Below are 57,671 nucleotides of genomic sequence, written 5' to 3' on the forward strand. Positions count from 1 at the left end.
CGGATAGCCGGGGACGGCGAGATCCTGCTCGGCGGCGAACAGATCTTCCGCGGCTACTGGGACCCGAACGCGGGCGGCGTCGTCGACGCGGCGCCGGACGGCTGGTTCGCGACCGGTGACATCGGCGAACTGGACGACGGGGGCTACCTCACCATCACGGGCCGCAAGAAGGAGATCCTGATCACCGCGGGCGGCAAGAGCGTGGCCCCCGCGCCTCTGGAGAACTGGCTCCGCTCGCATCCGCTGATCGCCCAGTGCATCGTCCTCGGCGACCGCCGCCCCTACGTCACCGCCCTCATCACCCTGGACCAGGACGGCATCACCCACTGGCGCCAGATGATCGGCAAGCACCCCGTCCCGCCGGAGCTCCTCATGGACGACCCGGAGCTGAACGTCATCCTCCAGCGCGCGATCGACGAGGCCAACAAACTCGTCTCCCGCCCCGAGTCCATCCGTCGCTTCGCCGTCCTCCCGGGAGACTTCACGGAACTGGCGGGCCACGTGACCCCCACCATGAAGCTGAAGCGGGCGGCGATCGAACGTGACTTCAACAAGGAGATCGAGGAGCTGTACGTGCGGTAGGGGCGCACCGCCGACAAGGGAGGACAGGGGAGGACAAGGCAGGAGCCCCGCGACCGGCTGGCGCGGGGCTCCTTGGGTAGTGCGATCCGTTCCGGATCAAAGCATTGGGCTCATGAAGCCCGCAGACTTAGATCGGGGTGACGTTCTCCGCCTGCGGGCCCTTCGGACCCTGCGTGACGTCGAAGGAAACCGACTGGTTCTCTTCGAGAGAGCGGAATCCGCTCGCGTTGATCGCGGAGTAGTGGACGAAGACGTCCGGGCCGCCGCCTTCCTGGGCGATGAAACCAAAGCCCTTTTCGGCGTTGAACCACTTCACGGTTCCGGTAGCCATAAGCCCTCCTTGGGCCCAAAGGGTTGCCCTGCTCCAGAACCTGCGATTGTGTAAACAACTGCATACGTCTGAAAACGACGAGAGCCCGCGGTCACATGCTCCGCAGGCTCTGTACTGCAAGGGAAACCAAACTGCAACTTGCGGCGAGCCTAGCACGCAGGCAGCCGAATGCAATAGGGGGCAAGATCACGTCACCCGGATGTTTGACCCGCATGGCGGATGGGTTGACGTGGTGGTGTCGACTCGCTGTCGCAAGGGTTGACACAAGAGGGCGGAAGGGTTTCTGAAACCACGCGGGGACCCTGGAGACTGCACGGTACTCCATGGGGTCTAGCCTCGCGATGTGGACAATTACCGCACCCGGCCGCGCGTCGGCCACATCCAGTTCCTGAACTGCCTGCCCCTCTACTGGGGGCTCGCGAGAACGGGCACGCTCCTCGACTTCGAGCTCACCAAGGACACCCCGGAGAAGCTCAGCGAGAAGCTGGTGCAGGGCGACCTCGACATCGGGCCCATCACGCTCGTCGAGTTCCTCAAGCACGCCGACGAGCTGGTCGCCTTCCCGGACATCGCGGTCGGCTGCGACGGTCCGGTGATGTCCTGTGTGATCGTCTCGCAGGTCCCGCTGGACCAGCTGGACGGCGCCCGGGTCGCCCTCGGCTCCACCTCTCGTACATCTGTTCGGCTCGCGCAGCTGCTGCTGGCCGAGAGTGTCGGCGTCCAGCCGTCCTACTACACGTGCCCGCCCGACCTCAGCCTGATGATGCAGGAGGCCGACGCCGCCGTCCTCATCGGCGACGCGGCACTGCGGGCCAACCTCCTCGACGGGCCGAAGTTCGGTCTGGAGGTGCACGACCTCGGCACGCTGTGGAAGGAGTGGACGGGTCTGCCGTTCGTCTTCGCCGTGTGGGCGGCCCGCCGCGACTACCTGGAGCGCGAGCCCGTCGTCACCCGCAAGGTGCACGAGGCCTTCCTCGCCTCCCGGGACCTCTCGCTGGACGAGGTCTCCAAGGTCGCCGAGCAGGCGGCCCGCTGGGAGGCCTTCGACGAGCGGACCCTGGAGCAGTACTTCACCACGCTCGACTTCCGCTTCGGCGGCCCGCAGCTCGCGGCCGTACAGGAGTTCGCCCGACGGGTCGGCTCGACCACCGGCTTCCCGACGGACGTGAAGGTCGAACTGCTGACTCCCTGAGATCGCCGGGACGTTGTGAACCCGCGGGGGCGTTCGGGACCCCGCGGGGGCGTACGGAACTACCCTGCTGGGCAGTGCGTCCGTGCGTACGGGGGAGGTGGGAGCGCCATGCAGCCGCTCGGAGTGGATGAACCCACGGTCGTGGGGCCCTACCGGCTGCTCGGCCGGCTGGGCGCCGGCGGCATGGGGCGGGTGTACCTGGGCCGCAGCGCGGGCGGGCGGACGGTCGCGGTCAAGATCGTGCACCCGCACTTCGCGCTCGACGAGGAGTTCCGCGCCCGCTTCCGCCGCGAGGTCGAGGCCGCGCGGCGGGTGGGCGGCGCGTGGACGGCCCCGGTCCTCGACGCGGATCCGGAGGCGTCCGTGCCGTGGGTCGCGACCGGCTACGCGGCCGGTCCCTCGCTCGCCGCGGCGGTCGCGGACGCGGGCGGTCCGCTTCCGGCGCATTCGGTACGCGTACTGGGCGCGGGCCTGGCCGAGGCGCTCACGGCGGTCCACGCACTGGGCCTCGTCCACCGTGACGTCAAGCCCTCCAACGTCCTGCTCACCCTCGACGGCCCCCTCCTCATCGACTTCGGCATCGCCCGGGCCACCGACGGCACCGCCTCCCTCACCTCGACGGGCGTCTCCGTCGGCTCCCCCGGCTACATGTCCCCCGAGCAGATCCTCGGCAAGGGGGTCACGGGCGCGGCGGACGTCTTCTCCCTGGGCGCGGTGCTGGTGTACGCGGCGACGGGCGAGTCCCCGTTCCCCGGTGACTCCTCGGCCGCCCTCCTCTACAAGGTGGTGCACGAGGAACCCCGGCTCGGCTCCCTGGACGGGGAGCTACGAGAACTCGTGGCCGCCTGCCTCGCCAAGGACCCGGCAGGCCGGCCGACCCCGGGTGAGGTGGCCGGACGCCTGGCCCCCGAGGGGGCGGCCCGGCTGGTGACCGCCGGCTGGCTGCCGGGGCCCCTGGTGGAGCAGGTCAGCCGCAGCGCGGTGCAGCTGCTGAACCTGGAGGCGGCGGAGGTGACGCCGTCCGGGCCGGTGAGGTTCAGCAGCCCTTCGGTGGGCACGGACTCCGGGGCCGGGACGCCGCCGCCCGACGGGGTGTTCGGCCCGCCGCCGACCATGCCGCCGTACGCCGTGCCGACGTACGTTCCGGGGCAACGCGATGTCCAGGACGCGGTCGCGGCGCCGACGGTCCACCCGGGCAAGCTCTCCGTCAGCATGGCCGCGACCTCGGCACCCGGTGCGAACGGTCGTGGCCGCAGGGTGAGTTGCACGCTCGCGCTGGCCGTAGCGGGAGCCCTGGCCGCGGTGACCGTGGGCTCGGTGTTCATGTTCCATCTGCTCCCGGGCGGCGGCGGTGACAACTCGGCTTCCAGCGGCTCCGATTCCGCGGCCAGCCCTCCGGCCGCGACACTGAGCGCCGCGGGTTCGGCCGGCGCGACGCTCGCCTCCGTGCCCGCGCACTACCTCGGCACCTGGTCGGGCGACGCCTACGCGCTGAACGGGAAGCTGCCCGCGGGCACGTTCCGGGTCACCCTCCACCAGGCCGCCGTGGGCAAGGAGCTGGGCACGTTCCGGTCGACCGATCTGATCGGCGGCATCTGTGACGACGTACTCGTCCTGAAGAAGGTCACGGACGGCCAGCTCACCGCGACGAGCGTCGCCAAGACGTCCAACCCCGGCACCTGCACGACCGGCAGCCACGAGGTGCGGCTGATCCCCGCCGGGGGCGACCTCAAGTACGAGACGGACAACGCGGACGCGGGCGATCCGGTGGCGCGCATGTCGAAGGCCGAGTAGCCGTGGACCTCGAACTCTGGTCCGTCCGGCCGCTGTGGCTGACCGTCCTCGCCGCCCTCTGGGGCGCGGCGGCGGGACTGCTGGTGCCGCGGGCCGCCTACCGGTTCGCGGTGGAGCCGGACGAGGCGTGGCGGACCCGGTGCCCCGACGGACACGTCCTCACCGGCGCCGCGGGCGGCTGGCTCGGCCTCGCCCGCTGCGCCGACTGCGCTCAGCACCTTCGTGATCTTCGTGACCTTCGTACGTCCTGGTCGGGGCCCTTCGACGCCCCGACGGCGTACCGCTACGGCCCCACCACCCCACTCGTCGCCCTCACCACCGCACTTGCCTGTGCCGGTCTCGCCCTCGCCACCGGCGCCCGCCCCGAACTGGCCGTCTGGCTGCTGCTCGCCCCGCTCGGCGTGCTGCTCGCGGTCGTGGACTTCCGGGTGCAGCGCCTGCCGGACGTCCTGACCCTCCCACTCGCGGGCCTGGCGCTCGTACTGCTGGGCGTGATGGCCCTCGTACCGGAGCACGCGGGGGAGTGGCCGACCGCGCTGTTCGGTTCGCTCGTGCTGGGCGGCGCGTACTTCCTCCTCTTCCTCGTCAACCCGAACGGCATGGGCTTCGGGGACGTGAAGCTCGCGCTGGGAATCGGGGCCGTGCTCGGCTGGTACGGATGGGGGACCGTGGTGCTCGGTACCTTCGCCGGGTTCCTGTTCGGCGGCCTGTACGGGTTGGGGCTGGTGCTGATGCGACGCGCGGGGCGCAAGACGTCCATCCCCTTCGGACCGTTCCTGATCGCGGGGGCGTACGTCGGGCTGCTGATCGGGGCGTACGCGGCCTGACGTCGGGCCGCGGGCGGGGCTGGCGTAGGCTGGCCGGGTCCGTCCAGAACCCTTACGAAAGGGACGCTCCCGGTGACCGAGAAGGCCGACCTCACGTCTTTTGATGTCACAGCCGTCCTCGACCGTGCTGCCGCGGGTGGGCGGATCACCCCCGAAGAGGCGCTCGTCCTCTACCGCGACGCCCCGCTGCACGCCCTGGGCGCCGCCGCGGACGCGGTACGCCGCCGCCGGTACGCGGGGACCGAGCACATCGCCACGTACATCATCGAGCGCAACATCAACTACACGAACGTGTGCGTCACGGCGTGCAAGTTCTGCGCCTTCTACGCGGCTCCCAAGGACACCGCCAAGGGCTGGACGCGCGACCTCGACGACATCCTGCGCCGCTGCGCGGAGACCGTCGAACTCGGTGGTACGCAGATCATGTTCCAGGGCGGACACCACCCGGACTACGGCGTCGAGTACTACGAGAAGCACTTCGCCGCGATCAAGGCCGCCTACCCGCAGCTGGTCATCCACTCCCTCGGCGCGTCCGAGGTCGAGCACATGGCCCGCATCTCCAAGGTGAGTGTGGAGGAGGCCATCCAGCGGATCCACGCCGCCGGCCTCGACTCCTTCGCGGGCGCCGGTGCCGAACTCCTCCCGGCCCGCCCCCGCAAGGCGATCGCCCCCCTCAAGGAGTCCGGCGAGCGCTGGCTGGAGATCATGGAGACCGCGCACGGGCTGGGCGTCGAGTCGACGTCCACCATGCTCATGGGCACCGGCGAGACCAACGCCGAGCGCATCGAGCACCTGCGGATGATCCGTGACGTACAGGACCGCACGGGCGGCTTCCGCGCCTTCATCCCGTACACCTACCAGCCCGAGAACAACCACCTGAAGGGCCGCACGCAGGCGACGCTCTTCGAGTACCTGCGGATGATCGCGATCGCCCGGCTGTTCATGGACAACATCGCCCACATCCAGGGCTCCTGGCTCACCACCGGCAAGGAGGTCGGCCAGCTCTCCCTGCACTACGGCGCGGACGACCTCGGCTCGATCATGCTGGAGGAGAACGTCGTCTCCTCCGCCGGCGCCAAGCACCGCTCCAACCGCATGGAGATCATCGACCTGATCCGCAAGGCCGGCCGCGTGCCCGCCCAGCGGACCACGACGTACGAGCACATCGTCGTCCACGACGACCCGGCGAACGACCCGGTCGACGAGCGCGTCATGTCCCACATCTCGTCCACCGCGATCGAGGGCGGTACGGCGCACCCCGAGCTGAAGCTGCTCGCCTCCAACTAGCCCCGCCGTGCTGACGATCCACACCGCCGACGAGCTGCGCATCAGCTGGGACGCGGACCCGCTGAAGGACGGCGCGGTCGCCGTGGAGGGCGACCGGGTCGCGGGCACCGGCCCGCTGGACGTGCTGCTGGAGCGCTTTCCGGGGGCGCGGGTCCGCAGCTGGCCCGGGGCCCTCGGGCCTGCGCTCGTCCATGAGGGCCCACTGCCCGACGCGCCGTCCCCCAGGGAGCGGCTGCATGCCGTCCTGAAGTCGGGCGCCACCGCCGTACTGCAGCAGTACGCCGACACCCCCGACCTCCGCGCGGCGGCCTCCCGCAACGAGGTCGCCGTACTCCCGCGTACGCGAGAGACCGCGATCGTCGACGCGGGACGTGCCGACCTCGCGGTCTTCGATGCGGACGGAGCATGCATCGCGACGGTGTGCGCGGGCCGCCTGGTACACAGACGCCGCTGAACTTCTTCACCCCGGGCGGGGAAGCGCCCCGTTTTTAGGGGCGCGGGGAACTGCGCGACCAGCCCCCACCGGCCCGCAGATCAGATATGTGCCGTCACCCAGCGAACGCCTCCGCAAACGCCCCCGAACTCTGCGAAACCCCACTGCAATTGGTCGCCGCATTGTCCGAAGAAGCGTCATCACTCGAACACTGCTGATCCCGGAACGTCGACCACATCGACACCCAAGCGATCTTCTTCGACTCGGCGAACGCACGGACCTGCGCCGCGTCCGAGAGACTGAACGTCTCATTGGCCACGTCGTTGTCCCCGATCATCGACGTCAACGCGAGCCCCTGCCAGGCCCCCGCACTCGACAGGCCGAACACATCCTGCAGTTGATCGTGGGTCGCCTTGGCGGACGTCTCGGCGTAGTCGCCCATGTCCCCGGCGTACGAACTCCCGTAATTCATCGTCATGATGTTGACCGTGGAGACCGTCACGGAGTTGTCGTTGGCGGACTCCAGCAGCGCCAGACTGTCCGAATCCAGCCCGGACGGCATGACCGGCAGCGTGAAGGACACCTTCAGGTCACCGCGCTCCTTCTGGAGCAGCGCGATCGCCTTGGACCGCAGCGCCACCGACGCGGAGTCGGTCAGCGCGTCCCCCTCGATGTCGAAGTCGGCCTGGGTGGACCCGGCGGCGTCGAGCGCCGCCCCGTACGCCGCCGCGAGCGCGCTCGCGCTGCCGCAGACCTCCGCCAGCTCCTTGCCGGACGCTCCGCCGAACGAGACGCGCACACTCGCGCCGGACTCCTTCAGCGCCGAGATCCGGGACTTCACGGCGGCCTTGTCGATGGCGTCCGTGCCGTTCCACTTGGCCGTGCAGTGGGTGCCGTCGGAGATCACGAAGGCCAGGTTGTACGTGGTCGGAGACCCCGTCGAGTCCGTCGCGGAGGCCTCCGTGGCGCTCACGTAGGGCGCGTACGAGGTGCTGGACGAGGTGCTGGAGGAGGACGCGCTCTCGGAGGGCGCCGCACTCGTCCGCGGGGCCCGGGAGGTCTGCGCGGGCGCCGCGTCCGTGGTGCCCGTACCGCCGGAAGAGCACCCCGCCGCCAGAGCAAACAGGCAGGTGAGCCCGGCAGCCGGCCTCAGATAACCCCTCATTGCGTATGCACCCGCTCTCGTGATTTCTGTCTCAGGACCGAAACAAAGTGCGATTCGGGAGTTCCAAGGTGGCACATCCGAGGGTGATTACCGAATACAGGAACCGCAGGGGTAACCCATGAGTAGCGGTACGCGAATCGGGCAAGCCGGGCCGCGAATCGGTACACAAGGTAAATATGTATCGACCCTGAGCTGCGCGGATGTTCAAGGATTCTCTCAGGGAATGGACAGCTTGGGCCAAGTTTCATGGGCGCCTCACATGAGAACCAGAGAATTGGCCACATAAAGGAGCCCTAATATCCGGGGAATGCAATCCGAGTCAGCCATCGAAAACCACAGTCAAGGGCGCGGCCGCCGCCGCAAACGCGGCAACGCGTCCGAAGACGGTCCCGTGTTCGTTGACAACTCCGGGCGCAGAGCACGTCTGCTGCGCAGGTTCGGCATGCTCGTCGGCGCCGTCTGCTTCGGTTACGCGGTCGTCCTCGGGATGGCCTTCATGGGCTGGGGCACCTCGCTGACCCCGTCCTCGCTCTTCCCGTTCAGCGGTGGCCAGGCCGGCTCCGCACCCGGGGGCAACCTTCGGCCGCAGGGCGGCGAGGCCCCCACCGGCAGGCCGACCGGCACCCCGCCGTCGGGCCTGCGCACGGGCACGGCCCCCTCCTCGGCCGCTTCCCCGGCCGCATCCGCGTCCGCTTCCACCGGCGCCAACTGACCGGAACGGACCCACCTCCATGACTTCGACGACGCCTTCACGCGGCCGCCGGCGCGCCCCCACCAAGATGGAGCGGGCGGCCGGCAAGGCCGCGGCGCTGCAGAAACCGCGTGTGATCCTCGCCCTGCTGCTCCTGCTGGGGCTCACCAGCGTGATGCTGCTCGACGGCTATCTGCGTTCCGAGATCGGCAACGACGCGCGGGTGCGCGACGGCGCGGCCTACGACAAGGTGCCGCAGAAGATCCTTGACGGCGGTCCGCTCCTGACGTTCACGGGCGGCACGGCCAAGACCCAGTCCGTTCCGAAGAAGACCATCGTGCTCACCTTCGACGACGGTCCGACCCCGACCTGGACTCCCCAGATCCTCAAGGTGCTCGAGGACAACAACATCGAGGCCACCTTCTTCATGGTCGGCTCGATGGTCTCCCGCTATCCGGGCGTCGTGAAGGACCTCGTGGACCAGGGCAACGAGGTCGGCATCCACACCTTCACCCACGTCGACCTCTCCTACCAGGGCACGGGCCGGCTCCAGCGCGAGCTGAAGCAGACCCAGCTCGCGCTCGCGGGTGCGGCGGGGATCACGACGACGCTGTTCCGGGCCCCGTACTCCTCGGAGATCAACGCCGTCGACAACTACAGCTGGCCCGTCTACAAGGAGATCGGCAACCTCGGCTACACCAGCGTCTTCGTCGACACCGACAGCGACGACTGGAAGAAGCCGGGCGTCTCGAAGATCGTCCAGTGGGCCACGCCGAAGAACAACGAGGGCGCCGTCGTCCTCATGCACGACGCGGGCGGCGACCGCTCGGAGACGGTCAAGGCGCTCGACACGTACATCAAGAAGATGAAGGCGAAGGGATACTCCTTCACCACCGTCAGCGGCGCGATGGCGAAGCTGAACGGGGCGCCGAACGGTGCCGGCCGCACGGGCGCCACCGGTTCCGGACAGGCCGTCGAGGCCGGGGTGGGACAGACCGGTACCGGTGCGGGTGCCGGGGCGAGTGCGGGGGCCGGTGCCGGAGCGCTGGGCGAGCAGCCGGGCGGCACGCAGTCCGCGCCCGGTTCGGGCTCCACCAACAACTCCACCAACAACTCCACCAACAACTCCTCCAACAAGGTGAACGTCGAGCAGTCCGGCCAGCAGAAGGCCACCGGCTCGACCCTCTACGAGGGCAAGGCCCTCATCTACGCGGTCGCGGTCGCCGAATGGGTCCTGCCGCTGCTCTCCTGGCTGCTGCTGGTCGTCGGCATCTCCGTCATGGGCCGCTTCGGGATGATGCTGATCCTCGCCCGCAGCCACTACAGACAGCGCAACAGGAAACGCGGCAAGGGCGGCAAGTTCAGCTGGGGGCCGACGGTCACCAGGCCGGTGACGGTGATCGTGCCCGCGTACAACGAGAAGGAGTGCATCGCCAACACGCTCCACTCGCTGGCGCAGAGCACCCATCCGATCGAGATCATCGTCGTCGACGACGGCTCCACGGACGGCACCAAGGAGATCGCCGAGTCGCTGGGCCTGCCCAACGTCCGGGTCATCCGCCAGGAGAACGCGGGCAAACCGGCCGCCCTCAACAACGGCGTTCGCAACGCCAGTTACGACATCGTCGTGATGATGGACGGCGACACCGTCTTCGAACCGGACGCCGTGCACCAGCTCGTCCAGCCCTTCGCGGACCCGGGCATCGGCGCGGTCGCGGGCAACGCCAAGGTCGGCAACCGCAACACCGTCATCGGCGCCTGGCAGCACATCGAGTACGTGATGGGCTTCAACCTCGACCGCCGCATGTACGACCTGCTGCGCTGCATGCCCACCATCCCGGGCGCGATCGGCGCGTTCCGCCGCGACGCGGTCCTCGAGGTCGGCGGCATGAGCGAGGACACGCTCGCCGAGGACACCGACATCACCATCGCGATGCACCGCGCGGGCTGGCGGGTCGTCTACCAGGAGCACGCCAGGGCCTGGACGGAGGCGCCGAGTTCGCTCAAGCAGCTGTGGTCGCAGCGCTACCGCTGGTCGTACGGCACCATGCAGGCGCTGTGGAAGCACCGCAAGTCCCTGACGGACAAGGGCCCGTCGGGCCGTTTCGGCCGCATCGGTATGCCGCTCGTCGTGATCTTCCAGATCATCACGCCGGTCCTCGCTCCGCTCATCGACGTGTTCACCGTCTACTCGATGATCTTCGTGGACTTCTGGGCCTCGCTGTTGGCCTGGCTGGCGGTGCTGGTCGTCCAACTCGTCTGCGCCGCCTACGCGTTCCGCCTCGACCGCGAGAAGTACCGCTACCTCGCGATGCTGCCGCTGCAGCAGCTCGCATACCGCCAGATGATGTACCTCGTCCTGATCCACTCCTCCGTGACCGCTCTGACCGGCGGCCGCCTCCGCTGGCAGAAGCTCAAGCGCACGGGTGAGGTCGGGACCCCGGCAGGAGTGAGCTGACATGAGCTGGGGCTCGGAACAACAGGGGCAGCAGGGGTACGGCTACGGGTACGGGCAGCAGGTGCCGCCGCAGCCGTACGGACAGGGATACCCCCAGTACGACCAGGGATACGGGCCGCCCGCGCAGCCCGTCCAGTACGAGCAGCCCTGGCAGTACGTTGCCGAAGAACCGCAAGTGGCGGCCTCGAACACCATCCAGATGGACCCGGTCCAGGCCGAGCCCCGGACGGAACCGGCACCGGAACCCGCACCGGAACCGGCACCGGAACCGAGGTCGGTGCCAGAACCCGAATCCGAACCGGATGCCGGGCCCAAGCCGAAGGGCGGCGGACGCGACCGTTACTTCGACGCGCTGCGCGCCGTCGCGCTGGTCCGTGTCGTGGCGTACCACACCTTCGGCTGGGCCTGGGCCGGCCTGGTCTTCCCGTCGATGGGCGTGATGTTCGCGCTCGCCGGCTCACTCATGGCCAAGTCCCTGGAACGCCCCGCGCTCAAGGTGGTCAAGAGCCGGATGCGACGGCTGCTGCCGCCCTTCTGGTTCTGGGGCTTCTTCGTCGTGATGGCGATGCTGATCCACGACTGGATGCCGGGCTGGCAGATCGTCTTCTGGATCGTGCCGGTCGGCGACCCGCCGGGCAACCAGTGGGGCATCCAGGCCTGGGAGATCCTCTGGTACCTGCGGACGTACCTCTGGTTCGTCCTGATGTCACCGCTGCTCCTCAAGGTCTTCCGCAAGGCCCCCCTCCCGGTCCTGCTCCTCTCCCTCGCCCCGATCCTGGTCTTCCAGTACGCCTGGCAGCCGCCGTACAACCGCTTCGGCAGCGGCCTGACGGACTTCGCCACCTTCCTGTTCTGCTGGCTGGTCGGCTTCGCGCACCGCGAGGGCGTGCTCCAGCGGCTGAAGCCGGCCCTGGTGATCCTGGCGTCGCTCGCCCTCCTGGCGTACGGCGGCTGGTACGCCTTCGCGCACCAGGCGGAGTTCGGTACGTACGACCTGGACGAGGTCCCCGTCGCGCAGACCTTCTGGTCGGCCGGCTTCGTGACGCTGCTGATGTATTTCAAGGCCTACTACAACGTCGACTTCGCCTGGCTCGCCCGCTTCAAGCGGCTCGACCGGATCGTGACGATCTTCAACGGGCGGGCGGTGACGATCTATCTCTGGCACGAGATCGCCCTCGTGCTCGCGGTCCCGCTGATCGACCAGTTCTGGAAGGTGCCCGCCTTCGAGAAGTGGCTGCCGCTGGAGAGCCAGTGGTTCATGTTCGGCATCGGCTGGGTGCTGATCTGGGTCGCCATCCCGCTGGTCGGCTGGGTCGAGGACGTGGCCGCCAAGAAGAAGCCGAAGCTGCTCCCCTGAAGGGGGCGTGTGAGACCGGCGTACGGGCCGGGCGCTGGAGAGTCGCCCGGCTCGTACTGCCACAATGGGAGCGTGACCCGCGCATCCCTGGACAAGCAGCCGCACGAAGTCGCCTCGATGTTCGACGACGTGGCGGAACGGTACGACCTGACGAACGACGTGCTGTCGCTCGGCCAGGACCGGGTGTGGCGCAGGGAGGTCGCGAAGGCGGTCGACGCGCGCCCCGCGCAGAAGATCCTGGACCTGGCGGCCGGTACGGCGACCTCGTCCCTCCCCTTCGCCCGCACCGGCGCGTATGTCGTGCCCTGCGACTTCTCGCTCGGCATGCTGCGGGTCGGCAAGAAGAACCACCCCTGGCTGCCGCTGACCGCGGGCGACGCGACGAAGCTGCCCTTCAAGGACGACACCTTCGACGCGGTGACGATCTCCTTCGGCCTGCGCAACGTCCAGGAGACCGACACGGCGCTGAGCGAGCTGTACCGGGTGACCAAGCCCGGCGGCCGGGTCGTGATCTGCGAGTTCTCGCACCCCACCTGGGCACCGTTCCGCACGGTCTACACCGAGTACCTGATGCGCGCGCTGCCGCCGGTCGCCCGTGCCGTGTCCTCCAACCCCGACGCGTACGTCTATCTCGCCGAGTCCATCCGCGCCTGGCCGAACCAGCCCGAGCTCGCCGAGAAGCTGCGCAAGGCCGGCTGGTCGAAGGTGGCCTGGCGGAACCTGACGGGCGGCGTGGTGGCCCTGCACCGGGGCTTCAAGGCCGCCTGACGCGTCCTCCGGGCAGGCGGCCAACGCGTCCCTCGGGCAGGCGGCCAACGCGTCCCTCGGGCAAGCGTCGCCTGACATCGCCTCCGGGCGAGCTGCCGCTCCCGGTTCCGGAGAGCGGCTGTCTCACCTGAGCACCTCGAACGGGTCCCCGGGCTCGTCGAGCTCACGGCGCATGCCGCCCGACGGCGGACCCGGCAGCCGCGGCTCCCGCACACCCGCGCCGCCCTCCGCGTCACCGAGGTCGAACCACACGGTGACCACGGCCCCGCGCGGCACCTCGGAGCCGGGCGGCGGATATTGGCGTACGACGTAGTCGACGACGGTGAGATGGAAGTCGGGCCGGTCGGGCGCGGCGAGCAGCACACCTCGCGCGTCGGCCGTCTCGCGTGCGTCCACGGCCATCAGGCCGATGAGCCGCGGCACGCGCACTTCGGGTGTCTTGGGTGTCTGGCGCACGGACGTCACCCCCAGCGGTATCGGAAGGGTAAGCCAGGGCCCGGCCCTTCCGGAAGCCGTCGGGTGGCTGCCAGAAACCGTGAGGCGGCCTTCCGGAAGCCGTCAGAGGGCGAGGCGGTAGCAGTGGGCGGGTTCGGCCGTCGCGGGATGGGTGAAGGCCTCGGCCAGTTCCATGCCGACGCGTCGGGTCACGGCGATGGAGCGCTCGTTGCCGGCTCTGACCACGGCGACGACATCCGAGACGCCCGCCGCGCGCACCCGCTCCAGGGTGGTGAGCGCGGCGGCGGTGACGTACCCCTTGCCCCAATGCGCCCTGCCGAGCCGCCACCCGATCTCGATCTCGCCCTTCGGCCCCCACTCGCGCGGCCACGGCTGCGCCCCGGTGAAGCCCAGCACCTCACCCTCCGCGTCGACCAGGGTCCACAGACAGAAACCGAGTTCGGCGTCGTGCCGGCGCTGGCGTGCGGTGAGCTCCTCGTACACCGACAGTTCGGCCGCCTTCCCACCGTGGAACTCCATGACCTCGGGGTCGGCGAAGATCCGGTGCCAGGCGAACGCGTCCTCGTCGGTGGGGACACGCAGCCGTACGTCGGGGAGAGCTCGGTTCACGGGGCAACCCTTCAGCCAGGTGATCAGTACCGCTGCATAGACTGCCCATGTCCAGTGCCCGTCAGCACGCAGATTTCGAGTCTTGGGGAGACCCCGCCGTGACCGAGCCCCAACCCCTCTCCGAAAACACCGCAGATGTGATCGTCGTCGGGGCTGGACCAGCCGGTTCCACGACCGCGTACTACCTGGCGAAGGCCGGACTCGACGTCCTGCTCCTGGAGAAGACCGCGTTCCCGAGGGAGAAGGTCTGCGGTGACGGCCTGACCCCGCGCGCCACCAAGCAGCTCGTCTCCATGGGGATCGACATCTCCGAAGAGGCCGGCTGGCTGCGCAACAAGGGCCTGCGCATCATCGGCGGCGGCGTCCGCCTCCAGCTGGACTGGCCGGATCTCGCCTCCTACCCGGACTACGGACTCGTCCGCAAGCGCGACGACTTCGACGAGCAGCTGGCCCGGCAGGCGCAGAAGGCGGGCGCGCGGCTGTACGAGCGCTGCAACGTCGGCGCCCCCATCATCGACGACCGCACCGGCCGCATCACGGGCGTGCACGCGAAGCTGGGCGACGCGGGGGAGAAGCGCGAGGTCACCTTCCACGCGCCGCTGGTCGTCGCCGCCGACGGCAACTCCACCCGCCTGTCCCTGGCGATGGGCCTGCACCGCCGCGAGGACCGCCCGATGGGTGTCGCGGTCCGTACGTACTTCACGTCCCCGCGCCACGAGGACGACTACCTGGAGTCCTGGCTGGAGCTGTGGGACCGCCGGGGCGCCGAGGACCGTCTGCTGCCCGGCTACGGCTGGATCTTCGGCATGGGCGACGGCACCTCGAACGTCGGCCTCGGCGTGCTCAACACCTCCGACTCCTTCAAGGAGCTGGATTGGCGCGAGGTCCTGAAGGCCTGGTGCGCGTCCATGCCGGAGGACTGGGGCTACACACCGGAGAACATGACCGGCCCGATCCGCGGTGCCGCGCTCCCCATGGCCTTCAACCGTCAACCGCACTACACCAAGGGTCTGCTGCTGGTCGGCGACGCCGGCGGCCTGGTCAACCCCTTCAACGGCGAGGGCATCGCCTACGCCATGGAGTCCGGCCAGATCGCGGCGGACGTCATCGTGCAGGCCCACGCCCGCTCGACCCCCACCCAGCGAGAACTGGCCCTTCAGCGCTACCCCCGTGTCCTCAAGGACACCTACGGCGGCTACTACACCCTCGGCCGCGCCTTCGTGAAGCTCATCGGCAACCCGAAGGTCATGAAGATCGCGACCCAGCGCGGCCTGACCCACCCGCTCCTGATGAAGTTCACCCTCAAGATGCTCGCGAACCTCACGGACCCGACCGGCGGCGACGCGATGGACCGCATCATCAACGGCCTCTCGAAGGTGGCACCGAAGGCCTGACGCCATCACGGGGTCGCCCGGGGGCCCGGGCGGCCTCCGGGGGCGGTCTCCCCCCCCGGGGACAGCACGACGAGGCCGCCACCCACTCGGGTGGCGGCCTTCACGTCGTATGACTCACAAGGTCCCGCGACTCAGAGAACGCGCACCGCGCCCGTGGCCGGGTAGCCCGAAAGGTCCTGAATCACCACACCCTTGGAGGGGTTGGCCGCGTCCAGGTACTGGCCGTTACCGATGTACACACCCACGTGGTACGCCGAACCGGCCGAACCCCAGTACAGGATGTCGCCGACCTGGATGTTGGACAGCGAGACCGGCGTACCGGACGTCGACTGGTCCTGCGAGACGCGCGGCAGGTCGACACCGACCTGCCGGAACGCGGCCTGCACGAGGCCGGAGCAGTCCCAGGCGTTGGGGCCCGTACCGCCCATCACGTACGCGTCGCCGACCTGAGCCTTGAGGAAGGCGATGACGGTGGCGACACTGCCGCTGGCCGGGGCGGAGACGGTCGAACTCGAGGAGCCCGCGGAGCTGGACAGGACGGTCCGCGTGGACGACCGGGAGGCGGCCTGGGCGGCCGCGGCCTTCCGCGCGTCCTCGGCCTTCTTCTTGGCCTCGGCCTTCTTCTTGGCGTCCGCGAGGTCCGCCTTGGCCTGCTTCGCGGCCTTTGCGGCGGCCGCGTCGCGCTCGGCCTGCAGCTCGTAGTTCGCAGCTGCCTGCTGCGTGGCGTCCGCGGACTGCGCCAACTGAGTGGCCAGGTCGGCCGTCAGGGTGGGCAGTTCGAGGGTCTGGGTCACGGGCTCGGCCGCGTTCGCCGAACCAGCCGCACCGGCCACGGCCAAGGTGCTGAGAACGCCACCGGCAACTCCGGCGCGCATCGCTAGCGTCGACGCGTTGCGGCGGGGCTTCCGGTGGTTGCGTATGTGAGCGGTGTGGGACATGGGTACAACCGGTATCAGGGACTCCCTCATACCTTCAAGAAACGTGTGGTGCGCCACAGTTGTTCAATCCGCGGCCGAATCCGGGGCGCGTCACTCTTTATTGACGCCGTAACGGGCATTTTGGACAGAGATGATCAAGCCTGTGATCATGCCCTTTCCGCATTACGTCCGAATTGCCCTCTGCCTACCACTGGTTGCAGCCTGTGGCCAAGGCCCGCTTATCCGACCCATAGATCGATGTGACGCAGGTCACGGAACGGTCACCGGGGTAGCGGCGTCTCGCGCGCACCTCTCGACTGCCCCGTGCTCGTGAACGCATGCACGCGCCGATGATCGTCCACATCCGTCCACCCCCCTCCCCTGATGTGTGAACGCGCTCCTCTATCAAGCCCCCGCGTCCAGCACCAATTTGCATGCGTGGGAAGTCTCTTGATATTGAGACGCCGCCCCGGACCTGTGGTGACGAGCGGAAATGTCACATCTGGTGATCGCTCGGACGCTTCGCGTATGAAGATCACTGCTCATCCGACTTCATGATCGTTCGTCAGGTGGTGGAGATCACAAAGCTTGTGCAATACCCCGTGTCGCAGATCACAGACCGGCGGGCATAAGATGCGAGGCAGTTGGGCTTGTGACCTGCTTCACATGTACGCGATCTTCGTCGGGACGCACGGGGTTCGTGGGACGGGTGGGGCGGAAGTGCTTGCCTGACGCAACCGCCAGCAGTCAGTGCCGACTGAGAGGAGCGAGGAGCGTGAACGCGTATGCGCCGATCCTCGTACTGGGAGCCCTCGGGGCAGGCTTTGCGATCTTCTCCGTGGTCATGGCCACGCTTATCGGTCCAAAGCGATACAACCGGGCCAAGCTCGAGGCCTACGAGTGCGGTATCGAGCCGACCCCCACGCCGGCCGGCGGCGGGCGCTTCCCCATCAAGTACTACCTGACGGCGATGCTCTTCATCGTCTTCGACATCGAGATCGTCTTCCTCTACCCCTGGGCCGTCACCTTCGACGCCCTGGGTGTTTTCGGGCTCGTGGAGATGCTGCTCTTCGTGCTCACCGTCTTCGTCGCGTACGCGTACGTATGGCGGCGCGGCGGCCTGGAATGGGACTGAGGGGCCTTTAAGACATGGGACTCGAAGAAAAGCTGCCGAGCGGATTCCTGCTGACCACCGTCGAGCAGGCCGCGGGCTGGGTGCGTAAGGCGTCCGTCTTCCCCGCCACGTTCGGACTCGCCTGCTGCGCCATCGAGATGATGACGACCGGCGCGGGCCGCTACGACCTCGCGCGCTTCGGCATGGAGGTCTTCCGCGGCTCACCGCGCCAGGCCGACCTCATGATCGTCGCCGGCCGCGTCAGTCAGAAGATGGCGCCGGTGCTGCGGCAGGTCTATGACCAGATGCCCAACCCCAAGTGGGTGATCTCCATGGGGGTCTGTGCCTCATCGGGCGGAATGTTCAACAACTACGCCATTGTGCAGGGCGTCGACCACATCGTCCCGGTCGACATCTATTTGCCCGGCTGTCCGCCGCGGCCCGAGATGCTGATCGACGCGATCCTCAAGCTCCACCAGAAGATCCAGACCTCCAAGCTCGGTGTGAACGCCGAGGAGGCGGCCCGCGAGGCGGAGGAAGCGGCGCTCAAGGCGCTCCCCACCATCGAGATGAAGGGCCTGCTGCGGTGAGTGACGCGAACGGCAACGGGGTGAACCCCGAGAAGGACCTCGGCGCCTCGAACCTCCCCGGCCAGCGCGGCGAGGGCGGTGAGGAGATCCGCGTCCAGCGCGGCATGTTCGGCGCCAACAACGGCGGCGACACCACCGGCTACGGAGGCCTGGTCCGCTCCGTCCGGCTGCCCGGCCCGGCCACCCGCCCCTACGGCGGCTGGTTCGACGAGGTCGCCGACGAGCTGGAAGGCGCCCTGGAGGAACAGGGACTCGTCCCCGACAACGCCATCGAGAAGACGATCGTCGACCGCGACGAGCTCACCTTCCACATCGAACGCGAGTACCTGGTCCGGGTCGCCCAGACCCTCCGCGACGACCCGGCCCTGCGCTTCGAACTGTGCACGGGCGTGAGCGGAGTGCACTACCCCAGCGACAAGGGCCGGGAGCTGCACGCCGTCTACCACCTGCGCTCGATCACCCACAACCGGCTGATCCGCCTCGAAGTCAGCGCCCCCGACGCCGACCCGCACGTCCCCTCGCTCGTCTCCGTCTACCCGACGAACGACTGGCACGAGCGCGAGACGTACGACTTCTTCGGCCTGATCTTCGACGGCCACCCGGCACTGACGCGGATCATGATGCCGGACGACTGGCAGGGCCACCCGCAGCGCAAGGACTACCCCCTCGGTGGCATCCCCATCGAGTACAAGGGCGCCCAGATCCCTGCTCCGGACCAGCGGAGGTCGTACTCATGAGCACGCAGACCCCTTCTTCCGGCGCGTCCGCCGCGGCGGCGCGGGAGACGACCGAGGGCACCGTATATACGGTCACCGGTGGCGACTGGGACGAGATCGCCCAGTCCGCGGCGAAGTCCGACGACGAACGCATCATCGTCAACATGGGCCCGCAGCACCCGTCCACCCACGGCGTGCTCCGGCTCATCCTGGAGATCGACGGTGAGACGGTCACCGAGGCCCGCTGCGGCATCGGCTACCTCCACACCGGCATCGAGAAGAACCTCGAGTTCCGCACGTGGACCCAGGGCACCACGTTCGTGACGCGCATGGACTATCTGACGCCGTTCTTCAACGAGACGGCCTACTGTCTCGCCGTCGAGAAGCTCCTCGGCATCGAGGACCAGATCCCCGACCGCGCCTCGATCATCCGCGTCCTCCTGATGGAGCTGAACCGGCTCTCCTCCCACCTGGTGTGCATCGCCACCGGAGGCATGGAACTCGGCGCCACCACGATCATGATCTACGGGTTCCGCGATCGTGAACTCATTCTCGACATCTACGAGCTGATCACCGGCCTGCGGATGAACCACGCGTACATCCGCCCCGGCGGACTCGCCCAGGACCTGCCGCCCGGCGCGGTGGACCAGATCCGCGAGTTCGTGAAGAAGATGCACAAGAACCTTCCCGAGTACGACAAGCTCGCCACCGGGAACCCCATCTTCAAGGCACGTATGCAGGACGTCGGCTACCTCGACCTGGCCGGCTGCATGGCCCTCGGCGCCACCGGCCCGATCCTGCGCTCCGCGGGCCTGCCGCACGACCTGCGCAAGGCCCAGCCGTACTGCGGCTACGAGACGTACGACTTCGAGATCCCGACCGCCGACACCTGCGACTCCTACGGGCGCTTCCTGATCCGCCTGGAGGAAATGCGCCAGTCGCTGCACATCGTCGAGCAGTGCCTGGACCGGCTGCAGCCCGGCCCGGTCATGGTCACCGACAAGAAGATCGCCTGGCCCGCCCAGCTCGCACTGGGCCCCGACGGTCTCGGCAACTCCCTCGACCACATCAAGAAGATCATGGGCACCTCCATGGAGGCCCTGATCCACCACTTCAAGCTGGTGACCGAGGGCTTCCGCGTCCCGCCGGGACAGACGTACGCGGCGGTCGAGTCGCCCAAGGGCGAGCTCGGGGTGCACGTCGTGTCCGACGGAGGCACCCGCCCCTACCGGGTCCACTTCCGCGACCCGTCCTTCACCAATCTGCAGGCCATGGCGGCGATGTGCGAGGGCGGCCAGGTCGCCGACGTCATCGTCGCCGTCGCGTCCATCGACCCCGTGATGGGAGGCGTCGACCGGTGACCACCACCCCCGAGGGCGTCAGCCTGGGCATGCCCCAACTGCCCGCGCCCGACTATCCGGACGACGTCCGAGCCCGGCTCGAGGCGGACGCGCGCGAGATCGTCGCCCGCTACCCGGACTCCCGTTCGGCGCTCCTTCCGTTGCTGCATCTCGTGCAGTCGGAGGAGGGCCATGTCACGCGCACGGGGCAGCGGTTCTGCGCGGACGTACTGAACCTGACCACGGCCGAGGTCACCGCTGTCGCGACCTTCTACTCGATGTACCGGCGCAAGCCGAGCGGTGACTACCAGGTGGGTGTGTGCACCAACACCCTGTGCGCGGTCATGGGCGGCGACGCGATCTTCGAGGCCCTGCAGGACCACCTGGGCGTCGGCAACGGCGAGACCACCGACGACGGCAAGGTCACGCTGGAGCACATCGAGTGCAACGCGGCCTGCGACTTCGCACCGGTCGTGATGGTCAACTGGGAGTTCTTCGACAACCAGACCGTGGCCTCCGCGAAGCGCCTCGTGGATGACCTGCGCACGGGAGCACAGGTCGCACCCACCCGCGGCGCCCCCTTGTGCACCTTCAAGGACACCGCGCGGATCCTGGCGGGCTTCCCCGACGAGCGCGAGGGAGCCGTGGAGGCGGGCGGCAGCGCGGGCCCCGCCTCACTGATCGGTCTCCGCCTGGCCAAGGGGGAGAGCGTCCAGGCACGCGTGGTCCACCCACGAGGCGGCCGGGCACCGCAGGACCAGCCGCCGGCCGAGCACCTGAGCTCGCACGACGCGCCGCAGGACACATCGGCCTCCGATCCGTCGCACCCGGCGGGTCCCGCAGCCGAGGAGGGGGAGTGATGACGTTGGCACCCGAGATCGACGAGACCAGCCCGGAGAAGCTGCTCGCACCCGTGCTGTCGGCCTTCTGGGACGAGGAGAAGTCCTGGTCGCTGGACGTCTACCGGAGGCACGAGGGGTACGAGGGGCTGCGCAAGGCGCTGGCCATGTCGCCGGACGACCTGATCGCGTACGTCAAGGACTCCGGTCTGCGCGGCCGGGGCGGCGCGGGATTCCCCACCGGAATGAAGTGGCAGTTCATTCCTCAGGGCGATGGCAAACCTCACTATCTAGTTGTCAACGCCGACGAATCGGAGCCGGGAACCTGCAAGGACATCCCGCTCCTCTTCGCGAACCCGCACAGCCTCATCGAGGGCATTGTGATCGCGTGTTATGCCATCCGGTCTTCGCATGCGTTCATCTATCTCCGCGGTGAAGTCGTCCCCGTGTTGCGGCGGTTGCACGAGGCCGTTCGAGAGGCCTACGCGGCGGGCTACCTGGGCGAGAACATCCTCGGCAGCGGACTCGACCTCAAGCTCACCGTGCACGCGGGCGCGGGCGCGTACATCTGCGGTGAGGAGACCGCACTGCTCGACTCGCTCGAAGGCCGCCGTGGTCAACCGCGGCTCCGTCCCCCCTTCCCAGCTGTCGCGGGCCTCTACGCGTGCCCGACTGTGGTGAATAACGTCGAGTCGATCGCGTCAGTTCCCGCAATCCTCCGAAAAGGCAAGGAATGGTTCAGGTCGATGGGCAGTGAGAAGTCCCCGGGCTTCACGCTGTACTCGCTCAGCGGCCACGTCGCCAGCCCCGGCCAGTACGAGGCTCCGCTCGGCATCACACTCCGTCAACTCCTCGAGATGAGCGGCGGGATGCGCCCCGGCCACCGGTTGAAGTTCTGGACGCCGGGCGGCTCCTCGACCCCGATGTTCACCGACGAGCACCTCGACGTCCCTCTTGATTACGAAGGAGTGGGTGCCGCGGGTTCCATGCTCGGCACAAAAGCACTCCAGTGCTTCGACGAGACGACCTGCGTCGTGCGGGCGGTCACCCGGTGGACCGAGTTCTACGCCCACGAGTCCTGCGGCAAGTGCACGCCCTGCCGCGAAGGGACGTACTGGCTCGTGCAGTTGCTGCGCGACATCGAGGCCGGCAAGGGCGTCATGTCGGACCTCGACAAGCTCAACGACATCGCCGACAACATCAACGGCAAGTCGTTCTGCGCCCTCGGCGACGGCGCCGCCTCGCCGATCTTCTCCTCGCTCAAGTACTTCCGCCAGGAGTACGAGGAGCACATCACGGGCCGCGGCTGCCCCTTTGACCCGGCCAAGTCCACGGCTTGGGCCGACCGCACGGAGGTGAACGCATGACGGTGACCACCAGCGCTCCCTCGGGAGGGGGAGAGGCGGCGGTTCCGCCGGAGGATCTCGTCTCGCTGACGATCGACGGAGCCGAGATCAGCGTGCCCAAGGGCACCCTGGTCATCCGGGCCGCCGAACAGCTCGGCATCGAGATCCCCCGCTTCTGCGACCATCCGCTGCTCGACCCGGCCGGCGCCTGCCGCCAGTGCATCGTCGAGGTCGAGGGCCAGCGCAAGCCCATGGCGTCCTGCACGATCACGTGTACGGACGGAATGGTGGTGAAGACTCACCTCACCTCGCCCGTCGCCGAAAAGGCCCAGCACGGTGTGATGGAGCTGTTGCTCATCAACCACCCGCTGGACTGCCCGGTCTGCGACAAGGGCGGCGAGTGCCCGCTGCAGAACCAGGCGATGTCGCACGGCAACGCCGAATCCCGCTTCGAGGGCAAGAAGCGGACCTACGAGAAGCCGGTGCCGATCTCCACGCAGGTGCTGCTCGACCGGGAGCGGTGCGTGCTGTGCGCCCGGTGCACCCGCTTCTCCAACCAGATCGCCGGCGACCCGATGATCGAGCTGATCGAGCGGGGCGCGCTCCAGCAGGTCGGCACCGGCGAGGGCGACCCGTTCGAGTCGTACTTCTCCGGGAACACCATCCAGATCTGCCCGGTGGGCGCGCTGACTTCGGCGGCGTATCGCTTCCGCTCGCGTCCGTTCGACCTCGTCTCCTCGCACTCGGTGTGCGAGCACTGCGCGGGCGGCTGCGCGACCCGCACCGACCACCGGCGCGGCAAGGTCATGCGGCGCCTGGCCTCCCCCGACCCCGAGGTCAACGAGGAGTGGCTCTGCGACAAGGGGCGGTTCGGGTTCCGGTACGCGCAGCAGCGGGACCGGCTCGAGACACCCCTTGTACGGCGTGAGTCGGGTGAACTGGAGCCCGCTTCGTGGCCCGAGGCCCTGGAGGCGGCGGCCCGGGGCCTGTCGGCGGCCCGCGGCCGGACCGGCGTCCTGACCGGTGGCCGTCTCACCGTCGAGGACGCCTACGCCTACAGCAAGTTCGCGCGCGTGGCCCTCGACACGAACGACATCGACTTCCGCGCGCGTGTGCACAGCGCCGAGGAGGCCGACTTCCTGGCCTCCCGGGTCGCCGGACACGGACGGGACCTCGACGGTACGGGCCTCACGTACACCTCTTTGGAGAAGGCGCCCGCCGTCCTGCTCGTCGGCTTCGAGTCCGAGGAGGAGGCGCCCGGAGTCTTCCTGCGGCTGCGCAAGGCCTGGCGCGGACACGGACAGAAGACGTTCTCGCTCGCCACGTACGCGACACGCGGCCTGGACAAGGCGGGCGGCACGCTGCTGCCCGCCGCGCCCGGTACCGAGACCGAGTGGCTGGACGCCCTCGCGAGCGGCATCGGGCTGGCGGGCGACGGTGCCAAGGCCGCCGAGGCGCTGCGCACCGAGGGTGCGGTGATCGTCGTCGGCGAGCGGCTCGCGGGCGTGGCGGGCGGCCTCACCGCCGCCGTGCGGGCCGCGTCCGCGACCGGCGCCACACTGGTGTGGATCCCGCGCCGTGCCGGGGAGCGCGGCGCGATCGAGGCGGGCGCGCTGCCGTCGCTGCTGCCGGGCGGGCGTCCTGCCACCGACCCGCGCGCGCGGGAGGAGGTCGCGGCCGCCTGGGGCGTCTCCGAGCTCCCGCACCGCTACGGGCGCGACACCGGCCAGATCGTCGAGGCCGCCGTCGGCGGGGAGCTGCGGGCCCTGGTGGTGGCGGGCGTGGAGGTCGCCGACCTTCCCGACCCGGCACGCGCGCGTGCGGCCCTTTCCGAAGTCGGCTTCCTGGTGTCGCTCGAACAGCGGCCCGGTGAGGTCACCGAGCACGCGGATGTCGTCCTCCCGGTGGCCGCGGTCGCCGAGAAGGCGGGCACCTTCCTGAACTGGGAGGGCAGGGTGCGCTTCTTCGAGGCCGCGCTCAAGCCCGACCAGATGACCCGCGGCCTGGCGCCCACCGACGCGCGTGTCCTGCAGATGCTCGCCGACGCCATGGACGTACACCTGGGTCTGCCGGATCTGCGCACCACGCGCGGGGAGCTGGACCGGCTCGGTCCCTGGGGCGGCCTGCGGGCCACCGGGCCTGTGGAGATCGCGGCATCGCTGCCGCGTCCCGCCGCGGGAGAGGCCGTGCTCGCGGGCCACCGGCTGCTGCTCGACCAGGGCCGCCTCCAGGAGGGTGACGACGCGCTCGCCGGGACCCGGCACGCGGCACGCGCGCGTGTGTCGGCGGCCACGGCCGCCGAGGCGGGCGTCAAGGAAGGTGACCTCCTCGCGGTCACCGGCAGCGCCGGAACCGTCGAACTCCCGCTGCAGATCACCGAGATGCCCGACCGCGTGGTCTGGCTCCCGCTGAACTCCGCCGGAGGAGGCGTCGCCTCCGACACGGGGGCGCTGCCCGGCGCACTCGTCCGCATCGGTCCGGCGACGCTCGTCGGCGAGGCCCCCAAGGAGGTGGAGGCATGAGCGGTCTGTACCTCGCCACTGAAGACCTCTCCATGTTCGGCCGCGACCCCTGGTGGCTGGTCGTCGTCAAGGCGGTCTTCTGCTTCGCCTTCCTGATGATCACCGTGCTGTTCTCGATCGTGTGGGAGCGCAAGGTCGTCGCCTGGATGCAGCTGCGCATCGGACCCAACCGGCACGGCCCCTGGGGCATGCTCCAGTCGCTCGCCGACGGCGTCAAACTGATGCTCAAGGAAGACGTCATCGTCAAACGCGCGGACAAGGTGGTCTACGTCCTCGCGCCGATCGTCGCGGCCATCCCGGCCTTCATGGCGATCGCGGTGATCCCCTTCGGACCCGCCGACAACGAGATCTCGATCTTCGGCCACCGCACCACGATGCAGCTCACGGACCTGCCGATCGCGATGCTCTACATCCTCGCGGTCGCCTCGGTGGGCATCTACGGGATCGTGCTCGCGGGTTGGAGTTCTGGATCCACCTACCCGCTGCTGGGCGGTCTGCGGTCCTGCGCGCAGATGATCTCGTACGAGATCGCCATGGGCGCCGCTTTCGCCTCGGTGTTCCTCTACTCCGGGTCGATGTCGACCTCGACGATCGTCGAACAGCAGCACGACCGCTGGTACATCATCCTGCTGCCGGTCTCGTTCCTGATCTACATCATCACGATGGTCGGCGAGACCAACCGCGCCCCCTTCGACATGCCGGAGTCCGAGGGCGACCTCGTCGGCGGTTTCAACACCGAGTACTCGTCCATCAAGTTCGCGCTGTTCATGCTCGCCGAGTACGTGAACATGGTGACGGTCTCGGCCGTGTCGACCACGCTCTTCCTGGGCGGCTGGCGGGCCCCGTGGCCCATCAGCACCTTCTGGGAGGGCGCCAACCACGGCTGGTGGCCGATGCTCTGGTTCGTGGTGAAGGTGCAGCTGCTGCTGTTCTTCTTCATCTGGCTGCGCGGCACACTGCCGCGCGTCCGCTACGACCAGCTGATGAAGCTCGGCTGGAAGGTCCTCATCCCGGTCTCCGTGGTCTGGCTGATGCTCGTCGCGACCGTACGGACCCTCAGGAACGAGAACTACGACTTCGCCGACATCGCCCTGTACGTCGGCGGCGGTGTCCTCGTCCTGCTGCTGCTCTCGTTCGCCGCGGACATCTTCCGCGACAAGCAGGGCGCGCGGGAAGCGCCCGCCGAGCCCGCCGCCTTCGACCCGATGGCCGGTGGATTCCCGGTGCCGCCACTGCCGGGACAGGAGCTGCCACCCGTGCCGCGGCGTCGACCGCGCCGCGAGCGCGAGTTGATTGTCAGTGGTGGATCCGATACTGCGAGTGACGGATCGAATGCCGGAACTCGTGACGGAAAGGAGGGGTCCGATGGCTGAGGAGCCGAAGGAGACCAAGCCCGGTTTCCAGAACCCCGTCGCCGGCTTCGGCGTGACCTTCAAGGCCATGTTCAAGAAGCGCCTGACGGAGCAGTACCCGGAGCAGCAGAAGACCACCGCCCCGCGGTTCCACGGCCGGCACCAGCTCAACCGTCACCCGGACGGTCTGGAGAAGTGCATCGGCTGCGAGCTGTGCGCCTGGGCCTGCCCCGCGGACGCCATCTATGTGGAGGGCGCGGACAACACCGACGAGGAGCGCTACTCGCCGGGCGAGCGGTACGGCCGCGTCTACCAGATCAACTACGCCCGCTGCATCCTGTGCGGCCTGTGCATCGAGGCGTGCCCCACTCGCGCGCTCACGATGACGAACGAGTTCGAGCTCGCCGACTCCAGCCGCGCCAACCTCATCTACACCAAGGAGCAGCTGCTCGCCGGGCTCGACGAGGGCATGGTCGACACACCGCACTCGATCTTCCCCGGCACGGACGAGCAGGACTACTACCAGGGTCTGGTGACCGAGGCGGCGCCGGGCACGGAGCGCCAAGTAGCCGTCTCCAAGGGCGAGAAGCCCACGGAAGAGGGGGTGGGGGCATGAGCGCGCAGCTCGCCGTCTACTCCACCTCCACCGGAGAGGCCTTCCAGTTCTGGATCCTCGGCACGGTCGCCGTGATCGGCGCCCTGTGCACCGTCTTCATGAAGAAGGCCGTGCACAGCGCGCTCTGTCTCGCCGGCACCATGATCGTCCTGGCGGTGTTCTACCTCGCCAACGGCGCCTATTTCCTGGGCGTCGTGCAGATCGTCGTCTACACCGGCGCGATCATGATGCTGTTCCTCTTCGTGGTCATGCTCGTCGGTGTCACCGCGGCGGACTCCCTGAAGGAGACCATCAAGGGGCAGCGCTGGCTGGCCCTGGTGTGCGGACTCGGCTTCGGCGTCCTGCTGGTCGCGGGCATCGGCAACGCGTCCCTGAAGGACTTCAACGGCCTGAGCAAGGCCAACGCCAACGGGAACGTGGAGGGCCTCGCCGCCCTCATCTTCACGAAGTACGTGTTCGCCTTCGAAATCACCGGCGCCCTGCTCATCACGGCCGCCGTCGGCGCCATGGTGCTCACGCACCGCGAGCGCACCGAGCGCGCCAAGACCCAGCGCGAGCTGTCCGAGCAGCGCGTACGGGAAGGCAAGCACGTACCGCCGCTGCCGGCCCCCGGTGTCTACGCCCGGCACAACGCGGTGGACATCGCGGGCCTCCTCCCGGACGGCACCCCGTCCGAGCTGACGGTCAGCAAGACGCTGCGGGACCGCGGCCAGATCCGTGACGTGTCCACCGAGGCGCTGAGCGATCTGAAGGCGCTGGAGCAGCGGGCCGAAGAACGCCTGGAGCGCACGAAGACGGAGGAGGCGTCCAAGTGAACCCGGTCAACTACCTCTATCTCGCCGCCCTGTTGTTCACGATCGGCGCCACCGGCGTGCTGATCAGACGCAACGCGATCGTGGTGTTCATGTGCGTCGAGCTCATGCTCAACGCCTGCAACCTCGCGTTCGTCGTCTTCTCCCGCATGCACGGCAATCTCGACGGCCAGATCATCGCCTTCTTCACGATGGTCGTCGCCGCCGCGGAGGTCGTGGTCGGGCTCGCGATCATCGTGTCGCTCTTCCGTTCCCGCCACTCGGCCTCGGTCGACGACGCCAGCCTGATGAAGCTGTAAGGGGTCGCTGAATCGTGGAGAACCTGATTGCGCTGCTGGTAGCGGCGCCTCTGCTCGGAGCGGCCGTACTGCTGTGCGGCGGCCGGCGGCTCGATGCCGTCGGCCACTGGATCGGCACGGCGCTCGCGGCCGCGTCCTTCGTGATCGGCGCGATCCTCTTCGTCGACATGCTGGGCAAGAGCGCGGACCACCGGGCCATGAGCCAGTACCTGTTCAGCTGGATCCCCGTCGAGGGCTTCCAGGCGGACGTCTCCTTCCAGCTCGACCAGCTGTCGATGACGTTCGTTCTGCTGATCACCGGCGTCGGCTCACTGATCCACCTGTACTCGATCGGATACATGGAGCACGACGAGCGGCGCCGCCGCTTCTTCGGCTACCTGAACCTGTTCCTCGCGGCGATGCTGCTGCTCGTCCTCGCCGACAACTACCTGCTGTTGTACGTCGGCTGGGAGGGCGTCGGCCTCGCCTCGTACCTGCTGATCGGCTTCTGGCAGCACAAGCCCAGCGCCGCCACCGCCGCGAAGAAGGCCTTCCTGGTCAACCGCGTCGGCGACATGGGCCTGTCGATCGCCATCATGCTGATGTTCACCACCTTCGGGTCCTTCGCCTTCGGGCCGGTGCTCGGTACCGAGGGGCACCCGGGGCTCGTCGGTGGCGCGACCGAGGGCAAGCTCACCGCCGTCGCCCTGATGCTGCTGCTCGCCGCCTGCGGCAAGTCCGCCCAGGTGCCGCTGCAGTCCTGGCTCGGGGACGCGATGGAGGGCCCGACCCCGGTCTCGGCCCTCATCCACGCCGCGACCATGGTGACCGCGGGTGTCTACCTGATCGTTCGCTCCGCCGCGATCTTCAACGCCGCGCCCGACGCCCAGCTCGTCGTCACCGTGGTCGGCGCCGTCACGCTCCTGTTCGGTGCGATCGTCGGTTGCGCGAAGGACGACATCAAGAAGGCGCTCGCCGGTTCGACGATGTCGCAGATCGGTTACATGGTGCTGGCCGCGGGCCTCGGCCCCATCGGCTACGTCTTCGCGATCATGCACCTGGTGACGCACGGCTTCTTCAAGGCCGGACTGTTCCTCGGCGCCGGCTCGGTCATGCACGGCATGAACGACGAGGTCGACATGCGCAAGTACGGCGGCCTGCGCACGTACATGCCGATCACCTTCGTCACCTTCGGCCTCGGCTACCTCGCCATCATCGGCTTCCCGGGCCTGTCCGGCTTCTTCTCCAAGGACAAGATCATCGAGGCGGCCTTCGCGAAGGGCGGCACCGAGGGCTGGATCCTCGGCGGCGCGGCCCTGCTGGGCGCGGCCATCACGGCGTACTACATGACCCGCGTGATGATCATGACGTTCTTCGGGGAGAAGCGCTGGCAGCCGGACGCCGAAGGCCATGAGCCGCACCCGCACGAGTCCCCGAGGTCCATGACGATCCCCATGATCGTGCTGGCCTTCGGATCGGTCTTCGCGGGCGGTTTCTTCAGTATCGGCGACCGCTTCCTCAACTGGCTGGAGCCGGTCACCGGGCACTCGGAGGGCAACTCGCCCGTCAGCGCCCTCACGGTCACGCTGGCCACCATGGTGCTGCTCGTCGTCGGCGCCGGAATCGCGTACGCCCAGTACGGGCGCAGCCCCGTCCCGGTCGTCGCCCCGCGCGGTTCCCTGCTCACCCGGGCCGCCCGGCGCGACCTGCTCCAGGACGACTTCAACCACGTCGTGCTGGTGCGCGGCGGGGAGCACCTCACACGCTCCCTGGTGTACGTCGACCACACCCTGGTCGACGGGGTCGTCAACGGCACCGCGGCCTCCATGGGCGGCCTCTCCGGGCGGCTGCGCAAACTGCAGAACGGCTATGCGCGCAGTTACGCGGTCTCGATGTTCGGCGGTGCGGCGATCCTCGTCGCCGCGACCCTGCTGATGAGGGCGGTCTGATACCGATGTCCTTTCCTCTGCTGACAGCGACGGCGGCGCTCCCGGCGATCGGGGCGATCGCCACGGCCGCCGTGCCGGCCGCGCAACGCGTCGCCGCCAAGTGGCTGGCGCTGATCGTCTCGCTCGCCACGCTCGTCCTGGCCGCGATCGTGCTCGTACGCTTCGACCCGGGCGGCAACCGCTACCAGCTCACCGAATCCCACGCCTGGATCAAGGACTTCGGGGTGCGGTACGAGCTGGGCGTGGACGGCATCGGGGTGGCGCTCGTCGCGCTGACCGCGCTGCTGATCCCGTTCGTGATCCTGGCGGGCTGGCACGACGCCGACCCACAGGAGACAGGAAGCAGGCGCTGGCGGCCGACCCAGGGCTTCTTCGCCCTGATCCTGGCCGTCGAGGCGATGGTGATCATCTCCTTCGAGGCCACCGACGTCTTCCTCTTCTACATCTTCTTCGAAGCCATGCTGATCCCGATGTACTTCCTCATCGGCGGCTTCGGGGACCGTGCCCACGAGCACGGGGACGACGCGGCGGCGACCCAACGCTCGTACGCCGCGGTGAAGTTCCTCCTCTACAACCTGGTCGGCGGCCTGATCATGCTGGCCGCCGTCATCGGCCTCTACGTAGTGGCCGGAAACTTCTCGCTCCAGGAGATCGTGCAGGCCCGCGCCAACGGCTCGCTGCACATGGCGACCAGCACGGAGCGGTGGCTGTTCCTCGGCTTCTTCTTCGCGTTCGCGGTGAAGGCGCCCCTGTGGCCGCTGCACACCTGGCTGCCCAACGCCATGGGAGAGGCCACGGCCCCGGTCGCGGTACTGATCACGGCGGTGGTCGACAAGGTCGGTACCTTCGCGATGCTCCGCTTCTGCCTCCAGCTCTTCCCGGAGGCGAGCAAGTGGGCGACGCCGGTCATCCTCGTCCTCGCCCTCATCAGCATCATCTACGGGGCGCTGCTCGCGGTCGGCCAGCGGGACATCAAACGGCTGGTGGCGTACGCGTCGATCTCGCACTTCGGGTTCATCATCCTGGGCATCTTCGCGATGACCAGCCAGGGCCAGTCGGGCGCGACGCTCTACATGGTCAACCACGGGATCTCCACCGCCGCCCTGATGCTGGTGGCGGGCTTCCTGATCTCGCGGCGCGGCTCGCGTCTGATCGCCGACTACGGCGGGGTGCAGAAAGTCGCCCCGGTACTAGCGGGCACCTTCCTGATCGGCGGCCTCGCGACCCTCTCGCTCCCCGGGCTCGCGCCCTTCGTGAGTGAATTCCTGGTCCTGGTGGGCGCGTTCGAGCGCTACCCGGCCGTCGGTATCGTCGCCACCTTCGGCATCGTCCTCGCCGCGCTCTACACACTCGTCCTCTATCAGCGGACGATGACGGGCCCGGTGAAGGCGGAGGTCGCCGAGATGCCCGACCTCAGGGTGCGTGAGCTTCTGGTGGTCGCCCCGCTGATCGCCCTGTTGATCTTCCTGGGCGTCTATCCGAAGCCGGTCACCGACATCGTCAACCCGGCGGTCCAGCAGACCATGTCCGACGTCCATAAGACGGACCCCAAGCCCGAGGTGGAGGCGGCCAAGTGAGCACAGCAGCTGTCCACAGCCTGTGGACAACCGCGGCCGAACCGATCTCCAAGATCGACGCGCCGAAGATCGAATACGGGCAATTGTCGCCCACCCTGATCGTGATCGGGGCGGCGCTCGTAGGGGTGCTCGTCGAGGCCTTCGTGCCGCGCAAGTCCCGGTACTACGCGCAGGTCTTCCTGTCCGTCGTCGCGCTCGCCGCAGCCTTCGCCGCGGTGATCGCACTGGCGGCGGGCGGATACGGCACCACGAAGGCGCACATCGCGGCCATGGGCGCGATCGCCGTCGACGGACCGTCCCTGTTCCTGCAGGGCACGATCCTGCTGGCGGGCATCCTCGGTGTCTTCACCTTCGCCGAGCGACGGCTCGACCCGGAGGCGCACGGCAACCGCGTCGACTCGTTCGCCGCGCAGGCCGCCTCCGTGCCCGGCAGCGACAGCGAGAAGGCCGCGGTGAAGGCCGGGTTCACCACCACCGAGGTGTTCCCGCTGCTGCTCTTCGCGATCGGCGGCATGCTGGTCTTCCCGTCGGCCAACGACCTGCTGACCCTGTTCATCGCGCTGGAAGTCTTCTCGCTGCCCCTCTACCTGCTGTGCGCCGTGGCCCGCCGCAAGCGGCTCATGTCGCAGGAGGCCGCGGTCAAGTACTTCCTGCTCGGCGCCTTCGCCTCCGCGTTCACCCTCTTCGGCATCGCCCTGCTCTACGGCTACGCGGGCTCCGTGTCGTACGCGACGATCGCACAGGTCGTGGACGGCACGATCCCGAACGTCGACCCGGCGCTCGTCGGCACCATGGGCAACGACGTGCTGCTGCTCATCGGCGCCGCGATGGTCGTCATGGGCCTGCTCTTCAAGGTCGGCGCGGTGCCGTTCCACATGTGGACCCCCGACGTCTACCAGGGCGCGCCGACACCGGTCACCGGCTTCATGGCCGCGGCGACGAAGGTGGCCGCCTTCGGGGCGCTGCTGCGGCTGCTGTACGTCGTCCTGCCGGGCCTCCGCTGGGACTGGCGGCCGGTCATGTGGGCCGTCGCGATCGTCACCATGCTGGGCGGTGCGATCGTCGCGATCACCCAGACCGACATCAAGCGGCTCCTGGCGTACTCGTCCATCGCGCACGCCGGATTCATCCTCGCGGGCGTCATCGCGACCTCGCGGGACGGCGTCTCGTCTGTCCTCTTCTACCTGGCCGCGTACTCGTTCGTGACGATCGGGGCCTTCGCGGTCGTGACCCTGGTCCGGGACGCGGGCGGCGAGGCCACGCACCTGTCCAAGTGGGCGGGCCTCGGACGCCGCTCCCCGCTGGTGGCGGCAGTCTTCGCGGTCTTCCTGCTGGCGTTCGCGGGTATTCCGCTGACCTCCGGCTTCGCCGGGAAGTTCGCCGTCTTCAAGGCGGCGGCGGAGGGCGGCGCGGGCCCGCTGGTCGTGGTCGGTGTGATCTCGTCGGCGATCGCGGCGTTCTTCTACATCCGCGTGATCGTGCTCATGTTCTTCAGCGAGCCCCGGCCGGAGGGACCGACGGTCGCCGTGCCCTCGCCGCTGACCATGACGGCGATCGGGTTCGGTGTGGCGGTCACGCTGGTGCTCGGTGTGGCGCCGCAGTACTTCCTGAACCTGGCGAGCCAGGCGGGAGTCTTCGTCCGCTGAACCGCGCATGGGCCGGGCCCCGCTCCCTCCTCGTGAGGCAGCGGGGCCCGAGCTGTGATCAGCGCATCGCGTGCCCCGTCTGAGCCGTCAGAGCCGTCTGAGCCGTCCGGCTCGGAGGGACCGGGCACTTGACGTCCGGAACGATCCACTCCACCCCGACGAGGTTGCGCTTACCCGTATCTGTCGGCGATGGTGACCGACTCGTCGAGGTACTTCGCGGTCGCGGCGTACGTCGTCGTCGCCATGCGAGTGGGGCCAACGGATTGAACGCGCGCAGGGCGCGCCGTGCAGGGGAGTGAGACCGGCCGGACGCGAGTACGTAGGGAAGCCGATCGGTCGCAGCCTGTGGATAACTCTCGGGCTGTCGGCGCGGACCCCTATCGTGGACGCAGTGGTCGAGGCGCGACGTACGGGGGACAGGACGATGGGCGGGACGGGTGTGATGACCGAAGCGGACGCGACGGAGACGCTGGGAGAGAGCGAGGCACTGGCCACGCTCCACCGGGTCTTCGGGTACGACGCCTTCCGCGGTGAGCAGGAAGCGATCATCGAGCACGTGGTGGCGGGCGGTGACGCTGTCGTCCTGATGCCGACAGGTGGCGGCAAGTCGCTCTGCTACCAGATTCCGGCCCTGGTCAGACCGGGTACGGGAGTCGTGGTCTCCCCCCTCATCGCGCTGATGCAGGATCAGGTGGACGCGCTGCGCGCGCTGGGCGTGCGCGCCGGGTTCATGAACTCCACGCAGGACTTCGACGAGCGGCGCGTAGTGGAGGCCGAGTTCCTGTCAGGGGAGCTCGACGTGCTCTACCTGGCCCCGGAGCGGCTGCGCCTGGAGACCACGCTGGACCTGCTGTCACGCGGGAAGATCTCCGTCTTCGCGATCGACGAGGCGCACTGCGTGGCCCAGTGGGGCCACGACTTCCGCCCCGACTATCTGGCGCTCTCACTGCTCGGCGAGCGCTGGCCGGACGTCCCGCGCATCGCGCTGACGGCCACGGCCACCCGCGCGACGCACAAGGAGATCACCCAGCGCCTGGCCATGCCGACCGCCCGCCACTTCGAGGCGAGCTTCGACCGTCCCAACATCCAGTACCGGATCGTTCCGAAGGCCGATCCCAAGAAGCAGCTGCTGTCCTTCCTGCGCGACGAGCACGCGGGCGACGCCGGCATCGTGTACTGCCTCTCGCGCAACTCGGTGGAGAAGACGGCCGAGTTCCTCTCCCGCAACGGTGTCGAGGCGGTGCCGTACCACGCGGGTCTGGACGCGGGCACCCGCGCCACCCACCAGTCGCGCTTCCTGCGCGAAGAGGGCCTCGTCGTGGTCGCCACCATCGCCTTCGGGATGGGCATCGACAAGCCGGACGTGCGGTTCGTCGCCCACCTCGACCTGCCCAAGTCGGTCGAGGGCTACTACCAGGAGACGGGACGCGCGGGCCGTGACGGACTGCCGTCCACGGCATGGATGGCGTACGGGCTTCAGGATGTCGTCCAGCAGCGCAAGATGATCCAGGGCTCGGAGGGCGACGAGGCGTTCCGCCGCCGGGCCGCCGCCCACCTGGACTCGATGCTGGCCCTGTGCGAGACGGTGCAGTGCCGGCGCTCCCAGCTCCTCGCCTACTTCGGCCAGGACCCGCACACCCCGGCCTGCGGCAACTGCGACACGTGCCTCCTACCGCCCGAGACCTCGGACGGCACGGTCGTGGCACAGAAGCTGCTGTCCACGGTGGTACGGCTGCAGCGCGAGCGCGGACAGAAGTTCGGCGCCGGTCAGATCATCGACATCCTGCTGGGGCGGCGCACCGCCAAGGTGATCCAGTTCGATCACGACCAGCTGTCCGTGTTCGGCATCGGTGAGGACCTCGCCGAGTCCGAATGGCGTGGCGTGGTGCGGCAGTTGCTGGCGCAAGGCCTGCTCGCGGTAGAGGGCGAGTACGGGACGCTGGTGCTGACCGAGGAGAGCGGGACGGTGCTGCGGCGCGAGCGCGAGGTGCCGCTTCGCAAGGAGCCGCCGAAGCCCACCGTCTCCCGCTCCTCCTCGTCCTCGCGGGGCGATCGCAAGGCCAAGGCCGCCGCGGCCGACCTGCCCCAGGAGCTCGTCCCCGCCTTCGAGGCCCTGCGCTCCTGGCGCGCCGAACAGGCCAAGGAACAGGGCGTCCCGGCCTACGTCATCTTCCACGACGCCACGCTCCGGGAGATCGCCACGGTGTGGCCCACCTCGGTCGAAGGCCTCGGTGGCATCAGCGGGGTGGGCGAGAAGAAGCTCGCGACATACGGAGAGGGCGTGATCGGAGTGCTCGCCTCCCTGGGCGGCGGCGCCCCCGGAGCAGCACCGGCCGCCGCGGCCGGTGAGGCACCGGACCCGGACTGGCCCGAGATGGACGCGGAACCGGAGCCGGAGGACTGGATATAGGGCGTCCCGGCCCTCCGCCCAGCTCTCTGCTCAGTCCTGTGGTCACAGGGCCCGTGACGCGTACGCCCTGACGTCCGCGTCGGAGTCCGCCGTGGCCGTGGCCAGGGCCGCGCGGGCGTCCTCGTCGATCGCGGAGTGCCGCACGAGGGCCAGGACCGTCGCCTTGCGGACGTCGGCGTTCGGGTCTTCCAGGGCCCGGGCGAGCGCCGGGACGGCGACCCGGGCCTCCGCGGCGGACAGCGCGGTCGCGGCGCCGGAGCGGACCTGCCAGGCGGGGTCGGCCTGGGCGGCGACGGCACGCGCGGCCAGGGATGCCGAGCAGCCGGTGACGGCCAGCGTCGCGAAGGCCGTTGCCCGGACCAGGGCGTCCGGGTCGGTCGTGAGCCGGTCGAGGGTGTCCGCGACGAGCTTTCCCGGAGTCACGTTGGCGAGGGCCTTGGCCACCGTGACGCGGACCTCGCGGGACGGGTCGGCCGCGGCCCGGCTCAGGGGCTCCGCGGCGTCGACGGAGACCAGGGCGCGCACGGCCTCGACGCGGACGGCGATCTCGGGATCGGCGAGGGCGTCCGTGAACAGTTCCGCGTCGCCCAGGCGCAGCGCGCGCAGGACGTCCAGGGCGGCGGCGCGTACGACGGGATCGTCCTCGGTGAGGGCGGCGGCGAGGCCCTCGCGCAGGTCCGGCTCGGCCGGCAGGGTCTCCACCAGCTCGCGCAGCGAGGCCGCGGCGGTGGCCCGTACGTCGCCGTGCGGGTCCCGGAGCGCGGCGGCGAGGGCGGGACCGGTGCCGGGCGGCACGGTCTCGGTGAGGACGTCGACGGCCGAGCGTCGGACAGCGGGGGACGGGTCGCCCAAGTAGGGCAGCAGTGCGGTGAGTTCGGGCTCCTGTTCCGTGAGGGCGAGGAGTTCGAGGAGGCGGGGCGAGGTGCCCGCGCCGGTGTGGTCGAGTCCCCTGCGGTCGGGATCGGGATCGGTGACGGGGACCGTGCCGGAAGGGGGCGCCGAGGCCACCGGCGCGGCGTCCCGTGCCCCCGCCGTGGCGACCGCCTCCGGGTGGACCTCGCCGAGGTGTCGGGAGGCGCCGCCCGTCGGGGCGAAGTCGGGAACCGGGACGAGATAGGGGGCCACGGGACGGGCCGTGAACTCCATGGAGCCGGAGGGGGACTTGTGCAGGTCGAGGTGGTGGAACCAGGCGTCGTCGTCGCGCGCGGGATGGTCCGTGCGGTCGTGGTACAGGCCCCAGCGGGACTCCGTGCGGGCCAGGGACGCGCGGGCCGCCATCTCCGCGCAGTCGCGGATGAACGTGACCTCGGCGCACCGCATCAGCTCGTGCGGAGTGCGGGCACCCATCTCCGTGATGTCCGCGCGCATCCGCTCGAACGCCTCCAGGGCGAGGGAGAGCCGGGCGCCGGACTTCGGCGGCGCCACGTAGTCGTTCACGAAGCGGCGGAGTTTGTACTCGACCTGGGACTGCGGGGGCCCGTCCGGGTGGTGCAGCGGGCGGTAGACCAGTTCGTGTGCGTCGCGCAGCTGGTCCTGCGGCAACTCGCCCTCGTAGGGCTTGTACTGGGAGGCGTCCGCTCCCGCGAGGTCGCCGAAGACGAACGCGCCGATCATGTAGTTGTGGGGGACACAGGCCAGGTCCCCGGCGGCGTACAGACGGGGCACGGTCGTACGGGCGTGGTCGTCGACCCGTACGCCCGAAGCGGAGTGGCCGCCGCACAGGCCGATCTCGGAGATGTGCATCTCGATGTCATGGGTGCGGTAGTCGTGGCCGCGACCGGCGTGGAAGGTACCGCGCGTGGGGCGTTCGGTGGTGTGCAGAATGGACTCGAGGGCGCTGATCGACTCCTCGGGGAGGTGGCTGAGCTTGAGATACACCGGGCCCCGGTCCGAGGCGATCTCGGCGGCGAACTCGGCCATCATCTGGCCCGACCAGTAGTCGGAGTCGACGAAGCGTTCGCCGTGCCGGTTGACCTGGTAGCCGCCGAAGGGGTTGGCGACGTAGGCGCAGGCGGGACCGTTGTAGTCCTTGATCAGTGGGTTGATCTGGAAGCACTCGATGCCGGTGAGTTCGGCGCCGGCGTGATAGGCCATGGCGTAGCCGTCACCGGCGTTGGTGGGGTTCTCGTACGTGCCGTAGAGGTAGCCGGAGGCGGGCAGGCCGAGGCGGCCGCAGGCGCCGGTCGCGAGGATCACCGCCCCGGCACGTACGGAGACGAACCGCCCGGTGCGGGTGTTGAAGCCCGCGGCACCCACCGCACGCCCCTCCGCCGTGAGGACCCGTACCGGCATCACCCGGTTCTCGATGCGGATGCGCTCGCGCATCTCGCGGCGCCGCAACTGCCGGTAGAGGACCTTCTTGACGTCCTTGCCCTCGGGCATCGGCAGCACGTACGAGCCGGAGCGGTGCACCTGGCGGACCGCGTACTCACCGTGCTCGTCCTTCTCGAACTTCACGCCGTACGACTCCAGGCGCCGCACCATCGCGAAGCCGCGGGTCGCGGTCTGGCGGACGGTGGACTGGTCGACGATGCCGTCGTTGGCGCGGGTGATCTCGGCGACGTAGTCGTCGGGTTCGGCGCGGCCGGGGATGACCGCGTTGTTGACGCCGTCCATGCCCATGGCGAGAGCGCCGGAGTGGCGGACGTGCGCCTTCTCCAGGAGGAGGACGTCGGCCCCGTGCTCGGCGGCGGTGAGCGCCGCCATGGTGCCGGCCGTGCCGCCGCCGATGACGAGCACGTCGCAGGAAAGCTCTTCGGCGTCCGCGAGCGCGGGGATCTCCACGGGGGTGTCCACGGGGGTGTCCACGAGGGTGCCTTTCAGGTGCTGAGGGACGTGAGGATCTCGCGGCGCAGGGTGAGCCGTGCCGGGTCGTCGAGTGCGGATCGATCACGCGGGCGCGGTACTTCACGTACGGCGAGAAGCCGGCCGGGGCTGCCGGGACCGCCGTCGTCGGCCGGGTGCCCGGAGCCGAGGAGTGCGACCCGGTCGCCCAGGAACAGCGCCTCGTCCACGTCGTGGGTGACGAAGACGACGGTCGCTCCGGTGCCGTGCAGTACCTCGACGAGGAGGTCCTGCATGCCGGCGCGGGTCTGGGCGTCCAGGGCGCCGAAGGGTTCGTCCATGAGGACGGCGCGGGGTGCTCCGGCGAGGGCGCGGGCGAGCTGGACGCGCTGGCGCTGGCCGCCGGAGACGCGGTGCGGCAACTGCCGTTCGCGGTCGGCGAGTCCGACGCGGGCCAGCCAGGCCGAGGCCCGCGAGCGCCGCTCGGTGCGGGACGAGCCCTTGATGGCCAGCGGGAGTTCGACGTTGGCACGCAGGGTGCGCCAGGGAAGAAGGGCATCCTCCTGGAAGACGAGCGCCCGGTCGGCACCTGGGCCCACCAGGGGGCGACCGTCCTGGGTGACGGTTCCGGCGAGCGCGGGCAGCAGCCCGGCGAGGGTGCGCAGGAGGGTCGACTTGCCGCAGCCGGAGGGGCCGACGACGGTGAGGATCTCGCCGGGGGTGATGTCCAGGACGACGCCTTCGAGGACGGGGGCGCCGGGGCGGCCGAGCGAGGCACGCGTGAGGGACAGCCGGGTGCCGCGCGCGGCGACGGGCGTCCCGGTCTCAGACGAGGTGCTCATCGCGCACCCCCTCCTCACGGACAGGCTCCGGGACGGACGAGACCGGGGCGGGAGCCCTGCGCACGCGCGCCCCGGCGACGTACTCGGTGCGCGGCAGCCACCGGGTGAGCCATCGCCCCACGCGCTCGACGGCCGTGGAGGTGACCCAGCCCAGCACACCGATCGTGACCATGCCGACGAAGACACCGGGATAGTCGACGACGGTGTAGTCCTGCCAGGTGCGGTAGCCGACACCGTACTGGCCGGAGATCATCTCGGCGGAGATCACACAGATCCACGAGACGCCGATGCCGACCGAGAGACCGCCGAAGATCCCGGGGAGGGCGCCGGGCAGGACGACCGAGCCGAGGATCCGCCATCGGCCGCCGCCCATGGTGCGCACCGCCTCCTCCCACACGGGGGCCAGGGCCCGAACCGCGTGCCGGGTGGAGACCAGGACCGGGAAGAAGGCGGCGGCGCAGGTGATGAAGACGATGCCCTGTTCGTTGCTGGGGAAGAGGAGGATCGCCACCGGGACGAGCGCGATCGCGGGGATCGGCCTGAGCACCTCCACCAGCGGGCCGAGCAGGTCCTCGGCCAGGCGCGAGCGGGCCACGAGCACGCCCGTGGCCACCCCCAGGACGGCTGCCAGCAGGAAGCCCGTGAGGATCCGGGTGAGGCTGTCGGTGAGGTCCGTCCAGTAGTCGTGGCCGCCGAGGCGGTCTCCGAAGGCACGGGCCACGTCCGCGACGGTGGGGAACTGCGAGAAGCGCAGCCAGAGATCGACGTTCAGGCTGGTCAGCAGCTGCCAGGCGGTCAGGGCCGCGGCGAGCGAAGCGGCCCTGACGAGATACCGGGTCATGAGGCCCGCTCCAGCGCGGAGGCGTACGAGATCGTGTGCGCGCCCTGGTGGCCGGCGAGGTACGCCCGGGCGGTCGCCGCCGTGACGAAGGGGTGCAGGTCGCTGCCGTCGACCACCCACACCGCCCGGTCGGCGAACCACTGGGTGCCGGTCGTGGCGTCGGGGACATACGCGGCGCGGACGGTGTCGCGGTGGGAGGACACGTAGTGGAGGAGAGCGGAGGGGGAGGCGAAGGTACGGGTCGAGGAGGCGTCCTTGGGCCACACCTCGCTCGCGGCCGGTGGAGGTGACGCGGCGAGCTGATCGGCGTACGCGGTCGGGCCGAGGGCGCGCTTCACGTACTGGTCGTCGACGAAGGCGTCCACGTCGACGTCGCCCACGAGCTTCGCCGACTTCAGGACGGAGACGTCCTTCTTCAGCGCGGAGATCAGCTGGGGCTTGAGGGCCGGGTCGAAGGTGGCGATGCCGTGAGCGCCGTTGTAGAGGTAGACGACCTCGGCGGGCAGATCGGTCGCCTTCGCGACCTTCTGGGCGGCGGCCAGCGGGTGGTCGTGCAGATAGGTCGTCGCCTCCGACTGCGCCCGGAGGAAGGCCTCCAGCACGGTCGGGCGCTTCTTCGCGAAGTCCTCGCGGGCGGTGACGCCGTGGAAGGTCGGCAGATCGAGTGCGGCGCCGTCGTACAGAGCCTTCGCCTTGCCCTGGAAGGCGAGCAGGCCGGGCCAGGCAACGAACTGCGAGAGCGCGTCGGTGCTGCCCGCGGCGAGGGCCGAAGCGCCCACCGCGGGCTGCTGGTTGAGCTTCTGGATGCCCTTGTCCGGGTCGATCCCGGCGCGCTGCAGGGCTCGTACGAGGGTGCCGTCGGCCGCCGAACCGATGCTGGTCGACACCTTCTTGCCGCGAAGGTCGGCGAGGGTGGCGAGTTTCGAGTCCGGTGCCGTGACGATGGTGTTGAGGCCGCCTCGGAGGTTGTAGCCGGTGACGGAGACGAGGCGGGTGGGGCGGCCGAGCTGCTTGCCGCGGGCCGCGTTGATCAGCAGCGGGAAGTCGCCCATCGAGCCGATGTCGATCTTCCCGGCGGTCATCTGGGCGGTGATCGGGGCGCCGGTCGCGTAGTCCTGCCAGTTCACCTTGTACGTCGTGCCGTCTCCGAGGGCCTTGAGCTCCTTCTCGAAGTAGCCGAGCGAACGGAGGAGGGTGCCGGCCGTGACGGTGTTGATGGTCTTGGACTGGTAGCCGACCGTGATGGTGACCGTGGAGCCGGAGCCGGTCGTGGTGCCGCTGCCGCAGGCGGTGAGAGGAAGTACGAGGGCGGCCGTGACCACGGCGGCGAATGCCTTGAGTTTCATGGGAGTTCGGTCCTCTCACCGGAGGAGGTAGGGCATGTTGACCGTGACGGCCCCGGTGGGGCAGCGGGCCGCGCAGGGGCCGCAGTACCAGCACTCGTCGACGTGCATGTACGCCTTGCCGTTGCTCTCGTCGATGGCGAGGGAGTCCAGCGGGCACATGTCCACGCAGAGCGTGCAGCCGTCGATGCACTTCGACTCGTCGATGGTCACGGGCACGTCGGCCCGCTGGGGCGCCAAGGGCATGGCTGTCTCCAGAAAAGTCGTGCGTGGGATGAACCGGAAGGACCCTTCGAAACGATGAAGGGGTGGAGGGGCGCGGCGGTGAGGGGCGCGGCGGTGAAAGGGAGCTGTGGTGAGGGGCGCGGTGCGGAAGGGAGGTGACGGTGACGTGGTGAAGAGAGGCGTCAGATCGCGCGGCGGAGCCGGCCGCTCATTGTGATGCGGTCGCCGCGGAAGCGGATGAACTCCAGGTCCACGGGGCGGCCGTCGGCGAGGTGAGTGAGCCGCTCCAGCATGAGGACGGCCGCACCACGGGGCGCTTGCAGGACGGCCGCCGAGTGTGCGTCGGAGTTGACCGCCTCCAGGGTGATCTCGGCGTGCCCCAGCGGCTGGCCGGCGATGGCTTCCAGGAGGCGGAAGACATCGGTGTTCTCCAGGTCGGCGCCGAGCAGGGCGGTGCCGAGGTCGAGCGGGATGTAGGTGAGGTCGAGGGAGAGGGGGAGTCCGTCGAGGCGGCGAAGTCGTTCGATGTAGAGGACGTCGGCGCCGGGGGCGATACGGAGGCGGTCGGCCACGAGGGTGGGCGCGGCCACGGGGCCGACCGTACGGACCTCGTTGGTGACCTGGCCGTGTTCGCGCAGGGTCTCCGCGAGTCCCATCAGCCGGTCGAGTCCGTGCGGGTACTTCTGGGCGACGACGACGGTGCCGACGCCGGGGAGGCGTTCCACCAGGCCCTCCGCGCGGAGCAGGTCCAGGGCCTGGCGGACGGTGTTGCGCGAGGCGCGGTAGTCGGTGCCGAGGGCGGCTTCGTGCGGCAGGGTGCCGTCCGGGAAACCGCCGGTCAGCACCTGGTGGCGGAGCAGGTCGGCGAGTTGCCTCGCCCGGTCCGCGCGCAGCCGACGCCGGTGGGCGGCGACGGTGGTCGCGCCGGGGCCGGCGTGTTCTCGGACGCGTTCGGTGGGCATGCGACGGACCATACCGACGGGGTGCGGGTGGTGGTGTTGCTGGAGTGTTGCGCCACCTGTCGATGGTGAGGGTCGGGCGTTGGCCTGCGGTTTTGGTTGGGAGGAGGGGAGATCTGCCACCCGCGGGGGCGCGGTGTGGGGCGAGGGTGTCTTGTGGGTGCGAGCGCGGGTGCGGGTGCGGGGACGTGGGGTCGGCGGGGTAGGGGTCTTCGCCCCCGCCGCCCCTACCCGTCCCATCCCAGGGGCTCCGCCCCTTCGACCCCCTGGTGGCCCCTCCCCGGAGGGGCCACAGCGGGGCCTCGCCCCTGCACCCCGCCGGGGCTGTTGACCCGGACGCCGCCGGAGTCAGGAGGGGTTGGGTGCCGGGGTGATGCGGCCCCTCACCTCGCCCAGTCCCACCCGCGTGCCGTCGGGGCCCGGGGCCCAGGCCGTCAGGGTGACCTCGTCGCCGTCCTCCAGGAAGGCCCGCTTGCCGTCGGGGAGGTCGAGGGTGTCGCGGCCGTTCCAGGTGAGTTCCAGGAGGGAGCCGCGCTCGTGCTCGGAGGGGCCGCTGACCGTTCCCGAGCCGTACAGGTCGCCGGTGCGCAGGGAGGCCCCGTTGACCGTCATGTGGGCCAGTTGCTGGGCGGCCGTCCAGTACATGGTGGAGAAGGGGGGTGCGGAGACGACGTGGCCGTTGACGGCGACGGAGATACGGAGGTCGTAGCCGCCGGGCTCGTCCTCGGAGTCGTCCAGGTAGGGGAGGAGGGGGTGCGTGCGGGCCGGGGGCGCGACCCGTGCGTCGTCCAGCGCGTCGAGCGGGGTGATCCACGCCGACACCGAGGTGGCGAAGGACTTGCCGAGGAAGGGGCCGAGAGGGACGTACTCCCAGGCCTGGATGTCGCGCGCCGACCAGTCGTTGAGGAGGCAGAGGCCGAAGACGTGGTCGCGGAAGGAGGAGAGCGGGACGGGCGTGCCCCTGGTCGAGGGTGCGCCGACCACGAAGCCGACCTCCGCCTCGATGTCGAGCCGGACGGAGGGGCCGAAGACGGGGGCGGTGTCGGAAGGGGCCTTGCGCTGGCCCGAGGGGCGGACCACCTCCGTGCCCGACACCACGACCGTGCCGGAGCGGCCGTGGTAACCGATCGGCAGGTGCTTCCAGTTGGGGGTGAGGGAGTCGGTGGCGTCGGGGCGGAAGATCTGTCCGACGTTCCGGGCGTGGTTCTCGGAGGCGTAGAAGTCGACGTAGTCCGCGACCTCGAAGGGGAGGTGCAGGGTCACCTCGGAGAGGGGGTGCAGGAGGGGTGCGATGGTCTCCCGGTGGGCCGGGACCGTCACCCAGGCGGTGAGTGCGCGGCGTACGTCGGACCAGGCTGTGCGGCCGGCGGCGAGCAGCGGGTTCAGGGTGGGCTGCGCGAGCAGTTCGGCGTACGGGGAGCCGAGGGCCTGGGCGGTCGCTCCCGCGTCGAGGACGTGGTCGCCGAGCCGGACGCCGACGCTCCGCTCGGACGCTCCGGCCCGGGAGAAGACGCCGTAGGGGAGGTTGTGCGGGCCGAAGGGATCGCCCTCGGGGACGTCGAAGGGGGGCATCGGGTGGTGCCTCGCTTTCGTGGTCGTGCGCGCTGTGTGGTTCGTGTGACTGTCTTGGCCGTGTGATCCGCGCGGTGCATGTGTGGGTGTTTCACGTGTTCCGGGTGGTCGCGGCACAGGTTACGGGGGAGTGACGTGCTGTGGCAGTGCCCAAAGAGTCGCCATGAGTTGCCGCGAGTTGTCGTGAGGCACTGTGGCGGTACCTGAAGAGTTGCCTCGACAGTGCCTAAAGAGTTCGCAATGTCCGAATAGGCCTTGTCGGACTCAGTAGTTCCGGCTTAGCGTCCTTTGGGGACACGGACGGGGTGGGTCCGGTCCGTAGGGGGGACACGTGGGGGGACCCGTGGCCAGGAGCGTCAGCGGAGTGCCGGTCGACGCCGATCGGAACGTTCCGGGCCTGATCGTGAAGTTTGGCGACTATCCGCTGCATCACGGCGGTGTGGGCGCCATCCGAAGTCTGGGCCGCCTCGGCATACCGATGTATGCGATCACCGAGGACCGTTACACGCCTGCCGCGGCCTCGCGTTATCTGCGCCGTGCCTTCGTCTGGCCGACGACGGGGACGGAGGAGCCGGAGCGTCTGGTCGAGGGGTTACTGCGGATCGGGGCCCGCGTCGGGCGGCCGACGGTGCTCGTCCCGACGGACGAGGAGGCGGCCGTCCTGATCGCCGAGCACCAGGAGGAACTGGGGGAGCGATTCCTCTTTCCTCGGGTCGACGCCAAACTGCCCAGGCGCCTCGCCAGCAAGCAGGGCCTGCACGAACTCTGTGTGGAACACGGCATCCCCAGTCCGGCGGCGGCCTTTCCGCAGTCGTACGAGGAGATCGTGGCGTTCGCCGAGAGCGCTCGGTTTCCGATCGTCGCCAAGAACCGGGAGGCGTTCGTACGCCGCAGCCAGCCGGCGGTGAACGGGACGACGAGGATCGCGACCCGGGAGGGGCTGCTGTCACTCGCCCGGGACTGGGGTGATCAGCCGGGCGTGATCCTCCAGGAGTACCTGCCCAGGGAGGAGGCGGAGGACTGGATCGTGCACGCGTACTTCGACGCGGACTCGACGCCGCTCGCGATGTTCACGGGCGTGAAGGTCCGCTCCTGGCCGCCGCACGCGGGAATGACGGCGAACGCGTACGTCGTGGACAATCCGGAACTCGCGGACCTCGCCGCGCGTTTCATCAAACAGATCGGCTTCAGCGGCGTCATCGACCTCGACCTGCGCTTCGACCGGCGCGACGGGCAGTACAAACTTCTCGACTTCAACCCCCGGATGGGCGCGCAGTTCCGGCTTTTCGAGAACGAGTCGGGGATCGACGTCGTCCGGGCCATGCATCTCGACCTGACCGGGCGCACCGTTCCCGAAGGGGAACAGCGGGCCGGTCACCGGTACATCGTGGAGAACATCGACCTGCCGGCCCTGCTCGCCTACCGGCGCAGCGGCTACACGACCCCGCACGCGCCGGCTCGCGCGAGCGGCACGGAGTTGGCCTGGCTCGCGGGTGACGACCTGCGGCCGTTCTTCACGATGCTCGCGCGCTTCGTGCGGCCGGGCGCGAGGCATCTGTATCAGCTGTGGCGGACCAACCGCCGTGGCAACAGCACCAGTACGACCACGAAGTGACGAAAGTATGTCCTGGGGAGGGACTTCGTGAATCATCCGGTAGCAGTCATCGGTGCCGGCCCGTTCGGCCTGTCCACCGCCGCCCATCTGCGGGCGCGTGGCATCCCGGTGCGCGTGTTCGGCGAGCCCATGGTGAGCTGGCGTGACCACATGCCCGAGGGGATGCTCCTCAAGTCGACCCCGGTCGCGTCCAGCCTCGACGCCCCGCAGCCCGGCCACACGATCGCCGACTACTGCGACGCGGCGGGGACCCGCCGGCTCGTCACGGACGAGGACATCATTCCGGTCGAGACGTTCATCGCGTACGGCGAGTGGTTCCAGCAGCAGCTGGTGCCCGAGTTGGAGCGGGTGCGGGTCGTGTCCGTCGACCGCCGGGGCAGCGAGGGCTTCGAACTCAAGCTGGACTCGGGGGAGTCGTTCACGGCGCGGGCGGTCGTCGTGGCCACGGGACTGTACGGACTCGCCCATCTGCCGCCCGAGCTCGGCGGCGCGGCGGCGGACGGACCCACACCCACCGGCCCCGTCTCGCACAGCTCCCAGCACCACGACCTCGCCCGGTTCTCCGGCAAGGAACTGATCGTCGTCGGCGCGGGCCAGTCCGCGCTGGAGACGGCGGCGCTCGCGGCGGAGGCGGGCGCGCAGGTGCGGGTGGTGTCCCGGGGACGGGGCAGGGTCGCCTTCGGCGCACCGCCCTGGAAGCAGCCGAAGTTGCGTCCCGAGTCGCCCTTCGGACGCGCCTGGTCCCTGTGGGCGCTCAGCTACTACCCGCACCCCTACCGCTATCTGCCCGCCGAGGCCCGGCACTACCTGGTCCGCCGGGTGCTCGGCCCCCTCGGGGCGTGGTGGCTGCGCGACCGCTTCGAGGGCAAGGTCGAGGTCAGCGAGGTCTCCGGGATCGTTCGCGCCGACGTCTCCGACGGGCGTCCGGTCCTCTCCGTGCAGACCCTGGGCGGCCGGAGCGAGGAGCTCGCCGCCGACCATGTCATCGCGGCGACCGGTTATCGCGTCGACATCGCCGCGATGGACTTCCTGGGACACGAGTTGCGTACGGCGCTCGCGGTGAGCCGCGGCACTCCCAAGCTCGGTGCGGGGTACTGCTCCTCGGTGCCCGGGCTGTACTTCACGGGGTTGCCGGCGGCGGCTTCGTACGGGCCGGTGATGCGGTTCGTGTGCGGTACGGAGTTCGCTTCGCCGCGGCTGGCCAAGCACTTGGCGAGCGCGCACGGGTGAGGTGACCGGGGCCAGTACGGCCGGAGGGGTCGGTGACTGGTGGGCCACGCCGTGAGCGGGGCCCAACCCGCCGCGTCGGAGCTCGTGTTGGGCTCAGGCGGCCACAGTCACCGCAGCCGCGTCATCCTCTGGAGTGACATTCCGCTCGGAGTCTTTTCGTACCGTCCGCATCGGTGGGCGGGGGCGGACGTGCACTTTGTACGCCCGGTACGCCCCGTACGGTGAACGGCGTTGCTGACGGGATACCGGACGTCGTCCGGTTCACGCCGGGCCGACGAGTCGTTCGATCCGTATTCTTCGGATCATGGCCGCTCCGACTGCATATTCACTTATCGCCACTGACCTGGACGGAACGCTGCTCCGCGGCGACGACACCCTCTCCGACCGGTCCCGGGCCGCGTTGGAGAGGGTGGCCGAGGCGGGCGCCCGACACCTGGTCGTGACAGGGCGCCCGGCGCCGAGAGTACGACCGTTGCTCGACGAACTCGGCGGCGCGGGGCTGGCGGTGTGCGGGCAGGGGGCGCAGCTGTACGACGCGGCGGCGGACCGACTGCTGTGGTCGGTGACCCTGGACAGGGAACTCGCGGAGACCGCGCTCGGCAAGATCGAGGCGGAGGTCGGGCTGCTCTACGCCGCGGTGGACCAGGACGGCGTGGACGGGCTGACGCTCATCGAGCCGGGGTACGTGATGCCGCATCCGACGCTTCCGGCGGTACGGGTGCGTCACCGCGACGACCTGTGGACGGAGCCGATCAGCAAGGTGTTGCTCCGTCACCCGTCGCTGTCCGACGACGAGTTGGCCTCGGCGGCCCGGGGTGTGGTGGGCTCGTTGGCCACCGTCACCATGTCGGGGCCGGGGACCGTCGAACTCCAGCCATGCGGCGTGACCAAGGCGACCGGTCTGGCGCTCGCCGCCGCCCACCTCGGTCTCACTCCCGCCGCCACCATCGCCTTCGGCGACATGCCCAACGACATCCCCATGTTCGACTGGGCCGCCCGGGGTGTCGCCATGGCCAACGCCCATCCGGAGCTGAAGGCGGTGGCCGACGAGGTGACGCTGTCGAACGAGGGCGACGGGATCGCGGTGGTGCTGGAGCGGCTGTTCCCGTGCCGGTCGGATCGGTTCCGGGAGTCCGGAGAGCCCGGTGCGTCCCGGCAGCTCTCCGAGTCTCTCCGACCTCATCAACCGCATCAGCCCCGGCAGTCGTACCAGCCCTACCGGTCCAACCAGCCCCACCAGTCCTGTCAGTAGGGCCCGTTGACGTTGTCGATCGAGCCGTACTTCGCCGCCGCGTAGTTGCAGGCCGCCGTGATGTTCGCGACCGGGTCGTAGATGTTCATCGACGTGCCCGGCACGTGGTAGGCCTTGAACGTCGGGTCGATGACTTGGAGCAGGCCCTTGGAGGGGATGCCGGCCTTGGCGTTGGAGTCCCAGTTGTTGATGGCCAGGGGGTTTCCGGAGGACTCGCGCATGACATTGCGGTGGATGCCGTTGTAGGTGCCGGGGATCTTGGCGCGGGCCATGACGTCCAGCGAGTGCTTGATCCATCCGTCGAGGTTGTTCGCGTACGTCTTCGAGGTGGTGGGCGCCGTCTTCGCCTTGGTGGGGATTTGGACGGTTTTGGTGCCCACGGTCAGGGTGAGGCCCGGACGGAGCGTCGTCGGGTCGGGGCCTATGACCGCGCGGTTGGCGGCGTACAGCTTCGCCGCGCCGCCGCTCTTGGGGTACTTCTGCGCGATCTTGGCCAGGGTGTCGCCCGCGACCACCTTGTACGTGATGAGCTGGACATCGGTGGTGGTGGCCGTGGCGGCCTGCGCGCAGGTCGCGCCCACGAGCGGAAGGGCGAGTGCGACTCCGCCCATTCCCGCGGCGAGGATGCCCCGAGTGAGCATGCTGTGGATCTTGAAGCTGCGGTGCTTGCCTCGTGCGGACATGGCGAATTCCTCTCCGGCGCCTGCGAAGTGAGCTGTCGGGTTCGGGCGGGAGCTGCCCGGCCGCACGGTGTGTGCGACTTCACCCCTAGCCGTTCCGGTGTCCGGATCGGCGGCTTACCTGGGTCCCCCGCTCCTGCCGTGCGTGTGTGTGGGTGGCTGGGATATTCCGGTCGGCGGCAGGATTGGGCGGTCCGTCCGGATCGACGTGAACGTATGCGAGAGCACATGTCCGGAACAAGCCCTCATTTCCCGGTGTAGATCGCTTTCACCTGCGCAATATGAGGGCGAAAATGCCCGATTAATCCGGAACGTGACGCTCAACTTGCCTTATGCAAAGGGGGAGTCGTCAAGAGGGGATAAAGAGCCCACTCCGCATGGGAGTGACCCAATTCACGCGACCAAGCAGAAATAAAGCGGCACTGGCGGCAAAACGGACATCAGGCTTCGAGTGTCCAGGCCGGTGAGCCCGCGGGCGGAGCCGGGCGTACCTCCCACACGGACTGGTCCGTGTCGGGGTCGTCGTCGGGGAGCCGGCCGGTGTTGGGCTTGAAGTAGAGGCCGTAGGCCCAGTATTCGGGGAGTTCGTGGCACATCAGGTCCGGGTAGAGCCCGAACTCCTGCCCCGCGTAAGCCCTGTTGATCCTCGCCACCGCCTCGGCCCGGGGAATCCCGAAACGCGTGACCATCTCGTCGGCCATCTCGCGGAAGTACGCGAGCATCCCCTCGTCCAGGGCCATCAGGAACTCACCGGTCCGCGCCATGCTCCTCAGGGTTGCCCATGCCGCCGTCGGGCCTCCAGTCCGCCGTCCGGGGGATTCTTCTCTCCCACGTCCGATGGAAGACCACCTCGTTGCCGTCCTTGCAGATCAGCTCGTTCGAGGTGATGAACTCCCGGTCGTCGCAGCCGAGTTCGGAGCGTGTCTCGACCCGTGCGTCCCAGGGCAGCTCCGGGCGGTGCAGACGGATCGACCTCGTCGAGCGGGTACGGGCGGAGAGCGGGTCCCACTCGTCGATGGTGTACGTGTCCCGGGCGTCCTCCGTGCATTCGAGGCCGTCCGGGTGGACACGGGTGCCGTCCTGGCGGGGGTCGACCTCCAAACGCCACTCGCCCCTCGCCACGTCACGGGCGACCAGGCGTTCGGGGCGGGGCTCGTCAAGGGTGGCCGGGGACGTCACTCCCAGGGGTTCGGACTGCTCCGGCTCCTCGAAGGTGATCCTCGGGTCCGACTCCCTTGCTCGCACCGGAAGTTCGAGGGAACTGCCCGCCGGGTCCAGGATGAACCCCGCCGCCGAGCCCGGCTGGGGCCAGATCCACGGCCAGTAGGCGGAGGACAAGGAGAGCCGGATGCGGTGGCCGGACGGGAACGCGTAGCCGATGGCGGTCAGGTCGAAAACCACGTCCTCCGTAGAGCCCGGTTTCCAGGAGACCGCCTGGTTGGGGCCGTAGCGCGCTGACAGGTTCAGAGCACCCCGGGTCACCAGCGTCGAGGAACCGTCGGCAGCGACGTCGCACACCCGGGCGATCACCTGGCCCCAGGGGGAGTGGGACGTCAGACGGAGGCGGACCCTGGGGCGCCCCAGGATCCAGGTCTCCCCCGGGACCTCGAACTCGAAGCAGGCCGACCTCGCGTCCTCCTCCCGCTGGTTCGGCGGCAGGTCCGCGTCGTTCCCGACGGGGCGGAAGCGGCCCGCGTCCACGCCCGTGTGCTGAGGGGAGCGCACCAGCACCGGTGCGCCCCGCAGCGCGTACGCGATCGGGGTCACGGAGGGGGAGGGCCAGGCGGTGTCGCCCACCCAGCGGCCGGGGAGGGACGGGTACGTCGTCGCCGGGGGGTGTGCGGCCATGACGTAGGAGCGCAGGAGGGGCTGCGCCATGACGTCACGGTCGTTCACGCCGGGGTCCGGATCGTCGTTCACCTCGGGGTCCGGATCGTCGTTCACGCCGGGCCCTGGTTCGTCGTTCACGCCAGGGTCCGGATCGGCGGTCGCGCCGGGGCCCGGATTTTTGATCACACCGAGGTCGGGACTGAACACACCGAGGTCGGGATGGCCGATCGCGTCGGGGTCGGGCTCGGGCTCGGGGTCGGGCTCGGGGACGCTCGTAGCGGTCGGCCTGAGCCAGTGGTCCCACCACCCCAGCGTCTCCTGGAGGAAGCCGATCGCCGGGCCCGGCGGCAGGCCCCGGTCCGGGTACTGGTGGCACCAGGGGCCGATCAGGCCGCGCACGCGCTCGGCGGGAAGGCTCTCGACCAGCCGCGGCACCGTGTCGCGGGACGGGTCGTGCCAGCCGCCCACCGCGAGCACGGCGGCCCGGATCCCTCCGTATCCCCCGTCCTCGCGCACACCGGCGTGGCGCCAGTACGCGTCCCGGGTCGGGTGGGACAGCCACGTATGGATGAACGGCTCCACCGTCTCCAGGCGCTTCACCCACATGTCGCGCCACATCACCTGGCCCACGTGCGCCGGATCCGGCGGACGGGCGACGTCGGCGAGCGCCGTGGCCGCCCGGGCGTGCGTCTCGACGGCGAGGACGGAACCTCCCATGCGGTGCCCGTCGTTGTCATAGGGATCGTCGGTCGCGCAGACCGTGACGATCGCCTTGAGCGGTTCGGGCGCGAGGGCCGCGATCCGGAGGGAGGTGAAGCCGCCCCGGGAGATGCCGAACATGCCCACCGCGCCGCTGCACCAGGGCCGGTCCGCCAGCCAGTGGATCACTTCCACCCCGTCGGCCCGCTCGCTCTCCCCGTACGGGTCCGCCGGCGCGCCCTCCGAGTTGCCGAAACCGCGGGCATCCACCCGGACGGACGCGTAGCCGTGGCCCGCGTACCAGGGGTGGCGCTGCCAGTCGCGTGGCGCGGTCCGGTCGGTGAGCCGGTCCGGGAGATATTCGAGGAGCGCGGGGACGGGCGCGTCGGTCAGCGGGCGCCACGCGCGCGCGTGCAGGCGGGTGCCGTCTGGGAGAGGGATCCACAGATCCTCGCGAGTCGTCTCGTGCGAGAAGGACGTACGGATGTGCATGCTCATCACGGTGTCCTGGGTGATGCGTCCAATATCGGGTCATATCGACTGATCAAGAACATACCGCCCGTGATCCCGTACCGCCCGGGTGTGGGACTGTCTGCCGCTCGGGGGACATCGGGTGGCGGGGGAGAGGGAAGTCGGGAGGAAGTCGGCAGTGGGGACGGTGGGCGCTCGTGGTGATCGAAACGTGACCGGATACGCTGACTTGAGTGATGGCAGCGACACATCGACAAACCGTGTCATCGACCGAATGATCGACCGAGTTCGCCATGTGATCGTCAGCAGACAGGAGAACCTCTCGTGACCGTCGTCGGGCCGTTCGGGCTGAGCGTGCGGGACCAGGCTCTCGAAGCCGATGTCCAGGCCGGATTGACGGCTGTGGAGGAGGGCTTGCTCGAAGTCACCAAGAGCGAGGTCCCCTTCATCACAGAGGCCGCGCAGCACCTGCTGCGCGCCGGCGGGAAGCGGTTCCGTCCGCTGCTCGTGATGCTCGCCGCGCAGTTCGGTGACCCCTACGCGCCGGGTGTCGTGCCCTCGGCCGTGGTCGTCGAACTGACCCATCTCGCCACCCTGTACCACGACGACGTGATGGACGAGGCCGACGCACGGCGCGGCGTGCCCAGCGCGAACACCCGCTGGGGCAACTCGGTCGCCGTGCTCACCGGCGACTTTCTCTTCGCGCGCGCGTCCCACACCCTGGCCGACCTCGGGCCCGAGGCCGTCCGTATCCAGGCCGAGGCGTTCGAGCGGCTCGTCACCGGACAGATCCTGGAGACGGCGGGGCCGCGCGACGGGCGCGACCCGGTCGACCACTACCTCGACGTGCTCAGCGGCAAGACCGGCTCGCTGGTCGCCGTGGCGTGCCGGTTCGGCGCGATGATGTCGGGCGCCGACGAGACGGTCGTGGACGTGCTGACGCAGTACGGGGAGCGGCTGGGCGTCGCCTTCCAGCTCGCGGACGATGTGCTGGACATCGCCTCCGACTCGCACGAGTCCGGGAAGACGCCCGGTACGGACCTGCGCGAGGGCATCGCCACGCTGCCGGTGCTGCGGCTGCGTGAGCGGGCGGAGCGGCTCGGTCTCGCCGAGGACATCGCGCTGTGCGAGCTGCTCGACTCCGACCTCACGGACGACGACCGGCACGCGGAGGCGCTGGCCCTGTTGCGGGCGCATCCCGCGCTGGAGCAGGCCCGCCGTGACACCGTGCGGTACGCGGAGGAGGCCCGCGCGGCGCTCGTTCCGCTCCCCGAGTGCGATGCGAAGGCGGCGCTCATGGAGCTGGTGGACGCGGTGGTGCACCGGGCCGGATAGGTGCCCGGAGCGAGCCACTGACGTACGCCCTCCCCGGATCTCGGCGTACGCCCTTCCTGGTGCAGACGTGGGCCCTCCTCGCTGTGATGCACGTCACATTGTTGGATTGAGTCCAGGGTAGGAATCGGTCCGTACTCCCGTACAGAAGCTGACGCAGGGGGCGTCGGCTGCATTACGGGGAGAAAAAAGAATCATGGAATCGAACGCCACGTTCAATGCCATGTCGGACAAGCGCCGCAAGGGCCTGGTCATGGCCGGTGTCGCGGTGGCAGCCGCGGCCGGTGTCGCCGCCGCCGTCATTCCGGCGGTCGCGGCCGGCGGCAGCCACCGCAGTGACCACGGCGGCATGAGCCACTCGGCGCAAGGCGACCAGACCATCGTCGCGCAGAGCGGAGTCGTCGGCGGCAGCGGCGGCACCATCCTCGCCACCAGCCTCCGTGGCGCCAACGAGGTGCCCGTCCAGGGCGGCCCCGCCGTCGGCGACAAGGACGGCGCGGCGCTGGAGTTCATCAAGGTCAAGGGGGACAAGGTGTCCGTCGCCGTGACCTGGCGCGGCACCGGCAGGCCGACCATGCTCCACATCCACCAGGGCGCCAAGGGCACCAACGGCGGCGTCAAGATCGACTTCACCGAGCTGCTCGGCAGGATCAAGGGCCACCACGTGGTCGGCACCGTGAAGGTGAAGGATGCCGCCCTGCTGGAGCGGTTGAAGAACGACCCGGGGGCGTTCTACGCCAATCTGCACACCGCCCAGTTCCCGGGTGGAGCCGTCCGCGGCCAGCTCCACAAGGTCACCGGCTCCTTCGACTTCCGTGACGCCCTCGGCAACTTCCAGGCGTCCGTGGTCAAGGGCAAGCAGATCTACGAGTGCAAGCCCGCCGAGGGCGGTGGCTACGCCTTCGCTCAGCGTGACGTCGCGGCGCTGCTCGGTGGCGACATCGTGCACACGTTCGTGAAGCCCAACTCCGGTACACCGCAGTGGGTCGCGCCCGACCGCAGCGCGGTCACCGGAGCGGTGATCTCCAAGACTCCGAACGGCGAGAAGAACATCGCCGAGCTGGACCTCAAGGCCACCCGGTCCGGCAAGCACCGCGGTCTGCTGGCCGACACGCAGGAGATCCTGCGGCTCAACACGGTGGGCGGCGTCGCCCCGGCCGGCTCCTGCTCGCCGGGCGCGATCGTGGGCGTGCCCTACCAGGCGGACTACGTGTTCGTGCAGCGCTGACGGGTACCGGGGCTCTGTGAGGCTCAGGCGGTGGTTTCCCCAACCCCTACGGGTCGGGGGAGCCACCGCCTCCTCACGTCATACCGCAGGACTACGTGGAGTTGAGTCCGGGGTCTGACGCTTCTCGTCGGCCGATTTGGTCAGATTGAGAACACCACTCCTCACCGGTTCGGGTGAGAATGGCGGCTATAGGGGTGGAGTAGTGAGGACGGTAGGCCGCCGCCGACGACGGAGGTAAGGCACACATGGCACCGTACGAATCCGACAGGACCGCCGGGGCGGAAGGGCTGCCCGACGAGGCCGACGACGTCCGCGCAGGCCGGCGCAAGGCGGCTCGTTACGTCGTTCCGGTCGCAGTGGTGGGGGTGGCGGCCGCGACCATCGGGCTCGTCCCGGCGCTCGCCGACTCCGGCGACCCCAGCCTGCCGAAGATCACCGCAGAGCAGCTCATCGAGAAGATCGCCAAGTCGGACGTCCAGCAGCTGTCCGGCACGGTCAAGGTCAGCACCGATCTTGGACTGCCCAGCCTGGGCGGCCTGGAGAGCGGCATGCTGTCCGGCGCCACCAGGGGGTCCGGCGGCTCCTCCGCCGACCCGCAGTCCAAGCTCATGGAGCTGGCCTCCGGCACGCACACGGTGCGCGTCGCGGCCGACGGCCCGGACAAGGCCAAGGTCTCCGTCCTGGAGAACGCCGCCGAGTACAGCATCATCCACAACGGCAACGACGTGTGGGCGTACGACAGCAAGTCGAACGAGGTGTACCACTCGACGGCCCCCGCAGCCGAAAAGGGCCAGGAGAAGGCGCCGAAGGACGTCCCGACGACGCCCAAGGAGCTCGCCGACGAGGCCCTGAAGTCGGTCGACGACACGACCTCCGTGACGGTCGACGGTACGGCGCAGGTCGCGGGCCGTGACGCCTACAAGCTGCTCATCAAGCCGAAGCAGTCCGGTTCCAGGGTCGGTGCGATCACCGTCGCGGTGGACGCGAAGACCGGGGTGCCGCTGAAGTTCACGCTGGTGCCGACGAGTGGCGGCGCGGCCGTCGTGGACGCCGGGTTCACCCAGGTCGCCTTCGCCAAGCCGGCCGCCTCGACCTTCGACTTCACCCCGCCGAAGGGTGCGAAGGTCACCGAGGGCAAGGACTCCAAGGACTCCAAGGCCCCGGAGTCCGCTCCGAGCCGCGGTGACCTCGGCAAGGGGCTCGACGGTCTGAAGACCATCGGCAAGGGCTGGAGCACCATCGCGGAGTTCGACACGGGCGGCCAGGGCATGCCCTCCGGCTCGTCGTCCGAGGGCGGCAACGTCTCCGGGTTCCTGAACTCCCTCGGTGACCACGTCAAGGGCAAGTTCGGCTCGGGCACGGTCTTCTCGACCCGCCTGGTCAACGCGCTGATCACGGACGACGGCAAGGTGTACGCCGGTGCGGTCACCAAGGACGCGCTGGTCAAGGCGGCCAACGCGGCCCACTGAGTACCGTACGTGCGGAACTGACGTGCGGAACTGACGTGCGGAACTGACGTACGGACGAAGCCGAAACGAGGGAGCCCATGGAGGAGCGGTCCGACGAGGGTACGGACCCGCCTGTGGCGGGCACCGCCGGCGCGTCAGACGAGGGCACGGTGATCGCCACCCGCGCGCTCACCAAGCGCTTCCGTGGCGGACAGCTCGCCGTGGACGGTCTCGATCTGACCGTCCCGGCGGGCAGCGTCTTCGGCTTCCTCGGACCCAACGGCTCGGGCAAGACCACCACCATCCGCATGCTGATGGGCCTGATCGAGCCGACCTCGGGCACGGCGCGTGTGCTGGGGCAGCCCATGCCCCGCGCCACCCGCGCCGTGCTCCCGCACGTGGGCGCCCTCATCGAGGGCCCCGCGCTGTACGGCTTCCTCTCCGGCCGCGACAACCTCCTCCGGTACGACGCCGCCGACCCGACCGCCGACCCGCGCACCCGGCGTACCCGCGTCGAGGCCGCCCTCGACCGGGTCGGACTCACCGCGGCCGCGGGCAAGAAGGCGAAGGCTTACTCGCTCGGCATGAAGCAGCGGCTCGGGCTCGCGGCCGCGCTGCTCCAGCCCCGCCGCCTGCTCGTCCTGGACGAGCCGACCAACGGCCTCGACCCGCAGGGCATGCGCGAGATCCGTTCCCTCGTGAGGGAGCTGGCCTCGGACGGCACGACCGTCTTCCTCTCCTCACACCTGCTCGACGAGATCGAGCAGGTGTGCACGCACGCCGCCGTGATGGCACAGGGGCGGCTGATCACGCAGGGCCCGGTGGCGGAGCTCGCGGCGGGGGCGCGGGGGCGGCTGGTCGTGACCACCCCGGACCCGGGGGATGCGGCGCGCGTACTGAAGGAACAGGGAGTCGCGGATCTCGTCGTGACGGAGACGGGCGTGAGTGCCGAACCTCCGGACCGCGAACTCGCCGAACTGAACGCCGCGTTGGTCACGGCGGGCGTCCGCGTCCGTGGCTTCGGCGTCGAACGGGCCTCGCTGGAGGACGCGTTCGTGGCGCTGACGGGGGAGGGGTTCGATGTCGCGGGCTGAGGCCGAGGCGGTACGCGTCCAGGACACGGCCGTAGGGAAACCGAACCCCCTGTGGACCTTCGGACTCTTCCGCAGCGAGCTCCTCACCACCTTCCGGCGCTGGCGGACCATCGCGCTGCTCGCCGTGCTCGCGGCCGTGCCGATCCTCATCGGCATCGCGATCAAGATAGAGACGCGCGACGGCTCGACGGCGGGCGGTGGTGGCGGCGAAGGACCGGCGTTCATCTCGCAGATCACCAACAACGGCCTGTTCCTGGTGTTCACGGCGCTCGCCGCGACCCTCCCCTTCTTCCTGCCGATGGCCATCGGCGTCATCGCGGGCGACGCGATCGCGGGCGAGGCGAACGCGGGGACGCTGCGCTACCTGCTGGTCGCGCCCGCCGGCCGTACCCGCCTGCTGCTCACCAAGTACGCGACCACCATGACGTTCTGCCTGGTCGCGACCCTGGTGGTGGCGCTCTCGGCGCTCACGGTCGGCGCGCTGCTCTTCCCCCTGGGCGAGCTGACGACGATCTCCGGGACCCGGATCAGCTTCACCGAGGGGCTCGGACGTGCGTTCCTCATCGCGTTGGTCGTCGCCGCGTCACTGATCGGCGTCGCGGCCCTCGGCCTGTTCGTCTCGACGCTGACCAACAGCGGCATCGCGGCGATGGCGACGACGGTCGGCCTTCTCATCACCATCCAGATCCTCGACCAGATCCCCCAGCTCCACGCCCTCCAGCCGTACTTCTTCTCCCACTACTGGCTGTCCTTCGCCGACCTCATGCGCGACCCGGTGTACTGGGACGACCTGGTCCGCGATCTCGGACTCCAGGGCCTGTACGCGGCGGTGTTCGGCTCGGCGGCGTGGGCGCGGTT

The 57,671-nt window shown here is 69.5% G+C and carries 48 protein-coding genes, 1 pseudogene and 1 riboswitch (2 of these 50 only partly in view); of the genes and pseudogenes, 34 read left to right on the forward strand and 15 right to left on the reverse strand.

Annotation, left to right across the window (positions count from 1 at the left end):
* On the forward strand, nucleotides 1–582 hold the 3' portion of the coding sequence (locus tag KVT44_RS22250) for a long-chain fatty acid--CoA ligase (RefSeq protein ID WP_217568260.1). The gene continues 1,323 nt to the left of window position 1, outside the view; only the last 582 of its 1,905 coding nucleotides appear in the window; its start codon lies beyond the left edge, outside the window; it ends in the stop codon at nucleotides 580–582.
* Nucleotides 583–709: 127 nt separating this feature from the next.
* On the opposite strand, the gene KVT44_RS22255 is transcribed toward KVT44_RS22250, so the two are convergent.
* Nucleotides 710–913 carry a cold-shock protein gene (locus KVT44_RS22255; protein WP_028805073.1) on the reverse strand — a complete coding sequence of 68 codons (204 nt, stop codon included), beginning with the start codon at nucleotides 911–913 and terminating at the stop codon, nucleotides 710–712.
* A 343-nt stretch (nucleotides 914–1,256) separates the two neighbouring features.
* Between KVT44_RS22255 and KVT44_RS22260 the strand changes: the two genes are divergently transcribed.
* The 5 genes from KVT44_RS22260 (at nucleotide 1,257) to KVT44_RS22280 (ending at nucleotide 6,467) form a co-directional block, all read left to right on the forward strand.
* Nucleotides 1,257–2,105 (forward strand): menaquinone biosynthetic enzyme MqnA/MqnD family protein, encoded by an 849-nt coding sequence (locus KVT44_RS22260; RefSeq protein WP_099921219.1) that lies wholly within the window; start codon nucleotides 1,257–1,259, stop codon nucleotides 2,103–2,105.
* Between the two features lie 108 nt (nucleotides 2,106–2,213).
* On the forward strand, nucleotides 2,214–3,899 hold the full coding sequence (locus KVT44_RS22265; RefSeq protein ID WP_217568261.1) for a serine/threonine-protein kinase: 1,686 nt from the start codon (nucleotides 2,214–2,216) through the stop codon (nucleotides 3,897–3,899).
* A gap of 2 nt (nucleotides 3,900–3,901) precedes the next feature.
* On the forward strand, nucleotides 3,902–4,726 hold the full coding sequence (locus KVT44_RS22270) for an A24 family peptidase (protein ID WP_217568262.1): 825 nt from the start codon (nucleotides 3,902–3,904) through the stop codon (nucleotides 4,724–4,726).
* A 72-nt stretch (nucleotides 4,727–4,798) separates the two neighbouring features.
* Complete coding sequence (gene mqnC / locus KVT44_RS22275; RefSeq protein WP_054232140.1) at nucleotides 4,799–6,013, forward strand: cyclic dehypoxanthinyl futalosine synthase; 1,215 nt, start codon at nucleotides 4,799–4,801, stop codon at nucleotides 6,011–6,013.
* Between the two features lie 7 nt (nucleotides 6,014–6,020).
* On the forward strand, nucleotides 6,021–6,467 hold the full coding sequence (locus tag KVT44_RS22280; protein ID WP_217568263.1) for a hypothetical protein: 447 nt from the start codon (nucleotides 6,021–6,023) through the stop codon (nucleotides 6,465–6,467).
* 94 nt (nucleotides 6,468–6,561) lie between these two features.
* Here KVT44_RS22280 and KVT44_RS22285 read toward each other — a convergent pair whose 3' ends face one another.
* The gene (locus KVT44_RS22285; RefSeq protein WP_217568264.1) at nucleotides 6,562–7,611 is read right to left on the reverse strand and encodes a chitinase; all 1,050 of its coding nucleotides are present in this window, start codon (nucleotides 7,609–7,611) and stop codon (nucleotides 6,562–6,564) included.
* A 391-nt stretch (nucleotides 7,612–8,002) separates the two neighbouring features.
* On the opposite strand from KVT44_RS22285, the gene KVT44_RS22290 reads away from it, so the two are divergent.
* From KVT44_RS22290 to KVT44_RS22305, 4 genes are all read left to right on the forward strand, one after another.
* Nucleotides 8,003–8,323, forward strand: a complete 321-nt coding sequence (locus KVT44_RS22290; RefSeq protein ID WP_308314074.1) for a hypothetical protein — start codon at nucleotides 8,003–8,005, stop codon at nucleotides 8,321–8,323.
* A 19-nt stretch (nucleotides 8,324–8,342) separates the two neighbouring features.
* Nucleotides 8,343–10,760, forward strand: a complete 2,418-nt coding sequence (locus tag KVT44_RS22295) for a bifunctional polysaccharide deacetylase/glycosyltransferase family 2 protein (protein ID WP_217568265.1) — start codon at nucleotides 8,343–8,345, stop codon at nucleotides 10,758–10,760.
* Nucleotide 10,761: 1 nt separating this feature from the next.
* Complete coding sequence (locus tag KVT44_RS22300; protein ID WP_217568266.1) at nucleotides 10,762–12,117, forward strand: acyltransferase; 1,356 nt, start codon at nucleotides 10,762–10,764, stop codon at nucleotides 12,115–12,117.
* A 72-nt stretch (nucleotides 12,118–12,189) separates the two neighbouring features.
* The gene (locus KVT44_RS22305; RefSeq protein WP_054232146.1) at nucleotides 12,190–12,885 is read left to right on the forward strand and encodes a demethylmenaquinone methyltransferase; all 696 of its coding nucleotides are present in this window, start codon (nucleotides 12,190–12,192) and stop codon (nucleotides 12,883–12,885) included.
* Between the two features lie 123 nt (nucleotides 12,886–13,008).
* Here KVT44_RS22305 and KVT44_RS22310 read toward each other — a convergent pair whose 3' ends face one another.
* Both KVT44_RS22310 and KVT44_RS22315 read right to left on the reverse strand, forming a co-directional pair.
* Complete coding sequence (locus KVT44_RS22310; protein WP_190169890.1) at nucleotides 13,009–13,341, reverse strand: PASTA domain-containing protein; 333 nt, start codon at nucleotides 13,339–13,341, stop codon at nucleotides 13,009–13,011.
* Nucleotides 13,342–13,443: 102 nt separating this feature from the next.
* The gene (locus KVT44_RS22315) at nucleotides 13,444–13,950 is read right to left on the reverse strand and encodes a GNAT family N-acetyltransferase (protein ID WP_190169891.1); all 507 of its coding nucleotides are present in this window, start codon (nucleotides 13,948–13,950) and stop codon (nucleotides 13,444–13,446) included.
* A gap of 98 nt (nucleotides 13,951–14,048) precedes the next feature.
* Here KVT44_RS22315 and KVT44_RS22320 point away from each other — a divergent pair, with 98 nt between their 5' ends.
* Nucleotides 14,049–15,344, forward strand: coding sequence for a geranylgeranyl reductase family protein (locus tag KVT44_RS22320; RefSeq protein ID WP_054232148.1), 1,296 nt, complete (start codon nucleotides 14,049–14,051; stop codon nucleotides 15,342–15,344).
* 131 nt (nucleotides 15,345–15,475) lie between these two features.
* Here KVT44_RS22320 and KVT44_RS22325 read toward each other — a convergent pair whose 3' ends face one another.
* Complete coding sequence (locus tag KVT44_RS22325) at nucleotides 15,476–16,312, reverse strand: C40 family peptidase (protein WP_060901541.1); 837 nt, start codon at nucleotides 16,310–16,312, stop codon at nucleotides 15,476–15,478.
* 724 nt (nucleotides 16,313–17,036) lie between these two features.
* Between KVT44_RS22325 and KVT44_RS22330 the strand changes: the two genes are divergently transcribed.
* The 15 genes from KVT44_RS22330 to recQ all read left to right on the forward strand — a co-directional run bounded on the left by KVT44_RS22330 (nucleotide 17,037) and on the right by recQ (nucleotide 35,368).
* Nucleotides 17,037–17,396 (forward strand): NADH-quinone oxidoreductase subunit A, encoded by a 360-nt coding sequence (locus KVT44_RS22330; protein ID WP_007383963.1) that lies wholly within the window; start codon nucleotides 17,037–17,039, stop codon nucleotides 17,394–17,396.
* 14 nt (nucleotides 17,397–17,410) lie between these two features.
* Nucleotides 17,411–17,965, forward strand: coding sequence for an NADH-quinone oxidoreductase subunit B family protein (locus tag KVT44_RS22335; protein WP_053743379.1), 555 nt, complete (start codon nucleotides 17,411–17,413; stop codon nucleotides 17,963–17,965).
* On the forward strand, nucleotides 17,962–18,702 hold the full coding sequence (locus KVT44_RS22340) for an NADH-quinone oxidoreductase subunit C (protein ID WP_060901540.1): 741 nt from the start codon (nucleotides 17,962–17,964) through the stop codon (nucleotides 18,700–18,702). Before KVT44_RS22335 ends, KVT44_RS22340 begins: the two co-directional genes overlap by 4 nt.
* Nucleotides 18,699–20,042 (forward strand): NADH-quinone oxidoreductase subunit D, encoded by a 1,344-nt coding sequence (locus KVT44_RS22345; RefSeq protein WP_190169892.1) that lies wholly within the window; start codon nucleotides 18,699–18,701, stop codon nucleotides 20,040–20,042. The genes KVT44_RS22340 and KVT44_RS22345 overlap by 4 nt, the downstream gene beginning before the upstream one ends.
* A gap of 29 nt (nucleotides 20,043–20,071) precedes the next feature.
* Nucleotides 20,072–20,881, forward strand: coding sequence for an NADH-quinone oxidoreductase subunit NuoE (gene nuoE / locus KVT44_RS22350; RefSeq protein WP_054232191.1), 810 nt, complete (start codon nucleotides 20,072–20,074; stop codon nucleotides 20,879–20,881).
* Nucleotides 20,878–22,227 carry an NADH-quinone oxidoreductase subunit NuoF gene (gene nuoF, locus KVT44_RS22355; protein ID WP_217568267.1) on the forward strand — a complete coding sequence of 450 codons (1,350 nt, stop codon included), beginning with the start codon at nucleotides 20,878–20,880 and terminating at the stop codon, nucleotides 22,225–22,227. The genes nuoE and nuoF overlap by 4 nt, the downstream gene beginning before the upstream one ends.
* Nucleotides 22,224–24,728 (forward strand): NADH-quinone oxidoreductase subunit G, encoded by a 2,505-nt coding sequence (locus KVT44_RS22360; RefSeq protein WP_217568268.1) that lies wholly within the window; start codon nucleotides 22,224–22,226, stop codon nucleotides 24,726–24,728. Before nuoF ends, KVT44_RS22360 begins: the two co-directional genes overlap by 4 nt.
* Nucleotides 24,725–26,101: an NADH-quinone oxidoreductase subunit NuoH gene (nuoH, locus tag KVT44_RS22365; protein WP_217568269.1), complete on the forward strand. Its 1,377-nt coding sequence runs from the start codon at nucleotides 24,725–24,727 to the stop codon at nucleotides 26,099–26,101. Before KVT44_RS22360 ends, nuoH begins: the two co-directional genes overlap by 4 nt.
* Complete coding sequence (nuoI, locus tag KVT44_RS22370; protein ID WP_181650401.1) at nucleotides 26,094–26,696, forward strand: NADH-quinone oxidoreductase subunit NuoI; 603 nt, start codon at nucleotides 26,094–26,096, stop codon at nucleotides 26,694–26,696. The genes nuoH and nuoI overlap by 8 nt, the downstream gene beginning before the upstream one ends.
* Nucleotides 26,693–27,511 carry an NADH-quinone oxidoreductase subunit J gene (locus KVT44_RS22375; protein ID WP_099921206.1) on the forward strand — a complete coding sequence of 273 codons (819 nt, stop codon included), beginning with the start codon at nucleotides 26,693–26,695 and terminating at the stop codon, nucleotides 27,509–27,511. Before nuoI ends, KVT44_RS22375 begins: the two co-directional genes overlap by 4 nt.
* Nucleotides 27,508–27,807 carry an NADH-quinone oxidoreductase subunit NuoK gene (gene nuoK / locus KVT44_RS22380; protein WP_018568277.1) on the forward strand — a complete coding sequence of 100 codons (300 nt, stop codon included), beginning with the start codon at nucleotides 27,508–27,510 and terminating at the stop codon, nucleotides 27,805–27,807. The genes KVT44_RS22375 and nuoK overlap by 4 nt, the downstream gene beginning before the upstream one ends.
* A 14-nt stretch (nucleotides 27,808–27,821) precedes the next feature.
* The gene (gene nuoL / locus KVT44_RS22385) at nucleotides 27,822–29,735 is read left to right on the forward strand and encodes an NADH-quinone oxidoreductase subunit L (RefSeq protein ID WP_075028590.1); all 1,914 of its coding nucleotides are present in this window, start codon (nucleotides 27,822–27,824) and stop codon (nucleotides 29,733–29,735) included.
* Between the two features lie 5 nt (nucleotides 29,736–29,740).
* Nucleotides 29,741–31,312 carry an NADH-quinone oxidoreductase subunit M gene (locus KVT44_RS22390; protein ID WP_190169897.1) on the forward strand — a complete coding sequence of 524 codons (1,572 nt, stop codon included), beginning with the start codon at nucleotides 29,741–29,743 and terminating at the stop codon, nucleotides 31,310–31,312.
* Nucleotides 31,309–32,958, forward strand: a complete 1,650-nt coding sequence (nuoN, locus tag KVT44_RS22395; RefSeq protein ID WP_054232160.1) for an NADH-quinone oxidoreductase subunit NuoN — start codon at nucleotides 31,309–31,311, stop codon at nucleotides 32,956–32,958. Before KVT44_RS22390 ends, nuoN begins: the two co-directional genes overlap by 4 nt.
* Before the next feature lie 424 nt (nucleotides 32,959–33,382).
* Entirely contained in the window at nucleotides 33,383–35,368 is a 1,986-nt protein-coding gene (gene recQ, locus KVT44_RS22400) for a DNA helicase RecQ (protein ID WP_190170101.1), read from the forward strand.
* Nucleotides 35,369–35,410: 42 nt separating this feature from the next.
* Here the strand turns inward: recQ and KVT44_RS22405 are convergent, their stop codons facing one another.
* The 7 genes from KVT44_RS22405 to fahA all read right to left on the reverse strand — a co-directional run bounded on the left by KVT44_RS22405 (nucleotide 35,411) and on the right by fahA (nucleotide 43,934).
* Nucleotides 35,411–38,146 (reverse strand): fumarate reductase/succinate dehydrogenase flavoprotein subunit, encoded by a 2,736-nt coding sequence (locus KVT44_RS22405; RefSeq protein ID WP_308314078.1) that lies wholly within the window; start codon nucleotides 38,144–38,146, stop codon nucleotides 35,411–35,413.
* A 41-nt stretch (nucleotides 38,147–38,187) separates the two neighbouring features.
* Entirely contained in the window at nucleotides 38,188–38,994 is an 807-nt protein-coding gene (locus KVT44_RS22410) for an ABC transporter ATP-binding protein (RefSeq protein ID WP_217568271.1), read from the reverse strand.
* On the reverse strand, nucleotides 38,978–39,835 hold the full coding sequence (locus KVT44_RS22415) for an ABC transporter permease (RefSeq protein ID WP_190169899.1): 858 nt from the start codon (nucleotides 39,833–39,835) through the stop codon (nucleotides 38,978–38,980). Before KVT44_RS22415 ends, KVT44_RS22410 begins: the two co-directional genes overlap by 17 nt.
* Complete coding sequence (locus tag KVT44_RS22420; protein WP_217568272.1) at nucleotides 39,832–41,181, reverse strand: ABC transporter substrate-binding protein; 1,350 nt, start codon at nucleotides 41,179–41,181, stop codon at nucleotides 39,832–39,834. Before KVT44_RS22420 ends, KVT44_RS22415 begins: the two co-directional genes overlap by 4 nt.
* Before the next feature lie 15 nt (nucleotides 41,182–41,196).
* Complete coding sequence (locus KVT44_RS22425) at nucleotides 41,197–41,424, reverse strand: ferredoxin family protein (RefSeq protein WP_010986276.1); 228 nt, start codon at nucleotides 41,422–41,424, stop codon at nucleotides 41,197–41,199.
* Nucleotides 41,425–41,585: 161 nt separating this feature from the next.
* Complete coding sequence (locus tag KVT44_RS22430) at nucleotides 41,586–42,365, reverse strand: GntR family transcriptional regulator (protein WP_217568273.1); 780 nt, start codon at nucleotides 42,363–42,365, stop codon at nucleotides 41,586–41,588.
* A 345-nt stretch (nucleotides 42,366–42,710) separates the two neighbouring features.
* Nucleotides 42,711–43,934: a fumarylacetoacetase gene (fahA, locus tag KVT44_RS22435; RefSeq protein WP_217568274.1), complete on the reverse strand. Its 1,224-nt coding sequence runs from the start codon at nucleotides 43,932–43,934 to the stop codon at nucleotides 42,711–42,713.
* A 343-nt stretch (nucleotides 43,935–44,277) separates the two neighbouring features.
* Between fahA and KVT44_RS22440 the strand changes: the two genes are divergently transcribed.
* From KVT44_RS22440 to KVT44_RS22450, 3 genes and pseudogenes are all read left to right on the forward strand, one after another.
* Nucleotides 44,278–45,549, forward strand: a complete 1,272-nt coding sequence (locus KVT44_RS22440; RefSeq protein WP_308314075.1) for an ATP-grasp domain-containing protein — start codon at nucleotides 44,278–44,280, stop codon at nucleotides 45,547–45,549.
* 27 nt (nucleotides 45,550–45,576) lie between these two features.
* A complete protein-coding gene (locus tag KVT44_RS22445; RefSeq protein ID WP_217568275.1) occupies nucleotides 45,577–46,779 on the forward strand; it encodes an FAD-dependent oxidoreductase in 1,203 nt (400 codons plus the stop codon).
* Between the two features lie 304 nt (nucleotides 46,780–47,083).
* A pseudogene (locus tag KVT44_RS22450) lies at nucleotides 47,084–47,887 on the forward strand (HAD family hydrolase); the annotation flags it as partial.
* A 137-nt stretch (nucleotides 47,888–48,024) separates the two neighbouring features.
* Here KVT44_RS22450 and KVT44_RS22455 read toward each other — a convergent pair.
* The 3 genes from KVT44_RS22455 to KVT44_RS22465 form a co-directional block, all read right to left on the reverse strand.
* Nucleotides 48,025–48,714 (reverse strand): transglycosylase SLT domain-containing protein, encoded by a 690-nt coding sequence (locus KVT44_RS22455; RefSeq protein ID WP_099921193.1) that lies wholly within the window; start codon nucleotides 48,712–48,714, stop codon nucleotides 48,025–48,027.
* Between the two features lie 4 nt (nucleotides 48,715–48,718).
* Nucleotides 48,719–48,879: riboswitch (cyclic di-AMP (ydaO/yuaA leader) on the reverse strand.
* Between the two features lie 272 nt (nucleotides 48,880–49,151).
* Entirely contained in the window at nucleotides 49,152–49,475 is a 324-nt protein-coding gene (locus KVT44_RS22460) for a hypothetical protein (protein ID WP_217568276.1), read from the reverse strand.
* Nucleotides 49,459–51,738 carry a CocE/NonD family hydrolase gene (locus tag KVT44_RS22465; protein WP_217568277.1) on the reverse strand — a complete coding sequence of 760 codons (2,280 nt, stop codon included), beginning with the start codon at nucleotides 51,736–51,738 and terminating at the stop codon, nucleotides 49,459–49,461. The genes KVT44_RS22460 and KVT44_RS22465 overlap by 17 nt, the downstream gene beginning before the upstream one ends.
* A 297-nt stretch (nucleotides 51,739–52,035) precedes the next feature.
* Between KVT44_RS22465 and KVT44_RS22470 the strand changes: the two genes are divergently transcribed.
* The 5 genes from KVT44_RS22470 to KVT44_RS22490 all read left to right on the forward strand — a co-directional run.
* A complete protein-coding gene (locus KVT44_RS22470; protein WP_095853161.1) occupies nucleotides 52,036–53,046 on the forward strand; it encodes a polyprenyl synthetase family protein in 1,011 nt (336 codons plus the stop codon).
* A 193-nt stretch (nucleotides 53,047–53,239) separates the two neighbouring features.
* Nucleotides 53,240–54,271 carry a CHRD domain-containing protein gene (locus tag KVT44_RS22475; protein ID WP_217568278.1) on the forward strand — a complete coding sequence of 344 codons (1,032 nt, stop codon included), beginning with the start codon at nucleotides 53,240–53,242 and terminating at the stop codon, nucleotides 54,269–54,271.
* Nucleotides 54,272–54,516: 245 nt separating this feature from the next.
* Nucleotides 54,517–55,740 carry a DUF2092 domain-containing protein gene (locus tag KVT44_RS22480; RefSeq protein WP_217568279.1) on the forward strand — a complete coding sequence of 408 codons (1,224 nt, stop codon included), beginning with the start codon at nucleotides 54,517–54,519 and terminating at the stop codon, nucleotides 55,738–55,740.
* 77 nt (nucleotides 55,741–55,817) lie between these two features.
* The gene (locus tag KVT44_RS22485; RefSeq protein WP_180292903.1) at nucleotides 55,818–56,813 is read left to right on the forward strand and encodes an ABC transporter ATP-binding protein; all 996 of its coding nucleotides are present in this window, start codon (nucleotides 55,818–55,820) and stop codon (nucleotides 56,811–56,813) included.
* On the forward strand, nucleotides 56,800–57,671 hold the 5' portion of the coding sequence (locus KVT44_RS22490; protein WP_217568280.1) for an ABC transporter permease. It continues 25 nt past the right edge of the window; the window shows 872 of its 897 coding nt (coding positions 1–872); the start codon lies at nucleotides 56,800–56,802; its stop codon lies off the right edge, out of view. The genes KVT44_RS22485 and KVT44_RS22490 overlap by 14 nt, the downstream gene beginning before the upstream one ends.

This window comes from Streptomyces sp. GbtcB7 (genome assembly GCF_019091445.1).
Classification (GTDB): Bacteria; Actinomycetota; Actinomycetes; order Streptomycetales; family Streptomycetaceae; genus Streptomyces; species Streptomyces mirabilis.

Excerpts from the sequence above, each read along its gene's own strand:
- KVT44_RS22480 (WP_217568279.1), top strand. The coding sequence starts at position 54,517 with ATGGCACCGTACGAATCCGACAGGACCGCCGGGGCGGAAGGGCTGCCC.
- KVT44_RS22425 (WP_010986276.1), bottom strand. The coding sequence starts at position 41,424 with ATGCCCTTGGCGCCCCAGCGGGCCGACGTGCCCGTGACCATCGACGAG.
- KVT44_RS22410 (WP_217568271.1), bottom strand. The coding sequence starts at position 38,994 with ATGAGCACCTCGTCTGAGACCGGGACGCCCGTCGCCGCGCGCGGCACC.
- KVT44_RS22265 (WP_217568261.1), top strand. The coding sequence starts at position 2,214 with ATGCAGCCGCTCGGAGTGGATGAACCCACGGTCGTGGGGCCCTACCGG.
- KVT44_RS22255 (WP_028805073.1), bottom strand. The coding sequence starts at position 913 with ATGGCTACCGGAACCGTGAAGTGGTTCAACGCCGAAAAGGGCTTTGGT.
- nuoI (WP_181650401.1), top strand. The coding sequence starts at position 26,094 with ATGGCTGAGGAGCCGAAGGAGACCAAGCCCGGTTTCCAGAACCCCGTC.
- KVT44_RS22415 (WP_190169899.1), bottom strand. The coding sequence starts at position 39,835 with ATGACCCGGTATCTCGTCAGGGCCGCTTCGCTCGCCGCGGCCCTGACC.
- KVT44_RS22455 (WP_099921193.1), bottom strand. The coding sequence starts at position 48,714 with ATGTCCGCACGAGGCAAGCACCGCAGCTTCAAGATCCACAGCATGCTC.
- KVT44_RS22390 (WP_190169897.1), top strand. The coding sequence starts at position 29,741 with ATGTCCTTTCCTCTGCTGACAGCGACGGCGGCGCTCCCGGCGATCGGG.
- KVT44_RS22430 (WP_217568273.1), bottom strand. The coding sequence starts at position 42,365 with ATGCCCACCGAACGCGTCCGAGAACACGCCGGCCCCGGCGCGACCACC.
- KVT44_RS22475 (WP_217568278.1), top strand. The coding sequence starts at position 53,240 with ATGGAATCGAACGCCACGTTCAATGCCATGTCGGACAAGCGCCGCAAG.
- recQ (WP_190170101.1), top strand. The coding sequence starts at position 33,383 with ATGGGCGGGACGGGTGTGATGACCGAAGCGGACGCGACGGAGACGCTG.
- nuoH (WP_217568269.1), top strand. The coding sequence starts at position 24,725 with ATGAGCGGTCTGTACCTCGCCACTGAAGACCTCTCCATGTTCGGCCGC.
- KVT44_RS22335 (WP_053743379.1), top strand. The coding sequence starts at position 17,411 with ATGGGACTCGAAGAAAAGCTGCCGAGCGGATTCCTGCTGACCACCGTC.
- KVT44_RS22460 (WP_217568276.1), bottom strand. The coding sequence starts at position 49,475 with ATGGCGCGGACCGGTGAGTTCCTGATGGCCCTGGACGAGGGGATGCTC.
- KVT44_RS22295 (WP_217568265.1), top strand. The coding sequence starts at position 8,343 with ATGACTTCGACGACGCCTTCACGCGGCCGCCGGCGCGCCCCCACCAAG.
- KVT44_RS22300 (WP_217568266.1), top strand. The coding sequence starts at position 10,762 with ATGAGCTGGGGCTCGGAACAACAGGGGCAGCAGGGGTACGGCTACGGG.
- fahA (WP_217568274.1), bottom strand. The coding sequence starts at position 43,934 with ATGCCCCCCTTCGACGTCCCCGAGGGCGATCCCTTCGGCCCGCACAAC.
- KVT44_RS22465 (WP_217568277.1), bottom strand. The coding sequence starts at position 51,738 with ATGAGCATGCACATCCGTACGTCCTTCTCGCACGAGACGACTCGCGAG.
- KVT44_RS22375 (WP_099921206.1), top strand. The coding sequence starts at position 26,693 with ATGAGCGCGCAGCTCGCCGTCTACTCCACCTCCACCGGAGAGGCCTTC.
- KVT44_RS22485 (WP_180292903.1), top strand. The coding sequence starts at position 55,818 with ATGGAGGAGCGGTCCGACGAGGGTACGGACCCGCCTGTGGCGGGCACC.
- nuoE (WP_054232191.1), top strand. The coding sequence starts at position 20,072 with ATGCCCCAACTGCCCGCGCCCGACTATCCGGACGACGTCCGAGCCCGG.
- KVT44_RS22285 (WP_217568264.1), bottom strand. The coding sequence starts at position 7,611 with ATGAGGGGTTATCTGAGGCCGGCTGCCGGGCTCACCTGCCTGTTTGCT.
- KVT44_RS22360 (WP_217568268.1), top strand. The coding sequence starts at position 22,224 with ATGACGGTGACCACCAGCGCTCCCTCGGGAGGGGGAGAGGCGGCGGTT.
- KVT44_RS22325 (WP_060901541.1), bottom strand. The coding sequence starts at position 16,312 with ATGAGGGAGTCCCTGATACCGGTTGTACCCATGTCCCACACCGCTCAC.
- KVT44_RS22420 (WP_217568272.1), bottom strand. The coding sequence starts at position 41,181 with ATGAAACTCAAGGCATTCGCCGCCGTGGTCACGGCCGCCCTCGTACTT.
- KVT44_RS22345 (WP_190169892.1), top strand. The coding sequence starts at position 18,699 with ATGAGCACGCAGACCCCTTCTTCCGGCGCGTCCGCCGCGGCGGCGCGG.